This is a genomic window from Lacisediminihabitans profunda, assembly GCF_008040105.1.
Lineage (GTDB): Bacteria > Actinomycetota > Actinomycetes > Actinomycetales > Microbacteriaceae > Lacisediminihabitans > Lacisediminihabitans profunda.
The window spans coordinates 1-56,587 of record NZ_VRMG01000010.1 but is presented as its reverse complement, the minus strand read 5'-3'; the positions used below and the strand labels follow the sequence as shown (position 1 = coordinate 56,587).

Sequence of the window (56,587 nt, the reverse complement as noted above, 5' to 3'; positions counted from 1 at the left end):
ACGATGACGATCTGCCCCACCACAAACGACGCGTCGTCGGACAGTAGAAAGGCGATCGTCGCCGCCACCTCGTCGGGCGTCCCCAGCCGCTTCAGAGGTTGTGACTGCGAAATCAGGTCGATGGTCTCGCGCGTCTGCCCCGCCATCATGGGAGTATCTATCGCCCCCGGCGCAACGCCGTTGACCCGTACATTGCGGTGAATGAGCTCACTTGCAGCACTACGGATGAGGCCAACCGCCGCGTGCTTGCTGGCCGCGTAGTAGGCGAAGTTGGAGAGTGCCCGTAGGCCGGCTATCGAGGCGACGCTCACGATCGCGCCCCCTCCGGCGGAGACCATGTGGGCGGCTGTCACGGCGATGCTGTAGTACAAGCCGCGTTCGTTGACAGCGTGAATCCTGTCCCACATCGCGTCGTCGATGTCCGTGAACGATCGCGGCTGTTGAGCGATCCCGGCCACGTTTGCGGCAAAGTCCAGCCCCCCGAACTCGTCGAGAGCGCGCGCAACCATGGCGCGCAGGGACGCCTCTTCAGTGACGTCCGTGTACTGGAAGACCGCCATGCCGCCATTCCGCACCAACTCGGCAGCCACTCGTTCGCCGGCTTCCGCGTTGACGTCAGCGACTACAACGGCCGCCCCGTCGCTGGCCAGTCGCCGTGCGGTGGCCTCGCCCATCCCTGAGGCACCGCCCGTAACGGTTGCAACCATTCCCGTAAAGCGCATGTTCCACCCTCTACTTGTCCGCGGTCTCCGACGCGAATGCGGCTCGCATAGCGAGAAGTCGCCGGTAGCGACTCCGTCCCTCTTCCGTCAACTGGTCGAGTCCGACAGCGAAGACAAGTAGGGCACCGCTCACCATCCCCGAATAGTAGGAGTCGATGTTGAGTGCCACGATGCCGCTGTTGACCACGGTGAGCAGGATGACCGCGAGCACAGTGCCGAGTACATTTCCTTCGCCACCCGAGAACGACACGCCCCCCAGAATTACCGCGGTGAGCACGCTCAATTCGAGGCCAACACCGACTGACGGCGCCGCGCCGCCGAAGTTGCTCGCAGTGAGAACGGCAGCCAATCCGATGATCGCCCCGTTAAGAGCGAATAGCCCGATAACGACTCTCCGGACGGGGATGCCTACTGCCTCCGCGGACTCGCGATTGCCCCCGATCGCTACTATATTGAGCCCGCCCGTGGTGCGGGCCAGGTACGCACCGAACAGACCAGCAAGGATCACGAAGATCATCACCGGGTTGGGGATGCCTGGGATGACAGAGCCGGCCCCCAACAGCTGAAACGACGGATCGAAATTATTCACTCCCTGGCCTTGTGTGGCGACATTCACGACACCCTGGTAGAAGGTCAGCCCACCAAGGGTGACGATAAGCGGCGAGATGGGGATGCGCCAGACCAGCGCCCCGTTAATGAGTCCGATGAGCGCACCAAGCACGATCGCCAAGAGGATCGCCGGAACGAGTCCGAGCCCCGAGGCAACCACCGTTGCCGAGACTGACACCAGCGAGAACACCGACCCGATCGAGAGGTCGACGTAGCCAGCCACGATCAGCAGCGTCATTCCGATGGCCGGAATGCCGAGGATGGCGGTTTGACGCGCGAGAACCCCAATATTCGACAACGTGGAGTAGTGCGGGTTCACGATCGAGATCACAATGACAAGCAGAACGATGAGCGCGACGAGTGCAGAATTCCGCGAGAAGAGAATCGCACCCACGCGGCTGCGGCCGCTGCGCCGGGGTTCGATATCGATTGCCGAGGTGGCGTCGGGCTTAAGAGCGACCGCCGCCCTGGTCTCACTGAAGTCCACGGTGTAGCCCTTCCATTGCGAATTTGACCGCATCCCTATCGGTGTCCTCGATCGCCGAGTCGAGAACCACCCGACCAAGCCGGAATGCAACGATTCGGTCGGCTACCGAGAAGACGTCGTCGATGCTGTGCGAGATGACGACGGCTGCCAGGCCACGGTCGGCGACCTGTCGGATCAGCCCCAATGTGGCCTCTCTCTGCCGCACGCCCAGCGCTGCGGTGGGTTCGTCGAAGATCACCATGCGCCCCCCTCGGAGGAGTGCGCGACCAATCGCGATCGCTTGCCGTTGGCCGCCCGACATGCGTCTGATTGGAGAGTCGTAATCATCGAGCCTCGCCCCCACTCCACGAACGCTCTCGCGCGCGAGTTCCCTGGCGGCATGACGATCTATCCAGCCGAACTTGCCGATATGCCAGCGCAGCGGAGGATCGCCCAAAACGACGTTCATCGCCGCACTGAGATTGTCGCAGAGGGCAAGGTGCTGGGGAACTACCTCGATGCCATAACGCTGCGCATGCCGCGCCGTCGGCTTGAGCACGAGCTCGTCCCCATAGAACAGCTGGCCGGCATCGGGTCGATCCATGCCGGAAATCACGCGCGTGAACGTACTCTTGCCCGCGCCGTTGTCACCGACCAGTGCAAGCACTTGGCCCGCGTGGATGTTGACACTCACGTCGGCGAGAGCTCGAACTCCCCCGAAGTACTTGTTCAGCCCGCGCGTGGAGACTACCGACTCTGGCTCGACTGTGCCGCTCATTGGGGCTTACCGAAGCGGCCGTTGAACGACGAGTCCGATGGCACAGCGGCTGTGGTTGCATCGTCTATAGATTCCATCCGACTGAGTTCAAGGGGATACACCATGCCCGCTCGGCGTGGACGATATAGCTCGTCGGCGAATGCATCGTATGAGCGCAGGATCTCGCCCGCCACACGCGCGTCGATTGCTCGCTCGAGCGACTCGAGCTGCACCCGGAGTGCGGATTCGGCCCAAGGGTCGAGCACTCGGATCCGCCCGTCGGCATCGATGGCGAGGCCCTTGTGCGCGCTATGGATGACGAGATCCGGCTCGATCACATGGTTGTTCATGTGTCTCACGATCTTCGCGAGGTCCACCCACGCTCCCATGCCGTGGTAGGTGCTCTCGGTTGCGACGAGCGCCAGGCAGTCTTTCCCCCGGGCCGCGCCCTCGTGCGCCGGGCGAGAGAGCCAGTCAAGAGCGTTCTTCATCGCTCCTGAAATAGACCTGTTGTATTCGGGGCTAGCAAGGATGAGGCCGTCCGCCCCGGACACTTGGTCCCGCAACGCGCGCACCTCCTCCGGCGCGTTTTCGCCGTCGAGCTCCTCTGAGTACATCGGTATGCCCTCGAGGGTGACGACCCGTATGTCGAATGAGCGGGGAGCCAGCGCTTGTAGGGACTGTAGAAGGTTCGTATTGAGCGAGCCGCGTCTCAGCGATCCCGAGATGGCGACGATGTTTTTGGTGCGATCTGCAGCGGTCATGGTGTGGTTCCTTGCCTATAGTTTCGTCTGGCGAGAGTAGCCGCGGACGCGCCGTGGCCCTTCCGTCTAGGGCTTAGCTGCTTCGATCTGCTCGGTCGGCGCGTCGCCGAACTTGAGCACCTGATCAACGAAAGCGAGCTGATTCTCAATCCGGTCAGGGTAGTCGGACGGGTTCGCCTCCTGCTTCTGTACAAGTTCCACGTTCTTGGCGGTAACGACCGTCGGGCGCATGATTGCGGTCGTGGGGATTGTCTTGCCATGCAGCGCTTTCTCGAGCAGGTTCTCGCCGGCAATCACACCAAACGGGTATCCGAGGCTCGCCCCGAGGCCGAGAAGTGACTTGCTTCCTATCAGCTTGAAAATCTGATCGTTCGCCTCAGGGCTGACGACCAGGAAGTCGTCGGGGTTCGAATATCCGGCTTGCTTGGCTGCCGAAAGAAGACCGACCGCATCGTCGGCGGTCCAACCAAAGAAGATCTTGATATCCGGATGCGCCTGCAACAGGTTCGCGCCTATGCTCTGCCCGGCCGTCGACGTGGACGCGGCGTTGCCGACCTTGAACACAGTGACCTTGGGGAGTGTTGCCTTTACCCCTGCGATGAATCCTTCAGTGCGGGCGACGTTTGCGCCTGTGCTGTCGATGGTCGCACCGATCGAGGCGCCTTTGAGGTCATGGTCAGCCATCCACTTGGCCGTAGCCGTGCCCAGAACATAACCGAGCTGCTCCTCCGGAATAACGATGTTCAATGTCGCTCCAGTCACGGCCGACCCGCTGAAGTTCACCCATGGGATGCCGCGGTCAGCAGCCTCCCGCGCCAGCGAGTCGTAGCCCTGGCCCGAAATCAGGGTGGTCCAAATCGCGTCGAAGTCCTGTGCCAGGAACGTCTGAACATCGGTCTTGGCCTTCTGGGTGCTGGATTGGCCATTTACCACAGTTGCAGTGAGGCCGGTCCGGTTTTTCTTCACGTTGTCGGTGATGCCATTTGCGATGGTGTCGATCTGGGGAACCGCACAGCACACCGAGATGCCCAGGCGCTGCCCATTGAGGCTGGCGTTCTCCGGCGTGCTCTTGGGCGAGTCAGGCGTGGCGGCCGAACAGCCACTGATGATCACGGCGGTGAGGATTGCCGTGGCGCTTACCGCGGCCAACCTGCGGATTAGGGCTAGTGCGTGAGTGTCACGTCGGGTGAATCGCATGTGTTGCTCCTTAGTCGTCATTGACTCTTGGTTGTGCGGGTACCGCATCTGTGAAGGATCGCCCACCCACGGCGGCGCATCAATCGGCGATCTCCGAACGCCATCGATAGGCAGGACAGATCGAACGCGCGGGACGATCAGTCGTCACGGGCAGCGTTGAGGACCCAGCCCGGCATTGCGGCGAAATCTTCGCGTGGCGGACTGAACACGTCTATGAGCAGGTGCGATCCGTCGCCGACGGCGCGAGTGGTGTGTATGACGCCGGCGGGGATGACTGTCAACGACGGACTCGATACCGCGCGGTGCAGGTCTTCTCGCCAATCGACTAACCGCTCCTTCCACGGCCACCTCAGGTGGTGGACGAATTCTCCATCGAGGGTCACAGAGCACTGCTCGAATGAGTCATGGCTATGCGGCGAGAGGTGGTTCGTGTCGCGCGGCCCCTCTGTGGGGTACATCACGTTGACCATGATGTTCGCTCCTGTGTAGATCCTCCCGAACCTGCCTGTTTCGGGAGGGACTTCAAGCCTGTAATGCCGGATATCTGCACTTCCCGGCAGCCCATCGTGCCGGCTGAACACCCTGAGCAACTGGGTCGGTCCCTCCGTGGTGATTCGACTATCACCTGCAGGAACGATGACAATCGAGCCCGCGGGAACATCCACCACTTCTGCGCCGGATTCGACTCGTATTGCTGAGCCCAGCACCAAGACAAGGTGTTCCGCAGCCTCACCGGCCACGTGCACGGTACCGCCTGGCGGAAAAAATCGAGTGTAGGCGAAGGTCAATCGCTGCGACGCGCCCTTCCACGTACGACTGGTCCCGTCCTCGTGATCCGGTAACCGCGCACCGAACTCAACGATGGTCGCGTCGACCGCCGGTGTGACTGTGGCTCCTGCCGAATCCGGCAGGGAAGATCTGGGGTCGGTGGACTCAAACACGGGTCACGCTCCTGAGCGCCGTCTGCAGAACACTCAGGTCAGAGCCGACGATCGTGTAGTCCCACGCGGTGTCTGCCCCGGCCATGCCACCGAGCAGGGCGCCCTCCCCTACCGCCGCCTCGCGGATCGCGCGTTCGCGCTCGCGGATCTCATTCGCGTCAAAATCAAGCGAAACCGTCAGGTCTACCGAACCGATGAACACCACATCGGCACCGGCCCCAATGATCGAGGCCACAGGATCCACGGTGTGGGCAGTCTCGATCTGCACGACGAGAATCGGTGGCGAGTCCGCGGCAACCGATACATAGTCGGCAAGGGACAGGGCGCCGAACAACGACATCGCGTTCGTCGTCGATACCGAGCGCCTCCCCGAGGGCGCCATTCGCGTCGCCGCGCGGAGTGCTACGACTTCATCGACCCGCGTAACTGAGGCCAGTTGGATTCCTACGGCACCTTCTTCCAGGTATCGATTTATTGCGCCACGATCCACGGAGGGAAGACGAACAAGTGCAGGGATGCCCGCCAGACGAGCCACCCGCAGGAGAGAAATGCAGTCCGCGTCGGTGAGGGCTGAGTGCTCGAGGTCGACCACCACGAAGTCGAACCTGGCGAGCGCGGCCATCTCCACGATCTGCGGGGCGGGAAGCTTGAGGAATAGCCCGCGCGGGGAACTGCCTCGCCCGAGGATCATCGCCGCACGGCAAGGGCGATAGGTGAGCGCACTTCGACGCGCTTCGCGAGCCACTTTTCAGGGATCGACGAGCCCCACTCGTCAACACCACGCGGGTCGTCCATTGACCACACCTTGGGCCCGTCCCAGCGCGGGTCCTTTCCGATCACGATCATGCCGGAGCCCAGCTCGACCATCATCCCGGAGGGATCCTCCGTATAGGCGAAGGCGCTGCCGCCAGTGCCGTGCCTGCCCATCCCCCACACCAGGTAGTGGTCTGTGTCGACGTAGTTGTCCGCGCGCGCGACCAGGTCCGCAACGTCTCTGTAGTCGAAGGCGATGTGGTGCAGCTTGATGTCGGCGCTCTCGAGGATCGCGACACCGTGATGGGGAGCGCCCTCAACGGGACAGTGCAGCCACGCTAGGAACGGCTGCTCCTTGCTTCGCAGCCAGTCGGAGGGGCGCAGGCCAAAGGCCTCGACCATGAAATCCACCACGGGCGCAACCTCGGGGACGCCGATGTTGAAGTGAGAGAACTGGTAGGGGCGAGCAATGTCCGACGCAGGCGGCTCTGGCACCGCCTGCATTCCCGTGTAGAGCTTCACTCCGAAACCGCCCGGGATCTCGAGCACGTGGGCCTCCGCGATTCCCTCGTGCCGCAATTCGCCGCAGTCGACGGCTCCGGCGGCGATCGCCTGCGCGACCGTGGCTTCGAGTTGGCCTTCAGCGACCTCGAGGTTCAAGTGCCTGAGCGCCGTAGTTCCCGTGGTGGACTCGACGAGGATCATCTCGTGGTGCCGAGTCGTCGCGGAAAGGTAGCTCGTGCGCTCGACGCGCTCGGTCTCGACGAGGCCGACCTTGTGCTGGAAGAAATCAATGGAAGCCTCGAGATCGGGAACCTCGAGGGTGATCGAGCCGATGCGTGTGATCATTGCGAACCTTTCGTGCGTGGGGTGGCTTGAATGGGCGTGACCAGTTCCCCGCTTCCGCGGAATATCGACGCCAGGGCGAGACGACGAAAACGCCACCTGCGGTCGACGCGATGAACTACCGCGTCGAAATCGGCGACCAAGAGGGGCGGATGGGAGTCCAGCACCGGAACACCGTTTGCTGCGTACAGGACCATGGATGCCGTGAGCACGGCCTCCTCGGATCGCACTGACGCGAACCGGAGGTTAGTGAACAGGTGGCGGCTTACACGGGGCCCGCGAGCCTGGCGCTCGGCGAATGCCGTCGCAATGACCGCCTGTCCCGTCAAGGCCTCTCCGTCGATCGAGTACTCACCATCGTCAGCGAAGAGCTCGTGCACCGAGAGTCCGCCACCGATGTCGAGACGGTACGCGAATTCCGCCACCAGCTGCTGTATTTCGAGAACAGCGGCGAGACGGGCGCGTTTCTTCACGGTGGGCTCCTTTGCCTTCGCTCAAGGATGTGGGTTCACCCGAGGCACATCAATGCCCATTCCCCGAAGGGGATCAATCGGCATATACGATCAATCAGCTCAAGGTCTCCGAGAGCGATAGGCGGTTCTGCTCGGTTGCGGCCTCGGCTGCCACGCGAAGCAGCTCGATCATCTCGGCCCTCTGCTCGTCGTTGTCCCGCGGCGCTGAGATAACGCAGACATTCACCCAAAGGTCGTCCTCGGCGAGCAGCCGGAAACAAACGCCTGGCGTTCGGCTGATGGAGGCGACGGGCGCCGGATGCACGCCCACAGCCCTCGAGGTTCGGACATGGATCCCGATCTCGTCGTAGCCCGCGACCTCCTCAAGCGCAGAGCTCGTGAGGCCGGCCTGCACCATCGCCTTCTGCAACTTGGCATCCAGGAACGAGTTGTTCGGGCGCGGCGAGACCAGGAGGTGGCGCTCTCGAAGGTCGGATAACCGCAGTCTGGCTTTTTGCGCGAGCGGGTCGTCCTGCCGTAGTACCGCCACAAATGGGCTGCGTGCGATGACCAGGTTTTCCACACCATTCGGCACGCTAGCCTCCCAGCACAAGCCCAGATCTACCGCGCCGTTCACTATTCCCTCGATCTGATCGTGGGTGTGCATGAGCCTCGGGCGCCATGCGGGTCGCCTCTCGACTGCAAGCTGGTCGATGAGGTCAAGGAGATTCGGGAAGAGCCAGTGGCCGAGTTCCGGCGTGTGGGCGAGCTTCAGCGATCGCACGCCAGACGCGACCTTTTGGAACTTCGAGTAGCCGACCACGAGCGCGTCGTACTGTGGTTTGAGCTCATGCAGGAACTCAGCGCCGAAGGTGGTCAACGACACCCGCCGACTCGTCCTCGCGAAGAGTCTCTCGCCCAACTCCACTTCGAGCTGCGTGACGTGTGCGCTCACACTGGACTGAGCGATGAAGAGCCTTTCGGCCGCCCTGCCATAATGAAGCGTCTCGGCAACGGTGAAGAAACACTCAAGCTGCCTGAGGTTGAAACTCATACTCTGCCCCTTGTCGAGATTCTGGCATAGTTACGCCGCGCTGAGTGGTGGAGTTTCTCAACACCGTGCGGATAAGTTGCTTCAGTTTAAGTGGCGGTGAGTTCGGGGATGAGGTTCGCCTCCTCGATGGTCGCTTGCGGGTCGTTCATGGTCGTCAGCTCCAGCATGGAGGACTCGGAGAAGCAGCGTCGTTCGCCGACTTCCCACTCGTCGTGCTGCTCGACCAGAACCGACCCGTCTTCGGGCGCAGTTCAGCAGCTCACAGGTCGTTGCCTGCATAGGACTGGTTGAAACTCTTGTTGGTCAACGGGAAATCCGGAACAATGGTGTCCGCTAATGCCGCCGGAAGCGCGCGCCAATTGAAGAATGACGGGTCGACGATCTTCACCCTGCTCAGGGTGCCGGCCGCAGTGAGTTCTACCCGGTGCACAATGGTTCCGCGCCATCCCTCGACGAAGGAACTCCCACTTCCCCCTGCCCGGGGAGTGACTGTCCGGCCGCGTCCGAGTGACCCCGCCAGCCTCTCAATCAGGTCGATGGATACCGTCGTTGAGACAGCAAACTCGCGCGCACGAATGAGATAGCGTGCGAGCACGTCGCCGCCCGTCTCCACGGGTACCTGAAACGAGTCGCCGAGGTCGACGAAGGGGAGGTCCCGTCGCGCATCGACGTCGATCCCGGAGGCACGGGCGACATATCCGAGCGTGCCGAACGCTAGCGCCTGTTCGGCATGAAGAACGGAGGTGCCAGCGAAGCGATCCCGGACAATCGGATGCGCGAGCGTAATGTCGACGAGTTCCTCGACAGCGTGCGCGATGCCGCGCAGCGCCGCAGGGTCGGGGAGCGAACGCACCCGCGCACCGCCCACGCTCAGGCAACCGCGGAGCAGTCGGTGACCCGCAACAGCTCGGTTGATTCGCATGAGGGACTCTCGCAGGCGTTGCGCGTGGACGTTTGCGATGCCGAATCCGGCATCGTTTGCCAACGCGCCGAGATCGGTGATGTGGTTGTACAGCCGCTCCAGTTCGAGCAGGAGCGCCCGCACCAGCAGGTCAGGTGCAGGCACGTCGATCCCTGAAGCCTCCTCGACAGCCGCCACGAACGCCAGCGAATGGCCGATCGAAGTATCGCCGGTGATCTGCTCGGCGAGTGTGATCGCCGCGGCGGGGGTTTGTCCTTCGAAGAGCTTTTCGATGCCGCGGTGGAGGAACCACAGCCTGGTCTCCATGCGGACGATAGTCTCGCCGACGACGGAAAACCGGAAGTGGCCTGGTTCGATGATGCCAGCGTGGATCGGGCCGACCGCGATTTCGTACACGCCGGCTCCCTCGACCTCGACAAAGGGGAACGAGGCGATGTCGGGACCGAAGACCGGAGCGACCTTCGCATCACGGCGCATCGGGTGCCAGGAGTGCGGCCAGTGCGCATGCCGCAGCAGGCGGTGTGGCTGCGGATGTCCTTGTGGCAGAACGCCGTAGAGGTCGAACATCTCGCGTTCGAACTGTCCCGCGGAATATGACACCTCGGTGAGGCTGGGGACCCACGCGTCGTCAGCCGGGATAGACACGACCACCTCGATCGGTTGCTCGCGGGACCTCCCCGCAAAGAGGTACACAATTCGAAAAACGTCGTCGTCTTCGTGGCACGCCACCAGGGCAAGGCGGTAGCCGCGCTCCAGGAGGGCGGATGCTTCGCGCAAGAGTTCCGTGCGATCAACCGCGCGGACGTTGCTTCCGGTGTCCTCGCTCACTATGGCGTCCAACTCAACGCCACGGCGGCATCAGATAGCACGGTGCCGATTGGGCCGGAGAGGAAGGGAATGATCGCGCACGCTCCGAGCGCCAGAGCCAGAGGCGCTATCGGACCGTGCGGAGATCGATCGAGCACCGAATCCACGCGCGGGGCCGGCAGGTCAGCCGACCCGAACATCATGCCCACTGTCAACCGGGTCATTCCAGCGAAGATGACCAACATGAGCGCCAAGGCCACCGACATGACCACACCCATCCCTGTGGCCCATCCGGCGAGGATGATCCCGACCTCGGAAAAGAAGATTCCGAACGGCGGAAAACCCAGCAGGGCGACGATGCCGATCAGCCACGGTACCGCCAGGCCCGGCCTGCGTGCGAGCAGGCTTCGCACGTCGGAGATGATCGGTGTGCCCTCGGCTGTGAGCAGTCTCCCGGCAAGTATGAAGAGGCTCGCCTTGATCAGACCGTGGCTGAGGATGTATAGCAGCACAGCCGGAAGCGCTGTCGGGCCGACGGCAGCACCCAGTGCCATGACACCCATGTGTTCGATGCTCGAATACGCGAGCATTCTCTTGTAGTCGCGCTGCCGCAAGAGCAGCGCCGCGGCGATCGCGAGTGAGAGCAGGCTCCCGGCGACCAACAGTGCGCGCAGGAAATCCGGACCGATGACGGCATTCGCGACCGCCTGAATGCGCAGGATCGCGTAGAGCGCCACCGACAACAGCACTCCCGACATGAGCGCGGAAACAGGCGCAGGGGCCTGGCTGTGGGCATCGGGAAGCCAGCTGTGCATCGGGGCAAGGCCGGCCTTGGTCGCGAAGCCGAGCGCTGCCAACGCGGCACCGACTCTCACCAACGCGGGGTCCAGGTGCAGGCTCATCTGCGTCAGCGCCAGCCACGACAGTGTCGGTGTGGGGGTGCCGGTGGAGGACGCATAGATCAGCACGATGCCGAGGAAGGCGATTGCCACACCGGCCGGGGCGAGGATCACGTATTTCCATGCCGCTTCCAGCGAACGCCGGGTGCGGTTGTGTCCGACCAGGAAGGCGGTAGCGATCGTGGTCGCCTCGATCGCAACCCACATCACTCCGAGGTTGTCGGCAAGCACCGCCAGCGACATCGCCGAAAGGAATATGCACACGAGCGCCGCATACATGCCCAGCGGGGCCCTTCCGGCCTCGGTGTGCACCGGGGCATCCGCCCGGGGAGCCAGCCCGCCCCACGTTGCCACGAGTCCCACCGCGCCGACGACCGCGAGCATGTAGGCAGAAAGAGCGTCCGCGCGCAGGATACCGGCGGATGACAGCGGCGCGCTCCCCTGCCCCAGAACGACGGCGACGATCCCCGAGCCCAGGATCGCGACGCTGGAGACAACGCCGGAGAACCTTCGCACCCAGGATGCCGCGCGGACGAGCGCCACTGCCCCAAGCAGGAGTGGGACTGCGACGGGAACCAACAGAATGATGAACATCAGTCGCGCAACTCCCTCATTCGGCCGACATCAGTGTCACCGAACGTCGCGCGCATCTGTCGCGAGAACACCTGAAGAATCAGAGTCACGAGCAAGACGTCGAGCGACGCCCCGAATTCGAGCAGGATCGGCACACCACCAGAAATCAGGAACGCAACCGTTGCGATGCCGTTGTCCAACGCCAGGAAGCCGACAAGTTGCGAAATTGCGCGACGACGGGTCACCAGCACAAGAAAGCCGATGAGAACCATCGCCACCCCGACCGGCGCGGCGTGCGCGGCGGCGCTTGGGCTGGACGCAACCAGCGGCCAGGTGACCGCGTAAGCCACCATGCCGAGTAACGCTGCCGCCACCAGAGTCGCAACGGGGTTCAGAAGAGGCGACTCGTCCTCGATGTCGATCCGGACCCGTTCCGTTCCAACCACCCCCGGACGGCGCGCCAGTACCCAGGGCAGAACTAGCCCCTTGAGCGCCAGGACGAGGAGGAACACCGGGACGAGTTCGACGTCCTTACGGTCAACAGCGACGACTGCGACGAGCGCTGCCAGCGCAAATCCCTGCACCGCGAGTGCCCGAATCGATGCACGCTGCGACCGATGCCACACGGTCAGCACCGAGGTGAGCAGGAGTGCGCCCGCGCTCAATCCGATCAGTTCCGAAAACACGCTGTTCGACATTCGGACCTCTCAGGGGACCATGGCCGACACGGCCACTGCGAGAAAAGCCAGGACAAATGAACCGGCCAGGAGTTCGGGAACACGGAAGAGTCGCACCTTGGCCAGCAGAACCTCGCCAACACTCAGCATGCCCCCGAGAACGAGCACTTTCAGGATCACAGCGGGTACCCCCACCACCACCTGCATCGGATCCGTCGTCGTCGCAACCCCCCACGGGATGAGGAGGTTGCCGATCAAACCCAGAAGCACGGTCAGCTTCAGCCAGGAACCGAATTCCAGCCAGCCCAGATCCCTTGCGGTACTTTCGAGCAGCATCGCTTCGTGCATCATCGTGAGTTCCAGGTGCGTGGACGGGTTGTCCACCGGCAGGCGTCCGGTCTCAGCCGCCACGGCGATAATGAATGCCGCCATCGCGAGCAAGCCGACGGGGGACACGATGATCGACGGGTTTGCCAGTCGGGAATCGACGATGATCGCAAGATTGGAGCTGCCCGACGGAATGGAAAGGGCGTAGATCGCCAGGAGCAGCGTCGGCTCGACGAGAGCAAGAACGGTCATGTGCCGGCTTGAACCCATCCCTCCGAAGGCCGTTCCCGCATCGAGACCGACCAGGGCCAGCGCGACCGCCCCAATCAACAGCACCGAAACCACGACGAAAAGGTCCCCGGGTATGAGCCGCCCGGCCACGGTGCTCACCAGCGGCAACAGCGCCGCGAGAACCAGGCTCGAGATGGTGAGAACCAGCGGGGCTACTCGAAGAATCCAGCTGCTACCGGGCGCTCTCACCGGCTGCTTCACCAGAAGTTTGCGGATGTCTCGCCACGGCTGCCAAATTCCGGCGCCCGCGCGGCCCTCCAGCCGAGCGCGAACCTGACGGGTCACTCCGATCAAGACCGGTGCGAGCGCAGCGAACAGCAAGACCTGGACCAGGTCAACGAGGACGGTTGCGAGGGTCACAATACCGCCACGATCAGCACGATCAGGATCGCCGCAAACGAATACAGGAGGTACAGGTGGATGCTGCCGTTCTGGATGACGCGGGCGCGAACGCCGAGACGGTCGGCGGCGGACAACACGGGACGGTAGAGGCGATGCTCGATCACGTCGGTCAGATTCTGGCTGAACTTGACCCGTTGCACCAGGTATCGCGACTCGCCCGCGTGGGTGACCTCCACATCCCGGGACGGCTTCAGCACGTCATCGAACACTCTGACGACCGGTTCCGCATACGAGGTTGCCGTATATTGCATCCGCGGCCGAGTACGCTCGCCTCCGCCACCCCACACCGATGCGCCGAGACGTTGCGGATGCCGCAGTGCCGAAGCAATGGTGACGGCAAGCACGGGAACCGCCACCACGGCTGCGAGAATGACCAGTGCGATCGGGTCCAGGAGCGCTCCGAGTCCTGGCAGGCTCACGCCAGCCATCCCGATCGTGTCGACGATGCCAGGGCGGCGGGCACCATCCTCGGCAACGACCGAAGCGAGCACCGAGGCCAGCGGCCCCGGCATCAGGCCAAGGAGCACGACGATTGCCGCGGCGACAACGAGCACGACGCGCACCAGTGGGTGGGACTCGCGGGCTCCGGCAGCGGCATCGGACCGCGGGCGGGCAAGGAATCCGATTCCGTAGGACTTGACGAAGGTCAACACCGCGAGACCCGCGGTGAGTGCCACGACGGCAACCGCCAATGGCATCCCGATCGACACGGTCACCGACACGGCGGCACCATTCAGCCGTGTGCCATGGACGAGGGACTGCAGCAACACCCATTCCGCTACGAACCCCGAGCTGATTGGCAATGCTGCCGCGCCGAGGCAACCGATGCCAAAGGCCGCAGCCGTCCACGGCATCCGCCGGCCCAGACCTCCCAGATGGTCGAGGTCTCGCTCACCGGTGGCGTGCAGGACAGACCCCGCGCCGAGGAAGAGTGTCGTCTTGAACGCCGCGTGGCTGACGGTGAGGAGCAGGGCCGCGAGCAGGGAGGTCGCTGAAGTGGCGGTCAGACCGTACGCGCCAAGCAGCACTGACGCCCCGATCGCGAGCCAGATCAGGCCCACGTTCTCCGTCGTCGAATACGCCAGCAGCACCTTGAGGTCGCTTGACACCGATGCCTGCAGGATCCCGTAGACGGCGGAGAGGCCCCCGAGAGTCAGCAACAGGATGCCCGACCACGCCGGCCCGCCAGGCAAGAACCGCACGCACACGACAAGGATGCCGTAGACGCCCATCTTCACCATCGCCGCGCTCATCGCGGCGGACACATGACTCGGCGCCTCCGGGTGGGCGCGCGGCAACCACACGTGCATCGGCACCAACCCCGACTTGCTGCCGAAGCCGATGACGAGCAGGACGAATGCAGTCAACCCCGCGGTGGAGGTGGGAGACACCAGGGCGAGCTCGGCAAACGTGGTTCCACCGGCCGCCGCCGCGAGCACGGCGAAACCCGCGAGGATGAAGAGGAAGCTCAATTGCGACATGACCGAATACCAGACAGCGGCCGAACTGACGCGGCGACGCGAGGCGTGCTCGGCAAGCAGGAGCACCGTTGATCCCAACGCCATCGCTTCCCACATCAGCAGGAACGACAGCACATCCGCGGCTGCGGGAACGTATTGCATCCCCATCATGAACACCGCCAAGGCGATCCAGGAGGTGCGTGACGCTGATGCGCCGTGCACTGACACGATGCCGTAGAGCGACACGAGCACCCCGACTCCGGACGCGATCAGCATGAACAGGCCGCCTAGCCGGTCGGGTTCGAAGGTCAGCGGACCCAGCGGCAATGCGATCGGCACGACCAGCTTCCCGGTGGCCCCCGCCATCGCAAGCGCACCCGTGAAGACTCCGGCCGCACTCATCGCCGCCGTGGAAACGCCACTGAGTATGGAACGAACGGGTACGCCCGGCAAGAAGGCCGCGGCAATCGCAACGGCTGCCAGCGCCAACCCTGTTATCAGGCCCAAAGAGATTGGCGTCATCGTCCCGCGATCCGACGAAGAGCGGCCACAATTTCCACGGGCTCCGGCGGACTGCCGGGGATTTCCAGGTCGACATCGACGAAATCGGACACGACACCGGCGACGCCATAGCCGCCGAGGAACGGGCCGCCCATGATGGCCGCGTCACCGACGGCTACGACGAACTGGGGCATCGGCGTCGCTTCCACCGTGCGCCGCAACGGTTCGACCATGTTCCTCGTGACCACCCCGGTGATCAGGAGTACGTCCGCGTGGCGAGGCGATGCCACCAGGCGCACTCCGTAACGCTCAAGGTCGTAGATCGGTCCAAACGCCGCCGAAATCTCCATGGCACAGTCAGTACCACCGCCGAGATCCACATAGCGAACCTGCACGCTTCCGCGCAGCACCCGTGCGCCCTCGAAGATTGTTCCGACCGGAGCCGGGACGGGCTCCGCGATCCGGCCGGTGCGGGCGATCAACCGGACCAACCGAGACGTGCTCACTGCGACGACCCGATGTCGACACGGGCGCCGACATCCTGCAGATCCGCCTCCCCCATCGTCACCAGCAAATCGCGGGAGTCTTCCAGACTCGATACCAGCATCTGCTTGGCGACCGCGAGCAGCTGCGAGAGTCGCGGGTCGCGGATCGAGTAGTAGACCATAGGGCCCTCCCGCCGGGTCACGACTAGATGTGCGCGACGCAAAACGCCCAATTGGTGCGAAAGGTGGGAGATTTCCATGCCCAGCCTTTCGGCTAGAACGCCCACCGAGCTTTCACCGCTCATCAGCACTTCCAGGACCCGAACCCGAGCCGGGTGCGCGACCGCTCTGAACAGATCGGCGGTGAGCCGTGCGACAGATACCTCGGCGGCGTCCATATATTTCACAATATCGACTATTGAGAGAACATTCAATTGATGCCGGCGCGGCAATTGGCTGCGTGCAGGAGCCGGACGTTCCTGTGCTGCTGTCGCCCCTGTGCTGCTGTGCTGCTGTCACGTCTCGGGCGACTACTTCACGCGGGCTGCACCGAACCGGCCACGGGCGCAGGGCACTCCTCTTCCCGGTCCGTCGTCATGGTCCAGGGATCGAACCGAGTCACTCCGATATTGCGATATTGCGATATGATGAATTTATCAATCCATTACGACCTGAGGGACGGCTCGCCGTGAAACAACCATCGCGCGACAGAAGTACCGGCGGACGGGATTATCCGAGTGCGGCGAGCGTGTGTCCGCTGTCGAGTTCTCGTGATCGCAGCACGAGACGCGGTGGCCTCCCGGTGATGGAAGCATCCAGGACCATGTGCCGCGACGGTGGGCGCCGGGCGGAATTCGGCGGGGAGCTCGCCCAATGACGGCTGCCGATGCGCTCGACCTGCGGCTTGATGAGAACGTCAAGCCGTGGAATCGTGACGGAATGGCCCAATACTCGGATGCTCACCGCCCACTATACGAAGTCAAGGCGAATCTCTTCAAAGGCCTTGCCCATCCAGTTCGGGTGCGCGTTCTGGAGGTACTGTCTGCCTCCCCCACCGTGTCGGTGACCGATTTGCTTGCCGACACGGGGTTGGAAGCATCGAACCTGTCCCAGCACCTTTCTGTGCTCCGCCGGCACAACCTCGTCGTCGCGGAGCGGCGGGCCAGCCAGGTGTTCTACCGACTCGCGTATCCGGAGGTCGCAGATCTGCTTTCCGTGTCGCGGTCACTCCTCGTCAAAATCCTTGAAAGAACTCAACAGCAATTGGTCTCTACAGTGAACCTTCCCGACATATCGATGCAGCGCGACAGCGAGATTGCTCCGGTGACCCGATGAAAGCAGCGGCATACGTTCGTTCACTGCTTCCCAGCTGGCAGGACTATCGCTCTGTGCGCCGAACCTGGCGGGGTGACCTTGTCGCGGGTGTGACCGTCGGGATTGTGGCTCTTCCATTGGCGTTGGCGTTCGGGGTGAGCTCCGGCGCCGGTGCCGAGAGCGGTTTGATCACGGCGATCGTCGCCGGCGTAATCGCGGCCGTGTTTGGCGGCTCCAACATTCAAGTCTCAGGGCCAACCGGCGCCATGGTCGTGGTTCTCGGTCCCGTCGTCGCTGCGCATGGTGCAGCGATTGTGCCCGTTGTGAGCTTGATGGCCGGGGCCTTCGTGGTTGTCGGCGGGGCGTTGAAACTCGGCCGCGTGGTTTCCTACATCCCCTGGCCTGTCATCGAGGGCTTCACCCTGGGAATTGCGGTGATCATCTTCCTTCAACAGGTGCCAGCCGCGATCGGATCAAAGCCGGGGCCGAGCAGCAACGCATTCGTGTCCGCCGTCCAATCGTTCGCGCATCTGAACTGGTCGAGCGTCATCTGGCCTGTCCTGGCGGTGGCCGCAGTGGCAGCCATCATGATGCTTGCACCCCGCATTCATCGCCAGCTTCCCGGGTCCCTCATCGGCATCGTCGTGGTCGCGGTGATCGCGACGGTTACGCACCTGCCGCTTGCACGAATAGGCACCCTTCCGAACTCGCTTCCCGCGCCATCCCTCCCGTCGTTCGACATTCAGACCCTCACCACGCTCGTCGGGTCGGCCCTCACCGTGGCCGCTCTCGCGGCGATCGAATCGCTGCTGTCCGCGCGAGTGGCCGCCTCGATATCGGACACCGGCCCGTATGACGCCGACCGCGAGCTCGTCGGTCAGGGACTCGCCTCGATCGCGTCCGGGCTCTTTGGGGGAATGCCGGCAACGGGGGCGATAGCACGCACCGCGGTGAATATCCGCTCCGGCGGTCGCACTCGTGTGGCCGCCATCGTGCACGCGATCGTGCTGCTTGCGGTCGTGTACCTTGCTACCAGTGTGGTCTCACAGATTCCCCTGGCGGCGCTGTCCGGTGTGCTGATGGTCACCGCCGCGCGGATGATCTCGCTGGCAACCGTTCGCAGCGTGGTCGGGTCAACCCGTTCCGACACGGTCGTATTCATCATCACCGCACTGATCACCGTCTCCTTCGACCTGATCGTCGCGGTCGGGATCGGCATTGCCGTTGCCGCGTTCTTCGCGCTGAGAACCCTCTCCAAATCCGGTGGCGTCCACCGCGAAGAACTCCCGGCCCCCGCCCAGCCCGAAGACGAACACATCGCCCTGTTCCGTCTGGACGGCGCCCTGTTCTTCGGCGCTGCCGACCGCATGCTCGACCGCGTCACGCGAATCAACAACGTCTCCGTCGTGATCATCCGCATGTCCCAGCTCCAGGTTCTCGACGCCACCGGCGCCCGCGTCATCACCGAAATGATCCACGCCCTGGAACGCCGCGGAATCACCGTCCTGATCAAGGGCATCCAACCCCAGCACATGAAACTGGCCACCCGGGTCGGCGTGATCAGCACGCTTCGGCACCAGAAGCACCTGTTCATCGATCTAGATGAGGCGATCGTGCATGCGCGCGACCACGTCGCGCGCACCGCCGAAGCAGCCATCGTGCAAGCCATGACCGAAACAAGTTCACGGCCGAAAGAGAACCGATGAATCTGACCACCATTATCGACCGGATGATCGATCAGGCCCAGCAAAGCGACCCGCTTGACACCTACAGCGTTCTTCTCGGCACCGCACCCGTCACGGCCACAACATGGGTGAAAGGCAAGAAGGTATATCGATGGTTCCCCGTGGCCCAAAGTCGTCTCATCCCCAACTATCTGGTTGTCCTTGCTCCCTCCCCTGACAACTACCGCACTGGGGACCTCCTCGAATTTCACGGCCGAATCGACAACGGTCAGATCACCACGTTTTCTGTGCGCCGTAACCCGCTCACCACCCCCACGGTGACCGCAAAGCCCGTGCCGCCCCGATCCGATCTCGTGCCATGACCGCTCCACTTCAGACAGACCTGTTTCCACTTCCACCTCGCCGCCTCAACGCGAAAAGACCCCTCGGAACCATGCCGACCACTACCGCGCCCAACCCGACGAGGGACCTCATCGACAAAATGATCGACCAGGCGAACGAGGACAATCTTCTCGCCGGATACGTCATCCTGATCGGTCACGCCCCAATGACAACCCGCGCCCATGACGATCTCGCCTGGCTGCATGGACACAAGACCTATCGCCACCTCAGCGTGGCATGCAGCAGCGCTATCCCGTTTGAGGCGGTATTGCTGTCCCCGGTCGCAGACAACCACCACGTCGGCGAGGTGTATGAGTACCGGGGCCTCGTCGAATCGGGGAAGATCACTCGAAACACCATCTATTTATGACCCATGCGCGGTCAAGGTTCCGGTGACCTGAGATTCCCGTAGGCCATGTCCGTTGAGATTTCGCGCCCGGGTACCTCCAAACAGCAAACCGTCGACCTCCTTCCGGCGCAGCTCGGGTAGATCTGGGAGTCGAGCGCAAGCCAGACGTGACCGACAGGGCTGTGAAACGCCTTCGCGAGGTCCTACCCCGGCCTTACGATTTAGGTGAGATGGAAATTCTTTTCCGACATCTCGTGCGCCGCTCTACTCCCTTAGCGCTGCCGCGCATAGCGTCAGCGAGAGGAGGGGAAGTATCGTGAAGCAACTTATGAATGTGCAACCGAGGATCCGTCCCGCTACGCCCAAGGACGCGCCAAAAATGGCGCGCATCCATGTCGCGTCTTGGCAGGAGACCTATCGGGGCCTTATGAGCGACGAGATGTTGGACGACCCGGAGTTCGTGTCGACAAGAGAGCGTTTCTGGACTGTAGGACTCACGGACGAGCGATTCGCTCACCATCGAATCGCTGTAGCGGAATACGAGGGAGAGCTGATCGGAATTGCGGAGAGCGCGCCCCCAACGGACGCCGATGCAACTTGGAGTCAGCAGCTGAACGTACTTTACGTGCTCGCATCAGCGCACGGTTCCGGAGCCGGAGCCGGCCTCCTCGATGCCGTCATATCTCAGGGCGAAGCGGCTGCGTTATGGGTGGCAGATCCCAACCCGCGAGCTCAGGCGTTCTATCGAAAGCACGGCTTCGTTCCAGACGGATTGTTCAAGGAAGAATACGGGATCAAGGAGATTCGTATGACTCGGCGGGACGTCGACGCCTAGCGGGCAGTTGAGTCAAGGCCAGGGCGCGAGGCGTTTCCCGGTATCGCGCGGGCGGCCGTCAGTTTGAATCCGGCTCCGACGAACTCAAGTGGCTGTCTGTGGCCACAGCTCGCTTGGTTCGCGCTTCGATCATTGCGATCTGAGCGGTGACCGACCACAAGCTGTTCAGTAATGCAACGCCTGATTCGTTCGTCATGGCGTCGTAGGCCTCACGGTATGTGCGATGCGGTCGACCGTTATTGGCTTCGAGGTAGGCGCGGATGTCCGTGCTGTAGTCGGTGACATTGTCGACTCTGCGGTGCGCCAGAACCATCAACGTCAGCAGCTGGTTCAGGCGCGCACGATTGCGGAAAGTGAACGCCCGCGGGCTAAGAGCCAGCTTGAACGCTCGTAGCGGTTGCTCGACCGCGCCGTTGGAGTAGACCGGAGGGATCCGCGGGCGGCTGATGGTCTGTGCCTGCAGCCACGTGGAGTTCCTCGCCACCCAGTTGTTGGTCATCGGGAGGTTCGGTCGGCTTCGAACTTCTGCTTCAAAGAGGTCCCATTGCCCCCGTGTCTGGAGAGCACCACGGAACTGCTTCCGCACCGGATTCTCGGGTGGAAGTTTGTCGCTGGCGAAGGCGGCCCGGGCTCGTTCGCCGAGGTGGTGTTCACAGTGGTGGATGAGGTTGATTGCCGACCATTTCCCCCAGTGCATCTCCACTCCGGCGCTAATGGCTTTGTCCTGGTCGCAGACGATCGACTCGGGCTTGCCTGGCAGTGAGGCGAGGAACTCGGCCCACGCCGGGGCGTCACCGTTCGGGCCCGCCGAGACCTTCCAGAGTCTGCCGTTCGTGCCGTCAAGGTCATAGCCGTAGGCCGCGAAGATTGTGTAGAGCAGAAGGTTCACACCGCCGCCGGGTTGCGTCCATCGATACGGTGTCGAGTCCAGCACGAGGATCGCCGGCCACTCCTTCGGCTGGTAACGTGCGGCGACGGCAGGGACGAAGTCTGCCATCCACTCGGCGACGGTTTGGCCGTTGATCACATCGCGCCACTTGCTGGTCTTCCCGATGTTCGCCCGGGCCCGAACCCGCTTCGCGGCATCCGTGTAGGTCTGCCCTCGGCCGACGTCGACGAGAGCTCCTGCGATCTCTCGAACCAAGTACTCGAACGCTGCGGGAGCGACCGGTCCTTAGTGAGGCGCGATGTGGTTTTCACATTCCGTGCATGTCGCGTCCGTCACGCGTGTCCTGCTCATCGAGCCGAGGAACCGGTGGCAGGAATTGTCTGGCAGGACGCACCGCCACCGTTGCCTCTCCCGGCCACCGCGACGCTGAACGCCATCGCGAACCACTCGTGCGGACAAATGGCCGCGTGGGCAAGCGGCAGAGACGTCGCTCACAATCTGCCCCAGCCGCGCATCGGATCAGGCTATCGCCATCACACCTAAATCGTGAGGCCGTCCTACCCCGTCATAGGCCGAGCCGTCAACCGGGCAAGAAGGGCGTAGCGGAGACGCGCGCTCTGATTCTCGCGCGCCCGGGAGCTCCGACCAAGGTGATGAAGACGACGCGCTGAAGCGAGCCGGACCTGTGCCGCAGCGTACTTGACGTTTGCCCTAGCCGACGTTGAAGGATTGCAGTTGTTCCTGAGGCATACCTTTGTGTCGACGCCCGGTCCCGTACTCACCCTCTTCGGTTATCCCCGTTCGTTCCGCACCGCGCCACGCGCGCCGAATGATAAAACCGACGCCTCCGGCGATGAGCAGTCCGCCGAGAACGATGAATCCAGGATTCTCAAGGCTGATTCCCGCGATTGAGCGAACCTGCGCGGAACTCGTCCTGTACTCGTCAACCAGTACGCTGAAAATGCCCACGATCCCGACCAGAAACGCAACGACGACCGAGATGCCCATCAGCGTCGCGTTGTACAACACGCGGCGTCGCGACCGATCGATTGTCCAGGCGTAAGCGCGGGACATGAGAAGGCTGTTGATCCCGTCGCACAAGACCATGCCCGAGGTGAAAAGTAGGGGAAGCACTATGGCGGCGTACCACGGCATGACAATTCCCGCTCCGCCCGCAACGAGGAGCAGCGCAATCGTCGAGGCGGTGTCGAACCCCAGGCCGAAGAGCACGCCCACGAGGAACATCTTCCACTCCTTGTCGAGCGCCCCTCCAGCCTTTCGCAGCGTGCGCATGACCACCCCTCCCGGGATTGCCTCACTCGATTCTGTGGTGCGGTTCTTCGCCTGACGGAGGATGCCGAGAAGAGCCATCAGATTGACCGTCCCGATGACAAGAAGGAAGGCGCTCGACACGGTGGGGCCCCAGATTGCCGTGAAGGCGGCCAGCGGGGACCTGTCGTCGCCAATCTGCGATGTGAACGCGGACAGCCCCGCCGTTATGAGACTGACGGCGGTGAGAACCACTGTCGAGTGCCCGAGCGCAAACCACAGGCCGACGGCCGACGCGTCCCTGCGTTCCCCGATCAGCTTGCGGGTGGCGTTGTCGATCGCGGCGATGTGATCGGCGTCGAATGCGTGCCGCATGCCCAGCATGAATGCGGTGACCGCCAACCCGACCCCGAACGTCGTCGTTCCGGTGACGTACCGTCCCGGCAACACGACACCGAAAAAGAGACCCCAAGAAAGGAACAGCAGCACCACGATTGTCAGCAGGACAGCGGCGGACGTTCGGGAAGAGACCATTGTCACTCCGCGCCGTGGTGAGCGAGTGCCCCGTTGCTTCGGGAAAGGTCTTGCCGCCATCTCGTCCACACCTCGTCAATCGGGGACTGGTGGGCGGCAGCGCCCAGGAATCGTGCGAGACTTCCGGGAAACTCGAAATCGAGAACGCGCACGAGTGATCCGTGGTGCGGCATCCGCTCCCCGACCGCAAGCACGCTGTCGAGCACCCGGTTCGCGCCGATCAGTCCAGGCACGTCCCTGCCCTCGCCGACCACCAGCTCCTCGACGAACACCGGCGTTCCGCTCATGGTGATGTCGGTGCGCTGGCTGACCCGTCCGGCGATCTCCCCGGTTCGTCCGAGCACAACGGATTCTCTCAGGCAGACCCGCCCGCCCGCGTCCAGCGTGATTCGGGTGAGGCGGTCCACGTTGGCTCCGTGCGCGATGACCATGGGCAGCGCGTGCCAGAGAAGCGTGCCACCGGTCTCGACGACAATGTTGACCGTCCATGTCGAGCGTTCACCGTCGGCGTCGTAGGCCACCGTTCCGCCGATGTCCTCAAGCTCAAGCGTGCATCCCGCACCGACAGTCACGTCGATTCGCACATGGTCGCCGCCGAGCAGAAGAGCACCGCCCGCCACGAGGGCCACCCGGGCGGAGTCCGGCCCCTGCTCGATCACCCGTGGCACGATGGCGCCCGCGCGGAAATCGAGACGAGCACGGTCGCCAGATGGTTGGAGGGAAATAGATGTCACGACGGTGGTCAGTGCGCGTGCGTGCGGTCGGCCCCGGGGTGCGAGTGCTCGTGGTCGCCATCAGCGTGTGCATGCAGGGCTCCGCCGTCGTCGTCCGCGTGGAAGTGCGGCGCCATCGGGCCGGGGTCCTGCGGCACGTGGAATCCCGAGCGGTGGGCGGCGAGCAGGCGGAGAACCCAGGCTCGCAGTTCGGCGACCGATGCGGCATCCGTCCGCGACAGGGCGAGCACCTCGCCGCCATCGCGGGCTGCGCGGGCGTCCGCGACCATGGTCGGCACATCGACGCCGACATATGGCGCGAGGTCGGTCTTGTTGACGACGAGCAGGTCGGCGCGCGCGATCCCCGGGCCGCCCTTGCGCGCGACGTCCCCTCCGCCGGCGACGTCGAGGACGAAGATCTGCGCATCGACGAGGGCTGGCGAGAACGTCGCGGTCAGGTTGTCCCCGCCCGACTCGATCAGGACCACGTCGAGGAGGGCGAAGTCACGCTCGAGGTCTTCGACCGCCAACAGATTCACGGTGATATCGTCACGGATCGCCGTGTGCGGGCAGGCGCCGGTCTCCACTGCGCGGATCCGTTCCGGGTCGAGAACGCCCGCCGAGCGGAGGAAACGGGCGTCTTCGTCGGTGTAGATGTCGTTGGTAATGACGCCGAGGCGCAGCTCGTCCGACAGAGCCCGGCAGATGGTGGCGATCAGTGAGCTCTTGCCGGTGCCGACTGGGCCGGCGATACCGAGCCGGAGGGACCGGGTGGAGTTGGATTCAGGCACGGAACAACCTTTGCGTGGTCAGGGAGTGGGATTCTGCCCACTCTTCGGTTTGGGGAGCTCCCGATGCCGGGATGGCGTCGGGAGAGGTCAGAGCAGCAATGGCAGCGACGAGGTGGTCGACTTCGCCGCACGCGCGTAGTACCCAGCCGGCGGGAATCGCGGGGTCGATGGGAGCCAGCTTCAACAGCGCCGCCGCGACCGTCTGCGCGTCGTCGTAGATCACGAGGCGCACAAGACTCTCCGCGTCGAGGTTCGCCGCGGCGGCAATCGCCCCGAGCACCACGGGACGGGACAGCGGAGAGGGAGCGGCGGAGCAAGCGTCGATGCCGGGGTGTCCCGGCCACAACCGGGTTCCGAGGCGGAGGTAGCCTCGGCCAAGCGAGCGGGACACCTCCCGTAACGCCCGGCTCGGCGTGCGCGCCGCCCACGCCGACTCGACCGCCGCAAGCCCGGCAGCCACGCTGTCGGCGGTTGCCGGAAGCGCAACGTGCCGCGCCACCACCGCGGTGCCGGCCTCCACGAGGGACACCGAGTGCGCCCGTCCAAGAAGATAGTCGAACACCCGGTTCGCCGGCATGCCCGCCGCCAGCGCCGGTTCCAAACCCGCCGAGTGCACGTGCCCGCCGACCGGCAAGCGCGCATCCGCAAGCATCATCACGAGAGTCGCGGATGCCGGGATCCTGGTCACGATGGTAGGCATTCGACTTAGAACATCGTGTAGAGCTGCGCGAGGGGCAAGCGGTCGGCGGGGGCGGGCACGACGAGATCGCCGTCGATGCTGATCTCGAAAGTGTCCGGGCGAATGTCGATGCGCGGCAAGAGGTCGTTGTTCTCCATCTGCGCCTTACCGACGGCACGGGTCGGCGCCACCGGCAGCAACCGACGCCGCAACCCGAGACGCTCTGTCACGCCGTCATCGAGCGCTGCCGGCGACACAAACGACACCGACAGATCCGCGCCGATGGCGTTAGTGAACGCGGGGCGCATAAGCACCGGCTGCGGGGTGGGAATCGACGCGTTCGGGTCTCCCAGTGCGCCCCAGACGATGCCGCCGCCCTTGATGATCACCGAGGGACGGATGCCGAAGAACTTCGGCTCCCACAGCACCAGATCGGCGAGCTTGCCCGGCTCCACCGAACCAACCTCACCGGCGATGCCGTGCGCGATCGCGGGGTTGATCGTGTACTTGGCGACATACCGGCGGGCGCGCTCGTTGTCGGCCGGCAGGCTGCCGCCGAGCGGCCCTCGCCGTGCCTTCATCACGTGTGCGACCTGCCAGGCTCGGGTGATGACCTCGCCGATGCGGCCCATCGCCTGGGCGTCGGACGACACGATCGACAGTGCTCCCATGTCGTGGAGGATGTCCTCCGCCGCAATGGTCGTGGCACGGATGCGGGACTCGGCGAACGCGAGGTCCTCGGGCACGGCCGGGTTCAGGTGGTGGCACACCATGAGCATGTCGAGGTGCTCGGCGACCGTATTCACGGTGTGCGGCAGCGTCGGGTTCGTCGAGCCCGGAATGATGTGCGGCAACGACGCGATCCGCAGGATGTCGGGCGCGTGGCCCCCGCCCGCACCCTCCACGTGGAAGGCATGGATCGAGCGCCCGGCGATCGCCCCGATGGTCGACTCCACGAAACCCGCCTCATTGAGGGAGTCCGAGTGCAGCGCGACCTGCAGGCCGAACTCGTCCGCGGCCCGCAACGCGGCGTCGATCGCCGCGGGGGTGGAGCCCCAGTCCTCATGCACCTTGTAGCCGGCCGCCCCGGCGAGTGCCTGCTCGCGGAATGCCGCCGCCGATACCGTATTGCCCTTACCGAGCAGCAGGAAGTTCACCGGCAGAGCATCGAGCGACCGGTGCATGGTCTCGAGGTGCCAAGCCCCGGGCGTCACCGTCGTCGCTTTCGACCCCTCGGACGGGCCCGTGCCTCCGCCGACGATCGTGGTGATCCCCGTCGCGAGAGCCTCGTGGATCTGCGACGGCGAAAGGAGGTGCACATGGGAGTCGATGGCTCCCGCGGTGAGGATCTTGCCCTCGCCGGAGATCACGTCGGTGCTCGGACCGATCGCCAGAAGCGCATGCACCCCATCTGCGATGTCTGAGTTGCCCGCCCGCCCCAGCGCGACGATTCTGCCGTCTCGGATTCCGACATCCGCCCGAACGATCCCCCACCAGTCCAACACGATCGCATTCGTGATCACGGTGTCCAGGGCCCCGTCGGCTCGACTGACCGTTCCCTGCGCCATCGACTCGCGAATGGACTTGCCTCCGCCGAATACCGCCTCCTCTCCCCCGAAGGTGCGATCGCTTTCGATCTCGATCCACAGGTCGGTGTCCCCCAGGCGCACCTGGTCGCCGGTCGTCGGCCCGTAGATGGCCGCATAACGTTCCCTGCTGATCTCAACCATCGAGTTGCTCCTTGTCGGCGTTGCGGAGTTGGAGGCCGGGCACCCGCCGCGCCCCCTTCAGGGCGACCGCGTCGAGCTCGCGGGAGGCACCTGGTTCGAATCGCTGTGAGGTACCCGAGGGGATATCCAGCCGGAAGCCGTGAGCCGCGCCCCGGTCGAAATCGAGGGCCGCGTTCGCGTCCGGTAGGTGCAAGTGGGACCCGACCTGGACCGGCCGATCCCCCGTGTTGACGAAGAGCAAGCGGATACGCTCACTGTCCGATCTATCAGCGTTGAGCGTGTGGGTGCCAGGGCGGATGCGAACTGCACCCGGCCCCGCCGAGGAATGGCCGGCCATTCTGTCTCTTTCCGTTAGGCGATCGGCTGGTGAATGGTGACGAGCTTGCGCCCATCGGGAAACGTGGCCTCGATCTGCACGTCGGTGAGCATCTCTGCGACACCCTCCATGACCTGGTCACGACGCAACACCGAGCGCCCGTCGACCATGAGATCCGCAACCGTCATGCCATCCCGCGCACGTTCGATCACCCACGTGCTCAACAAGGCCACCGTCTCTGGGTAGTTCAGCAGTACGCCACGCTGGAGGCGGTCTCGCGCGACCATGCCTGCCACGGTCAGAAGCAGTTTCTCGGTGTCAGCGGGGGTGAGATGCACGGGGCCCTCCTGTTCTTTCTTGAATTGTGAGCGGGGAATTTGTGATTGGGCTGCGCCTTAGGGTCGCCTCGAGCTCCAGGGCCAAAGCGAGGGCGACTTCGTCCGACCCAATCGGGCCGATGAGCTGAGCCCCGATTGGTAACCCCGTCGCGTCCCATCCGATGGGGATGCTCACGGCCGGATTTCCGGCGGCGTTGACCCAGCCGGTGAAGACTGCATGACCCCGCGGGCCGACCGGAATGCCGTCGATCGCAGCCGGGTACTCGAATTCGACAGGCCACGGCTGCGCGGCCGTCGCCGGCATGAGGATGACGTCGAAGGACCGGTACGCCGCTGAGACTTGGCCGCGAAACGCCGCGATCGACTCGTCCAATCCGGACGATGTGATATCGCGAAGCGCAGCGCCACGCTGCGCTTGTTCGGCGAATCTGGGTGAGACAAGGCTGGCGAATCCCGGATACTCCGAAGCGAGTCGCGCCAATCCCCGGGCGACAAGTTCCTCGCTCCAGGCACCGGTGGAATCGATGTCAAACGGGAGACATCCTGGTTCCACGAGGTGACCGAGCTCGGCAAGGGCTGCCTGCGCCTCCCGGAAGCTCGACCGGATGGCGGGCTCGACTGGCGCGTCGCCGATCTGTTCGACAGCAAGAATACGAAGTCCAGGCAGTGGTCTCGCATCCTCGGATCCGAGGCGCCATGGACTGAACAACCGCGATCGCGGATCGCGAATGTCTGGCTGTCCGAGCACCTCCATCGCGAGGATGACATCCGCTACAGTCGCGGCGATTGGGCCGACCACCTCGAAGTCGCCAAAGATAACCGGGAATCCTGCGCCGCGCGCGACCCGGCCCGACGACGGTTTGAAACCGACGAGGCCCGTGTGTGCGGCAGGACGCCGAATCGAACCGCCGCCGTCGGTGGCGAGTGCCAGCGGGACGATACCCGCGGCGACTGAAGCGACCGCGCCCCCGCTTGAGCCGCCAGGAGTGAGCGCCGTGTTCAGCGGATTGAGAGTGGCCCCGAATATCGGGTTGTTTGTGAAGCCTCCGACCGTGAACTCAGACACATTGGTCTTGCCGACGATGACTGCACCCGCTCGCCGAAGCGTCTCCACCGGGAGCTCGTCGTGGCTGGCGATGTGATCCTCGAACAGGCGCGTTCCCCAGGTCGCGCGAAGGCCGCCTACGAGCAAATTGTCCTTGACCGTGATCGGGACCCCGTCCAAGGGGCCAAGGGAAGCCCCAACGCGATGCCGTTCCTCGCTCGCCCGAGCTTCCGCGCGGGCACCCGGATTCACCGTGACGACCGCATTGATGCCCGGGTTGACCCGTTCGAGTTGTTCGAGACATCCATCGAGCACATCCATCGCCGACATCGACCCGGCGCTGAGGCCGCGGGCAATCTCCACTACCGAGAACTCGTTCATGGCCTATTCTCCTCCTCCGGCAAGGTTGTCCAGGCGCGCGAAGCGGCTGGCGAGCACTGCGCCGACGATGATCTGGATTTGGTGGAAGAGCATTAAGGGGAAGATGGTCAGGCCGAGGGTGGGACCGGCGAACTGAACCGCAGCTATCGGCACTCCCGTCGTCAGGCTCTTCTTGGATCCGCAGAAGATGATGGCGATCTGATCCATCCGGCTGAACCCCAGCAGTTTCGAACCCCTCGCGGTGATGACAAGCACAAGTGCCAACAACACGATGTCTGCGACGACCACACCGAGCACCGACCAGATCGACAGTTGCTTCCAGATCCCGCCGATTACGCTGGCGCTGAATGCGGAATAGACGACTACAAGGATGGACCCGCGGTCGACGACCTTGGTGATGGAACGGTGACGGCTCTCCACCGGGGCCAGCCACCGCCTGAGCAACTGCCCGGCCACGAACGGAACGAGAATCTGCAGAGCGATCGAGGACAGGGTCCCTAGAGAAAATGACCCGCTGCGCCCAAGGAACAGCGCCACGAGAAGCGGCGAGAGGACGATTCCGAGAAGGTTGGAGAGCGATGCCGCGCAGATTGCCGCGCCGACGTTCCCTTTCGCGATGGACGTGAACGCAATGGAGGATTGCACCGTCGAGGGCAGCGTCGAGAGAAACATGACCCCCACATACAGCTGCGGTGTGAGAAGCCACGGAACCGTCAACCTCGCTGCGAACCCGAGGATGGGGAAGATCACGAACGACGCGATGAGTACGGCCGAATGCAACTTCCAGTTCTTCAGTCCCTCGATTGCCTCGCGGGTCGGCAGTCGAACGCCATTGAGGAAGAAGAGCAGGACGATCGCGATGTAGCTCCCGACGCTGACGAAGGACGCGGAGGCTCCCCGGGCGGGGAGCAACGTGGCCAGCACGATGACAAGCGCCATGGCCGCGAGGAACGGATCCAGTTTGCTGATTGCCCCGCGCGGCCCGCGCAGGGGAAGGGCGCCGAGCGTCATCGGCGGATCACCGCGGCAACGGGATTGGCTCCTGGCGGGCCCATGTGCGAGTTCCGTTCACCACCCGAGATGAAGCTGGCCGGCTTTCCCGTGACGCTCACCACGAGCGCGCCGCCGACGGCCTTCGCTACATGGTGGGCCTCATGATCGTCCAGCATTGTGATGTGCGCGCCGCGCAGCACGTTCGTCCCGGGCAGAGCGAACTTGGCGAAGACCTGGACGATCCGGGCTTTGTCGGCGTCGCTTGGAATGTATTCGAAGTCGAGCCCGGCGTCCTTCAGCGCGGCGATGACCCCGCCAGTGTCGGCAAAGTCCGCCGTCATTCCATGACCGATTCGGATGTCGGATGCCGAGTCAAGACGATTGCCCATGACGATCACCTCGCCGCGGCGTTTCTCGCCCCCTGCCGACGTGATTGCCACGGAGCTATAGAGCGACCAGTCCTCACGAACGACCGCGTCGCTGATCAGGCGGCGATCAACTTCGCCGAGGGCGGCGGCGATCCCGAGGGCGGCCCCGTCATTCGACCAGCACATCGACCCCATCGGGCCGATACCTGGATCGATGGTCACGACGCTATTGCCGCGTGAATGAGCCTCGTCGATACCCCGTTGCGAAAGAGCCGGACCTTTCGCCATGACGAGGTGGACGTCGGCCGGATCGGTGATTCCAGCGGACTGCATCGCCTCCTTCACCGCCGCGGCCACCTTGTCGATCTGACCGACCCGACCAATCTCCTCCGGAAGGATCTCTTCGGTGTGGGCGCGCCCCACCACGAGTCCACCCGAACCCGGACTCGCCGAGGCTTCGCTGGCCGGAACCCATTCCTGGCTGACCAGGGTGGCGTGCGGACTGATCACGCCAGGGGTTCCACCGGAGATGACAAATGTCACGGTGTCGGCCACCTGATCGCTGGAAGTTCCACGCGCCGCGGCGATGGCACCTTTCAGGCTGGTCTCGGCGAAGAGTCGTCCGTAGTCGTTGTGTAGGCCCTGGCCCTCGCTCTTGCCGATGACGGCGATCACGTTGTGCGGGTCGATCGTCCCGTCGGCGAGTGCTTCAGCGACCGCGGAGATATCGTTCGGTGTCAACATCGGCAGCACTGTCATAGTGACGCGGGGTACCAGCAGTTCGTTCATGAGAGAGTCCTCGTTCGGATTTTCAGGATGATGGATATGGTCACGGGCTGAGTCTTCGAACGGCGGCAGATTCGAGCCGGGAGAGCAGTGCGTAGAACACCACGGAGAGGACCGTTGTGACCGTCACCGCCGCCCAGAGAGTGGAGAAGTCGGAGTTCGCGGACGATAGAGCGATGAGGTGCCCGAGTCCGGTCGCGGTCGCGAGGTACTCGGCGAGCACCGCACCGAGAATGGCACCCGGGATGGCGATTCGCGCGCTCGTGACAAGCGAGGGAAGCGCGAACATTGTGCGAACAGCGACTGCCTGCCTCCATCCCAGTCCATAGGCGTGAAGCAGGTCTTCCGCCGATCGCGGCATTTGCTTCATCCCGACAGTGAGATTTACCAGGGTCGGCACGAACGTGATCGTGGCGGTCAGGACGGCGACTCCGATCAAGTCCCGGCCGAAAACCAACCCGACTAAAGGAGTCAGCGCTACAAGAGGGATCGATCGCAGCGTCATGGCGATCGGCATGAACATCGCTTCGATCACGGTCGAGAATTGGATCGAAATCGCTGCGACGATTGCCACCGCGCTTCCCACGAGGTAGCCGGCTAAAGCATCCCGAAGTGTGATCCCCAGCGCACCGAAGATGATGCTCCGGTGCTCGGCGGCTCCCTCCGAAACGGTGAGGAAGGCCAAGATATCCCCCGGTGTCTTCGCCAGGTAGCTGTCGAGCCGAAGCGCCCAAATGAGGGCGTACCAAACGGCACACACGATGACAACCCCGGCTGCGACCTTGCCGACGGGGATGCCCGTCCGGCGCCACCCGTACCTCTTCAGGCGGGGGGCCGCGCGCCCGACCGCGGCATCGTTATTGATCATCTCGAAGCTGAAGCGACGGGCGATGAGCGAGACCACGATGTACCCCGCCGCGGAGATCAATGTTGCGAGAAGAGCGAGAGCCCACGTACGCGGCACCTCAAAGGCCTGCTGCGCCTGCACCATCGCGACGCCGATGCCGCTGTCTCCGCCGAGATACTCCGCGACGATCGCGCCGAGCAACGCCCCGGGCGCCGACAGGGCGATTCCCGCCGCCGCTGCGGGCACTGCGAACCGGAGGCGAACCTTGCGCAATCCGAACAGCGTGTTGCCCCCCATCGCATGAATTAGCTCCAGCGAACTTGCCGATGCGCTGGAGAGCCCCAGCAGGATTCCCGACGCCGAAACGAAGAACACCGACAGCGCCGAGATGACGACCTTCGTGGTGTCTGGGTCGACGAAGACAATCAGAATCGGGCCGATGGCCACTGCCGGGGCACTGTAGGTTGCCGCGGCGAGTTGCATGATGAACCCACGCAGCCGGGGCCACAGAATGCAGGTTGCGCCGGCAACAACTGCCGCGACGTTTCCGAAGAAGAATCCCCGAATCGCTTCCCACCAGGTGCCGGTGAGACTTTGGCCGTAGAAGCCATCTGCGAACAAGGCGTGCACGACGGTCCAGGGCTGGGGAATGATCTTCGCGCTTGCTCCGACGGTGCCAGCGGCGATTATCCAGGCCCCGAGCAGCACGGCTAGTCCTGCAAGCACGAGCAAACCGGAGCGAGCCTTCTGAGGAAGACGCAGTCGCACCGGCCCCCGTGAGCTGAGGGGCGCGGCCACCGCCGTCATGCTGCTTCCTCTTCCGATGAGGCGAACAGGAGCCGGGTGAGCATTGCCGTCAGTTCGAGGAACTCCGGGCTGGAGAGCAAATCGAGTGTTCGCGGACGCGGCAGGTCGATGGGGACTACTTTCACGACTCGACCAGGCCGGGCCGACATGACCACGACGGTGTCCGAGAGGAAGACGGCCTCGGCCACCGAGTGGGTGACTAGAAGGGTAGTTGTCTGGCGTTCTGCCCAGACGCGAAGCAGCTCGAGGTTGAGTCGCTGCCTCGTCATCTCGTCCAGAGCCCCGAAGGGTTCGTCCAGGAGAAGGACTTCGGGCCGGTGCACCAGAGAACGCGCGATCGCGACCCGTTGCCGCATTCCCCCGGACAGCTGCGATGGCCTGGCGTTCTCGAATCCCTTCAGGCCGACGAGGTCGACGAGGTCGTGAATCATCGAGTCGTCGGGGACTCCCGCGGCCTCCAGCGGAAGGCGAATATTGTCGATGACCGAACGCCACGGCAGAAGAGCGGAATCTTGGAAGGCGATGCCGAGCTGGTGAGCCTTGCGAATTTGTGACGGCGATTCTCCGTGCACGAGCACCTCACCCCCGGACGCCGAGTCCAGATCGGCGAGAATGCGGAGAATGGTGGACTTGCCGCACCCCGATGGACCGAGCAACGACACGAAGCTACCGCGCGGAGTCGAGAGGTCTATCGCGTCCAGAGCCAGAACGGTGCCGGATCGAGATGTGAACTCCTTCGAGACGTTGTTTATGTGGATGCCGTCGTTGGTCGCGTCCATCGGGGTCAGTCCTTACTTCGAGTAGACGTCTTTGAGGACGTCGTCGCTGAACATGGCTGCGGTGGCTTTGGAACCACCGAGTGAGAGCGACTTCACAGTCGCCGCAATATCGCCGTCGCTCATCCAGAACAAGCCCTTCGCCTTGGTGGTATCTGAGACGACCAATCCGTTCTGCGAGGTGGCCGCGAGGATCTGCTGTTCCAGGCTTAGCTTCAGGTCCTTGCCGTATTTGTTCGTGGCCAGCCCGGCGCCCAACGACGGGTCTGCTGCGGCTTGTGCCCAGCCCTCGGACTCGGCCTTCATGACCTCGACGATCTCTTTGCGCTTTGCTGCATCCTTCAAACTGGACGTCTTGGCGATGTAGACCTCTTCCAGCAGCGGATAGCCGAAGTCGTTAAGAAGCATGGTCTGCGTCTTCACCCCCTTCTGTTCGAGAATGATCGGCTCGTTGGTGTAGAAACCAACGAAACCGTCAACCTCGCCGCTGACGAGTGGGGTGGGGTCGAAGTCAATCGTCACGGTCGTTACCTGCGTGGAGCTGATGCCATTCGCCTTGAGGAAGGCATTCCAGATCGGCAGGTTGGTGGCGGAGACGCCGATCTTCTTGCCCATCAAGTCTTTCGGCGAACTGATCGGTTTTCCGGCGAGAGACACGATGCAGAACGGATTCTTCTGGTAACCCGCCCCGATTATGGTGAGGTCCGCACCGTTGTTGATGGCGTTCACGGCAGTCGCGGTGTGGGTGATGCCGACGAGCGCCTTGCCGCTCTGGACGACGGGCTCGACCGAAAGGTTGGGACCACCGGCAGTCAACGTCATGTCGATGCCGTGCTTTGCGTACAGGCCCTTGTCCAAGGCGACAAGGCTGCCTGCGAACTGCACATTCTTCAGATAGTTGAATTGCATGGTCACTGGTACGGGCGAGCCCGCACCCGCCGAGGAAACCGTGGAGCTGCAGGCTGCAAGACTCACGCCCACTGCTGCAAAGGCCAGGAATCCCACAAGGGAACGTCGTGCAAATTTCGATTTGAGTTGATTGCTTTGTGCGCTGTGATCCTGCATGCGTTGCCTCCATCGGGGTGAGGGAGAGCGGGGCCCACTGGCCCCGCTCCAAGATGTCTACAAAAGACACCCTTCCGTGACCGCGTTGCATCGCCATGTCATTTGTGTTTCTGATTCGTTAATCGTGTCCGCAGCCGTCGACGTTGAATGTAGACAGTATTCTTTTGAAATGATCAGCCAACCAAGCCTCGTCGATCTTGCCTGCGAGGAGATCAAACGGCTCATCGCGAACGGGGATCTCGGCGCAGACGAGCGCCTGTTCGAGCCCAGGCTCGCGGCTCAACTTGGCATCAGCCGGCCACCCCTTCGAGAGGCGCTGCGTATCCTCGCCGCCCAGCACATCATCGAACAGACTCCGCGCCGCGGCTATCGGGTTGTTAGCCTGAGCCAGAACGATGTCGACGAGATCTACGGTTTGCGCTACGTTCTCGAGAAGTTCGCGCTGGACCAACTCATCCCCAAACTTCCCGACGCTGACTTCCACGATCTCGAAGAGACCGTGACCCGCATGTGGGACGCGGCGCGAAACGACGATGCTGTCGGCGTGTTCATCGCCAACCGCGACTTCCACCTCACCCTCGTCGCAATGGCGGGACACCGTCGGCTCCAACAGGCCTACTCGACCCTGATGGACCAGATGCAGTTATACATGTCACGCAACCTGAGCATCGAAGCCCAAACCCACGGTGGCCTCCTGGAAGGCTGCAAGCGCCATGAGCGCCTCCTCGAAAGTCTTAGGTCAGGGGACGCGGCCGCCATTGCGGAGGCCTTCACGGCACATGGCGAACGACGCTACCTGCCAATTTCCGCGGCTCAAGCCTCGATCTGGTGAGCCGCGATCCGGCTCATCCTTTCGGGCGGCGGTCCCATCCTTCGCGAGCGCGATGAGCACGCCTCCGGCGCCGCTCTTCACGTCGACGAAAACGGGATTTCCGGACCGAGTTGCCGCGAGAGCCGCCGCCGTTCCGCGGAGCCGAGTCGGCGCCATGCGGAGAGAATCCCGGACCCCGAAGACTCAATTACCCGTAGAGCATCTGAGTCCACGGAGGACCCTTAGCACCGGGCAGGCAATAACGCCCGCTCAGGTTTCTAGCGGTGGGGCGGACGGGACTTGAACCCGTGACCGACGGATTGAGTCCGAGCGATCCTCGCGTACCTGCATTAGTGGGTTGGTCTCGGGTTATCTTTACCTGACCGGGAGTTTCTTGTTTTGCGTGGCTTTCATTTTATCGGCACGCCTGGATCGGTCAAGGTCGACCTCGAATCAATAAACATTGAATAAAGGTGCCAGCATCAAGTCCCCCACCCGCCGCTAGGCACGTACGCCACGGAAGCCGTCTATTGGCAAGTCATATTAATGCGGCGGCTGGCGCCTCAGGAATCTCGGGCAGCCCTTTCGCGAAGATCACATTCAATATCCGATGCGCCTTCGGCTCGAGTGTCTCGCCGGGGTAGAACTCCTCATACAGTTCCCCCGCGTCATCCGAGTTGGCGACTTCACAAATGGCGAGGAGGTTCGCGATGTCGTCGTCGTCGCGTCCGGGTCTGCTTGCTCGGAGCTTCATCGCGAGCAGCATTCGAGCTGACGCCACCCAGACACTCACTTCACCGTCGTCGTACAGGGGTTCCCACTCGGCTATCGCGAAGGGGACGAACTGGGCCGCCGCTGTGTTGAACCACGAGGTCGTCCAACCGTTTCTCGCAGCCACCTCAGCTGCTGCCTGCATGGCTGGCTCAATTGGGTGGACTGTCGCGTCGATGTCGTCGGTGGTGCCGCGTTCGAAGTGCCGCAGCGATAGCGCCGCACCGCCGACGATTCGGATCCCGCCGGGTTCGCCTGCCGCCCGCAAGTATTCGACGACCTGGCGGAGGCCCAGGATGAGGTCGTCTCGTGAGAGGGCCAACTAGATGCTCGCGAGCGTTAGCGCGTCCACGAGGACACCGCGTTCGAGGAACTCTGCGGGAACGTTCTGAGGATCCACGGGCACGACATATCGTCCCGAGTTCACGGTCCAGCGCTTCCTGAGTCGGCGGCCCGGCTTCAACGTCCAGCTCGGAGCCGGAAACCCCTCCTCGCGCAGGCGGTATGCGACCACACCTGCTATGGCTGCGTCCCAGTGTTTTTGCCCGGTGGGCGCAGGTTCCGCGATCCCGAGGGTGTACCGCACCTCGTTCTTCTCGGCGACCAGATTGTCGTTGAGCTGGATGAAGTGCCGGAGAGCGAGGTCGGGGCGACCGGCGGTGACCGCTTCACCGATGCGGTTCGCGATGGCGGCGGCTGTCTCCCGGAGAGTGGGGATACTGATCAGCGTGTGCCCGGTGAACTTCAACAGTTTTTCCGCTGTCTCAATCGTCGGGCTTCGCTTGCCGTTCTCGATCAGGGAAAGAGACGATGCTGCGACTCCAGAGCGCTTGCTCAAGTCTTTCTGGCTCAGCCTGCTAGAGCGTCGCGCATCTCGGATTAGGTCGACCGTCATGAGATACCGCCTTTCTAGCATCTAAGTTTACTTTCTAGTAATTATAGACCCGCTAAGAACTCGTTTCCTCAAGCTAAAACCCGCACGGAACTTCTCCGAATTAAGCAAACGATCGCCAAGTTGCCCCATTTCTGCCAGCGTCTCTCCGGAAAGTCAACGCGAAGGCTTAAAAGATGGCCTCAGGGCTCCCGAGCTCCCTCGATACCACCGAGGCGGCTACCTTTTCCTGCGGGCGAATCTGGCTAAGCATTGCGCGATCCAGAAGGCGGCCGCGCGATCCGTCGCCCGGGGCCGGCGCTTGATGCCGAGACCGCGGGCTCCAATCTCGGTTCAGAGTGAGCATGGCGTGACGACAGGCAGCAATGCGAAACGTGAAGCCCAGGTGAGCTATCTGCCGTTGTACTCGTCGTCGGTGATGTGCTCCATGAAGACGCCGGGTGCCGCCGCGTGCCAGTGTTCTTCGCCGGGCGGCGTGTAGAGGGTCTGACCGGGGTGAACTTCGATGATCGACCCGTCGCGGGTGCCGAAGCGGCCGACTTCCTGGGTGACGCGCATGTATTGGCCGAGTTCGTGGGAGTTCCAGGCGGTCCGGGCGCCAGGGGCAAAGCGCACTGTGGCAATCACCATCGTCTGGCCGGTTTCGTGCGGCAGCGCGATCGGGTCGAGCCAGACGTCGCCGGCGAACTGCTCGGGCGGGTTCTTGGAGGTGGGGATGGCGGGTTCGATGTTCACTTTGTTTCCTTTCGGTTCTGTTCTGTAAAGACGTTCTTGGCGACGCCCATGTCGGCCATGCCGTTGGGCCAGCCGGCGTAGAGGGTCACGTGGGTGATGGTTTCGATCAGCTCGGACTGGTTTACGCCGTTCTCAATGTCGCGGCCGAGATGGAAGCCGAGTTGACCGGTGTGGCTGCCGGCGGCGAGCACGGCGACCGTGATGAGGCTGCGGTCACGGGCGGAGAGGTCGGGGCGGTTCCACACGTCGGCGAAGAGCACGTCGTCGGTCAGTTCCGCGAGCTTCGGGGCGAAGTCGCCGAACATGGTGCGGCCCCCGCCGACCTGCCGTGGTTGTTCGCTCATGATGATCCTTCCGTTGCGTGGGCTTTGATCTTGTCGAACGCATTCACGACTTCGCCGCGACCCCGGCGGTCTCGCGGGAGGCGTTCACACCGCCGACCTATCGACGCCGGGCCGCCGGCGTCAGCTCCGCGGCACCGTAACTGTTGTCGTCGGGATTGATGGTGACGCCGGGCGCGACGAGCTCGTCGATACGGTCGAGCGTCTCGGTGCTCAGGCTCATCTCGGCCGCGGTGATCTGCAACTCGAGCTGCTCCATGGTTCGCGGTCCGATGATCGCTGAGGTGATGCCCGGGTGGTTGATCACAAACGCGATGGCAAGCTCGATCAGGGTCATCCCGGCGTCCTCCGCAATATGGGCGAGAGCGTCGACGACCTCAAGCTTCTGCTGGTTCGCCACCGTCGACATGTCGAAGCGCGCTCCGGGGCGGGCCTTCGAGGTCGGTGTGGGCGGGGCATCCTTTCGCCACTTGCCGGAGAGCCAACCACCCGCGAGTGGGCTATAGCTGAGGGTGCCCATCCCGTAGCGCTGCGTCGTGGGAAGCACGTCCTCTTCGATGCCGCGCACGAGGATCGAGTACGGCGGCTGCTCGGTCACGAACCGGGTGAGGTTGCGGTCGCGGGAGGCGACCTGCGCCTCGACGATCTGACTGCCGGTGTACGACGAGGAACCGATGTACCGCACCTTGCCCTGCCGCACGAGATCGGTGAGAGCGCTGAGGGTCTCCTCCACGTCCATCAGCGCACTTGGACGGTGCACCTGGTACAGGTCGATGTAGTCGGTGTCGAGGCGTCGCAACGAGTCCTCGACGGCGCGCATGATGTACCGGCGGGATCCGCCACTGCGGTTGGGGCCCTCCCCCATCGGCATGAAGAACTTCGTGGCCAGCACGACGTCGTCTCTGCGGCCCTTCAGCGCCTGCCCGACGATCTCCTCCGACTCGCCGCCGGAGTACACGTCGGCGGTGTCGACGAAGTTGATGCCGGCATCCAGTGCGTGATGGATGACGCGGATGGAGTCGTCCACGTCGGAATTGCCCCACGCTCCGAACATCATGGTGCCCAGCGCGAGCGGGCTGACTTCGACGCCGGTGCGTCCGAGTAGGCGGTAGTCCATGGTTGTCTCCCTAGTTGTCGAGTGCGTCGAGGTCCGCGCGCACGCGGTCTGGCTCGGATTCGGGCGGCATGTTGTTCTGGTCTCGCACGCCGTCGACCGATCCCGGCCGGTCTTTGTCAAGTCGGGCGAAAACGGGTTCGAGGTCCTCTTGAGCGGGGCCGTGTTCGGCAACGAGTTCGAAGGTGAGGTGGTCTGCGGCCTCGGAGGCGAGGCTGTCGACTAGGACGCGGGCGATCTGGTGGCGGGCGATGACCCCGTCGGCCGGACTGCCGGCGAGTCGGGTGTCGCCCTGCAGCAGGGTGATCTCGAGCTGGTCGGCGTCGTTGTAGTCGAACCAGCCCGGGCGCACGATCGTGTACCGATTGCCGCTCGCGCGCACGAGACGTTCGCCGCGACGCTTCCAGTCGTGGGTACCGCCGCGTTTGGTCACGCCGATCGAGGTCATCAGGGCGATGCGAACCTTCCGACCGCCGAGGGCCTCGAGCACGTTCTTGACGGCGCCGTAGTCGACTGTCTCTGCAGCAGCGGCGTCACCGTACAGGGAGCCCTGCGTGAAGATGACCGCATCGATTCCGGCGACGGCGTCGACGAGCGTCTCTGAACGGGTCAGCTGGCCGACGACGGTGCGCGCCCCGGGATCGAGTCGGCCAGCCCGTGCGGCGTTGCGAACGAGGGCTCGCGTGTCGTAGCCCTGGCGGACTGCCTCGGCCACGACGTGCCGACCCACACTTCCAGTGGCTCCGATGACGAGGACGACCCTGGGTTGCGTTTGAGTGCTCATGCTTCCGGGATCTCCCGTCCGAAGGCCTCGAGGGTGACGGCTTCAGGCTCGGGGCCGCCGCGCACACCGGTGTCGAGGGCGTCGATGGCGCCCATCTGATCGGCGTCGAGTTCGAAGTCGAAGACGTCGAAGTTCTCCGCGATGCGTTCGGGCTTCGTCGATTTCGGGATGGCGGACCGTCCGTGCTGGAGCTGCCAGCGCAACATGACCTGCGCGGCGCTCTTGTCGAACTGCTTCGCGATGTCGAGGATGACGGGCTCCTCAAAGCTGCTCTTGCCAGTGCCGCGGTAGGAGGTGATGCCGCCGATCGGCGACCACGCCTGCGTGACTATGCCCCTCTCGGCATCCGCGGCCTGCACGTCGGGCTGCTGGAAGTAGGGGTGCAGCTCGATCTGGTTGATCGACGGCACGATTGCGGTGCTGTCGGCCAGCGCGTCGAGGTGGGATCGCATGAAGTTGCTGACGCCGATGGCGCGGACCTTGCCGTCGGCAAGCAACCGCTCGAGGGCCCTGTACGCACCGATCGTCTTCTCGAACTCGCCGGGGAGTGCCTGGTGCAGGATCAGCAGGTCGATCTGGTCGACGCCGAGTTTGCCCGCGCTCTTGTCGAAAGCGTGCAGCGTCTCGTCGTAGCCGTAGTCGCTGATCCACACCTTGGTTTCGATGAAGACTTTCGAGCGATCGACACCGGAACGGCGGATGCCCTCGCCGACCTCTCGCTCGTTCGCATACGCGGCGGCGGTGTCTATGTGGCGGTAACCGGTCTGGAGAGCGAAGGCCACGGCATCCGTCGTCTCGTCGGGAGGCGTCTGGAAGACGCCGAGTCCGATGGGCGGCATGACCACGCCATTGTTCAGAGTGATGTTCATCATGGTGTTGTTCTCCTAGGGTTACGGGCGGACGAGCACTTTGAGTGCTTCGCGGTCGGCCATCGCTCGGTATCCCGCGGGTACCTCGTCTATGCCGACGGTTCGGTCGAAGACACGGCCGGGGTCGATCGTGCCGTCGAGCACGAGCAGCAGCAGCTCGTCGATGTAGGCGCGTGCCGGGGCGACGCCGCCGGTCAACGTGATGTTGCGCATAAACTCGGAGAACCCGAGTGGAACCTCCGCAAACTGCGGGGCCCCGACGCGGCTGATGACGCCGCCATCGCGAACCACGCCGATCGCGGTCTCCAACGCGGAGAGCAAGCCCACGGCCTCGAGCACGACGTGGGTTCCGTCGCCGCCCGTGAGCTCCTTGACCCGCGCGATACCCTCGTCGCCGCGCTCGGCGACGACATCGGTGGCCCCGAACTCGCGGCCCAGGTCGGTGCGCGCCTCGTGGCGGCCCATCAGGATGATGCGCGAGGCCCCCATAAGTTTCGCCGCGATGACCGCGGACAGTCCGACCGCGCCGTCGCCGATCACGGTGACGGTCTGGCCGGGCTCGATGCTTGCCTTCTTGGCCGCGTGGTACCCGGTCGACATCACGTCGGAGAGGCTGAGCAGCGACGGGATGAGCGCCTCGTCGAAGTCGGCGGGCACGACGACAAGGGTGCCCGAGGCCTGCGGTACGCGGGCGAATTCGCCCTGGCCGCCGTCTTCGGTTCCGCCCCAGTGTGCGCCATGGCGGCACGAGGTCTGGAGTCCCTCGAGGCAGAAGTCGCAGGTGCCATCGGAGGCGACGAAGGGGGCGATGACGAAGTCGCCGACGCTGAGGCCGGATGTCTCGGAGCCGAGCTCTTCGACGATGCCGACGAACTCGTGTCCCATGCGGGCACCTTCGTCGCTGGCCTCTTTCGACGCGTACGGCCAGAGGTCGCTGCCGCAGATGCAGCCGGCGACGATGCGAACGATCGCGTCGGTCGGCTCTTGGATGGTGGGGTTGGGGACGGTCTCGACGCGGACATCGCCGGCGCCGTACATCAACGCTGCTTTCATGTTTCCAGTCAACGCCTCCCTGCCGAAATTGGAGAGTCCCTGATGATCGGGGTACTGGCAGTGCCTCCCTTAGGTGGCGTCGGCGGGAGTCTCCACGGCTGCCGTCGCTGCCCAGCTGGCGAGCAGACGCAGGGACGCCTCGGTGGCCGACCCCGGCTCCGAGCCATAGACGATAAGCGCCTGGCCGGGGTCGGCCGGCAGGTCCATCGTCTCGAAAGTGAGGTCCAGGTCACCGAACTCCGGGTGGTGCAGGCACTTGAAACCGCTGTCGTGGTATCTCACATCGTGAGAGGCCCACAGTGTTGAGAATTCGGTGCTGCGGGCCAGCAGGTCGCCGATGAGTTCCTGCAGCAGTCTGTCGTGGGGGTCGCGGCCGACCTCGGTGCGGAGGTTTGCGACCACATCGGCAGCCGCTGTGTTCCAGTCGCGGAAGAAGGCGCGCGCATTCGGGTCGAAGAACAGGAAGCGCAACGTGTTCACCGGTTGGCCGGGCGGTGTGCCTTCGTAGATCGGCGAATACAGGGCACGGCCGAGCGCGTTGCTGGCGAGGAGGTCGCGGCGGTTGTTGCGGACGAACGCGGGCGCGTCCGCGAGCCCGTCGACGACTCGCTGCACCGCCTGACGCACCTGATGCGACGCACCTCGGTGGCCGCCGGGCCTGATGGTCGCCGTTGCGTTCGCCAGGTGGAACAGGTGTTCCCGCTCGGCCGCGTCCAGGTGAAGCGCACGCACGAGCGCCTCGAGCACTCCCTCCGAGACCGAACCGAAGTTGCCGCGCTCCAGCTTCGTGTAGTAGTCCACGCTGACACCGGCGAGCATCGCGACCTCCTCGCGGCGGAGGCCGGCCACGCGACGGTTGCCGCCGTAGGCGGGCAGCTTCGCTTGCTCCGGCGTGATCTTCGCACGCCGCGAGGTCAAGAATTCTCGGATGTCGTCGCGGGAGTCCATGGTGCCGACTTTACGCCGGCACCCCTTGCAGATGAGAGGCCCTGCGAGTACCTGCTCCTCGTGGACCCGCGCGGCAGACCGGGATTGTGTGACTGACTTCGACCCGCCTCCGGTCCCCGTCGCTAGAACGTAGTGGCGCGTGAATGCGTCGGCTTCCATACCCCGTCGATCTCGGCCAAGGTCGTCGTCATGCGAAGGGGCCAGAGCGCCTTCGACCCCCAGATTGTGGCGTTCACGTGGTTGCGTGCGACGAGGAGGGCCCGAGACCCGTCGACCTGGACGTCGACGGACCGTTCGCGGATGTCGTGATAGGCCATCTGTCCGGTGCGGATCTCTTCCAACCATTCGGCCTTGGGTTGCTCGTAACCGGTGATGTGAGCGAGAACGAAATCGTCGGCGAGGAGCTGTTTGAGCTTGTCGATGCGGGCTTCAACCATCGCGGTGTTCACGGCTGTGTTCGCGGCCCGGATTGCCTTGATGGCCTGTTGTTCACGCTGGTCGGTCATGCCGTCTCTCTTCTGGGCGTTTGAGTCTGATTTAGCTCAAATGCGTCATTCCCTGAGTTCCTCCGGGGCGAGTCGGAGCTCTTCCGTGTCGAGTTTGCCCTGCAGCCAGCGCAGCACCGCGTCGTCGATCTGCTCGTCATTACGCAGGCGGACCACGGTGGCCCGTTTGCGTTCCAGGATCTCGAGTCGGAGTGCGGTGTACTGCTGGTCCCGGCGCGCGTCGTCGTCGACCTCGGCAGTGCTGTCACCGGCCCGGAGCACCCGCAGGTGAAGTCCGTATTCGGTGCGGAGTCGGTCGCTGACCGCCGGGTCGGTACCCAAGCCCGTCGCGACCTCGGCGAGGGCGTCCAGTGCTTCCTCTGTCGCTACGGTCTCCGCGAGAAGCCGCTCCTCGTCAACCCCGGCGTCCTTCTCAAAGGCCGCCCAACGGACCACACCGGGGAGGAGGATGCCCTCGACGACGATTGTGATGACAATGACACCGGCGGTGACGAAGACGATGAGGTCACGGTCAGGGAACGGATGCCCGGATGCCAGGAGCAGCGGGATGCCCAGCGCGGCTGCGAGAGAGACGGCACCGCGGAATCCGGCCAGTCCGCTGACGATTCTGGCCCGGTTGCTCACCCGCCGCAGTCGCTGCGCGGGGCGCCGGTCGAGGAGACGGATCGTGTAGGTCGCGGCGAAGAGGAATCCAATGCGCACCGCGATTAGGACCACGGAGACGACGGCGATCAGGACTAGCCCCCGCACAATGAGCGTATTATCGAGGGCCCGGACGGCGGTCTGGAGCTCGAGACCGACGATGACGAACAGGGATGCGTTCAGCAGAAATGTAGAGAGGCTCCAGAATCCGTCGGACTGTCTCCGCGCTGCGGCACGGGCCCGGCGCGGCGTCGCCTGGCTAAGCAGCAGGCCGGCGGTGACGACCGCCAGCACCCCGGATGCTTCGATGAGTTCGGCGAGCAGATAGGCGACGAACGGTGTCAGGATCGTCAGGACGATCTCTTGCATCGGGTTGTCGAGGCGGCGGCGGATTCGGATCACCAGCCAGGCGATCATGGCGCCGATCGCGATGCCCCCTCCGTATGCGAAAAACGCCAACCAGGTGATGTGCAGCGGGCTAGTGTCCTCGGCGCTGACGGTGAAAGCAACGGCAATGCCGTAGATCACCAGGGCGGTGCCGTCGTTGATCAGACTTTCCGCTCGCAGCAGAGTGACATTGCGGCGAGGAAGATTCCGGGTGAGTGCGCCGACCGAGGTCGCGTCTGTCGGCGCGAGTGCAGCCCCTAGGACCCAGGCCGGCCCCCAAGACGTTCCGAACAGGTGCGCGATGACCGCGACGGCACCCGCTGTCAGAACGACAAGCAGGGTGCTGGTCAAGACGATGCCGCGGAAGTTGGCGCGGATCTCCCGCAGGGACGTGGTCAGGCTCTCCCGAAACAGCAAGGCGGGCAGAAACAGGAACAGCACCACCTCCGGCGGGAGTGACACCTCACGCATCGCGGGGAGGAAGCCCAGCAGGATGCCGCTGATCAGCAGGAGCACGGGCGAGGCGATGTGCAGGCGGCGAGCGCCCCCGGCACAGACCAGGATGGCCACCCCGAGCACAACGACGATCTCCAGACCGAGCATTAAGAACCTTTCGCGGATGGGTAGTGGGCGACGGGAGACGATGAGGGTGAAAACGCGGGGTCGACGATCACACCGACGATGTCAGGGCCGGAGTGCGCAGGGCGCGGCGGGCAGCGAAGGTACTCGGGACGATCAGCGTGACGGTGACGACGAGCGCGAGAACGAGGAGTCCCGTCCCCGCGGTCAGAGCAGCCGACGCCTCGGCCGTAATCGACGCGGCAGTCTCCATGCGGTTCGCGGGCGCCGCGATGGTAGCGACCGCCACGAGGATGCCGAGCCCGACGGAGGTGCCGAGCTGGTGGAAGGTGTTCACGACACCGGACGCTTCCCCGGCGTCCTCCGGAGAGGTGCCGGCGATGCCGAACACGGTCATAGGTGCGAACGCGAGCCCCTGGCCGGCGCCGATGAACAGCATGGGGGCCGCCACTACGGCGAGGTAGCCGCTCTCCGGCGCGATGCGACTGAGCCACAGCATCCCTGCAATTGTCACAACGATGCCGGCTACGAGGAGGACGGTGTCTCCGAGTCGCTCCGAGAGTCTCGGGATGGCCAGCGCGACCGCGAAGTTCACGAGCGTCATCGGCAGGAACGCGAGACCGGCTTCGAGCGGGGTGAACCCTAGGGTGCCCTGCAGGTACTGGGTGGTGAAGTAAAAGAACCCGATCATCGCGCCGAGGTACAGAAACCGCGTGAGGTAGGCGCCGGTGCGCTCACGGCTCGCGAAGAGTCGCAGGGGCATGATCGGCTGAGCGGCCCTGGATTCGGCGAAGACGAAAGCAATAAGGAGCACCACGGCGAGGACGAAGGCGGTGACGGTCGTGAGATCGGTCCAGCCGTTCTCGGATCCGTGCAGGATAGCGAACACAAGTCCTCCGACACCGAGTGTCGCGGTGACTGCGCCAGGGATGTCGAACCGCCCCGCTCGGATGGCGGTCTCCGGGAGGAACTTGGGTGCAAGTGCGATCATGGCAACCCCGATGGGCACGTTAACGAAGAATCCAGCCCGCCAGGAGAACCAGGAGGCCAGGGCTCCGCCGATGACCAATCCGAGGCTCACGCCGATGCCCGCGGTAGCAGCGTACGCGGCGACAGCGCGGGCTCGTTCGCGACCCTCGAAGCTGGCCGTTAGCAGCGACAGGGCGGACGGGGCCACGATCGCGGCCCCCATACCCTGCATCGCTCGCGAGGCAATCAGCCACCAACCGGCGGGGGCGAAGGCGATGAGGAGCGAGGCGAGGGAGAACACGATGAGGCCGAAGATGAACACACGCTTACGCCCGAGGAGGTCGCCGGCCCGGGCTCCGAGCAGCAGAAGCCCACCGAAGACGAGCGTATAGGCATCCTGTACCCAGGCGAGTTCGGCGGTCGAGAGACCGAGATCGACCTCGAGGCTGGGCAGCGCTGTAAAAATGACCGAGTTGTCGAGCAGGATCATGAAGTAGCTGACAAGGATGATCGTCAGGATCGCCCCTTTGTGGGGAGGAGTAGCAGGTTTCGAAGTCATTGGTGTTTCCCTTCCTGCATCCATGTCACCACCACACGGCACAGAGGGGCAGGGCCGGACGTGCCCGGTACCGCCAGTACCCCTTTACGGATCGCCTGGCCCGAACCCACATGCAGGTTCTGCAAGAAGTTAGAGAATAGAGAGCGGTTGACGTAGGGGCGCCGGGTGCCTATTGCCAATCGGTTGGGGCACCCTGCTCGGCCACTTCGCGTTGCGCGCACCGGCGATGCCTTCGAGGGCGATCTCGATGATGTCGCCAGGCTCCAACCAACAGCAGTCCCGTCGGTTCCAAGAACGGGTACGACGCTCGCGTGCATCAGCATCGATGGGTTGCTGTGGTCAAGATCCAGGCGGATTGAATTTCGGTGGGTCGCAGAAGACCGCTCTGCTGGATATTGGGCCCTCTGACCCCAATTAGCGGGCCGACGGTTGCCTCCCCACTTAGAAGTACCTCGAGGAATGGGTCTATATCAGGATTGGTCCACAAATCGGATTCGAGGATCATGCGCCAGGCGACGTCGGATTCGACCGACGGCGATACTGCTCAGGCGACCGCCGTCGCGACCATCGTCCGGATCACCGGGCGCATCTTCCGCCTAACTCAGATCGAGCGCGTCATCGTCCTCAACGCGCTCCCAGAAGTCACGCCCGAAGTCGTCGACGAAACACCAGAAGCGCTGCTCATCGGCCACTGATCGCAGGCAGAACCGGTCACTCACCTCTGCGACTCACAGCTAGGACACAGGCGCGTGAGCCGACTAGAACCCGATGGCGGGTGTGGCCCTGAAGGCATTAGCAGCCCTGTCCGCCGAAACTTGGGCGTCGCTTCCAGAATCAAGGATTGTATTTCGAGCTGATTCGGAATCGACCATGACGGCCGTGATGGCGAGGCCGTCCGAGGCCTCGGTCGTCAGCAGAGCGTCCACCTGAGCTGAAAAGGCGGAGTCACTTGACTTTGCGTGAACGTCCATCGCAACTACGTGGTTGCTGGAGATGTAGTTGCCACCCCCCGCCATCAGCCGGATGATGACAGGCGTTGTACCAATTGGACGGATGCTCTGTGAGTCGATGACCTCGGAGAAGTGGTTACCGATGACAGAGTTGTTGCTGCCGCTGACACAGAGAAGTCCGTAAAGGTCGTCCAGTCCGTTGTCGACTCCCACGAAGGGCGTCCAGGGCTCATGGTCACGCAAGAAATGATTTGAGGCCACGAGGTTCTCCGAACTATTGGCTGCAAGAACCACCATCCCAGGGTAGAACGAATGCAGACGGTTGTTTGTGACGCTCGAACGCGTGACGCCGTTGAGATGGACGCTGCTCGCACCTCGCGGGAAGACGTTGTTCGCCGTGATCAGGAGTCCGCCGTGGTTCTCGGCGTAGATCGAGTGTCCCTTGAAGCCTGCTCCGATCAGGTTGTCAGTGATCTTTGACGCCTGTCCCCAGCCGCGGAGCTCGATGCAGCTTCCGCATTCAGCGATGAAATTGTCGTGGACGGAAAGCGCGTCCGCGTTGTAGACGGTGAGAGCGTGCTCAAGATAAATGAACCCCATGCCGTTGATGCGAAACGAGTCATTAGCGTTCGCGACATAGATACCCGTCTTGCCGTTGACGTAGGTGTTCTCTGGATGCAGCTCCGAACCGTCGGGGTTGAAGTGCAACCCGTCGATACAGAAGCTCAAGAACTCGACCGAACTAATCCGCGGGCTCCCACGTCGCTCGATGTAGAAAGCGGCGCCTGTGGGCTCCCCCTCTCCGTCGACAGGGAGGTCGACGAGAATGCGACTGCCTCCGGGCCACAGCTCGTGCAGGTCGACCCACTCGTCTTCAGGAACGTTGAAGCGGATGCTCGATGACGTGAATCCGTGTCCGGAACCCTCGATCCTGAGGAAGCTGATGTCAATGACCACCTGCGTGCGGAGGCGGTAGTCCCCCGGCGGGATGTAGATCACCGCGCCTGGCCTTCCGCCCTCGTCCTCATCGGTGACCGTCTGCCGGGCTTTGATGTCAGCGATGATGGCGTTGATCACCTCACCGATGTCCTCGGTCGGATCACCGACGGGCCAAGTCGTCACGTCGTAGTGGTTGGCGCTGGTCATAGGTTCTCCCCTTCGTGTCGTGGCAGGTTTGTGGCCTGAATATCACTGGGGTAGGGCAGGTCGGCTCCGGCCCGCGAGACAGTGATCGCCGCAGCTCGGGCCGCGATGTCGCCAATCGCTTGGAGTCGGTCGGCGGATATCGATCCTCCGTCCCATCCATCTTTGTCGAACGCGAGCGCCCAGATGAGCGCAGCCATGAAGGAATCACCGGCGCCAACGGTGTCGGCGACGCGGGTTCTGACGGAGGGGATGCGGACGACGTTGCCTCCGCTCGCGAGATAGGCATCTTCGCCACCGCGGGTGATAGCAGCCACACTGACTCCGCCGTCAATGAGGAGATCGAGAACGTCGTCAAGAGGCGTTCCCGGATACAGGTACTCCGCGTCTTCGTCGCTCAGCTTCGTGAGTTGAGTAGAGAAGGCGAGCTCCTCAAATGACCCGCGAGTCCTACCTGGCTCCGGCAGCAGGGTCGGCCTGATGTTCGGATCGAAGCTGATCAGAGCGCCGAGGCTCCTGCCGCGTCTGATGATGTCTCTCGTGACCTCCGAGCCGGGTTGGAGGAATGCGCCGAGCGAGCCCGTGTGGATAATTGTCGGCGATCCCAGATCGTCGAGGTGGGCCGGATCCCAGCTCAGAGTGAATCGGTAGCTCGCCGACCCGTCCTGCGCGAGAATGACCACCGCCTTGGACGTCAACGCGTTCGTCACGGAGCCTGCGGTCACCGTCACACCGGATGCGCTCAGCTGCCGGTGGATCAGTTCTCCGTCTGCGTCGTCGCCGATCGCTGTGTGCAGGTAGGTGACGACGCCAAGGCGCGCAAGGCCGAGCGCTACGTTCGCCGGCGACCCTCCGGGGTGGCGGCTGACCCGGTCGCCTTCGACGACCTCGTCGATGAGCGCCTCACCGATGACGAGCGCGCTCGGGCTCATAAGGGGATCCGCACGTTCAGCGCGTCGACTCGATCCGGTGACCGGATCTCCAGCCGTCCGTCGCTCCAGCGGACGGGCTGCGGATCGATGATCTCGCCCACCCAGCCTCCTTCACCATCGTTGTTCCGAAATGCCAGAAGCTGCCACTGACCACTGCGGTCTTGGACGAGACGCCCCACGTAGAGCAGCTCGTCCGTGATGCGGTACGCATCCTGGATGTGGAACGGACCTGCCAGCGAATCGGTGGGAAATGCCCAAATGCCACCGATCGGTTCATCGGCGCGACGATCGTGGGACAGCTCGGTGGCGAGGCTTGAGAATAGCCCAACCGGCCGCCCATCGACCTGAGCCGTTTGAATCACCTCGAGGTGCCCGAAGCCTGACCCCGGCTCCGACAGCGACGGCTGCACCGTCCAGATGGTCAGATCGGGCGATGTGGCATGGCCGACGACACCGCGATTGTCCGGGTCTCCGTGGTTCGCACGTGCGGTGATCAGCATGTGCCAGAGCCCTCCATCTCGGAACACCCAGGGATCGCGCCACGCCTGGTCAGGCCACTGTCTCGTCTCCGCGGTCTCGTACCAGCGCGGGTCGGGTTCGATGATCTGCCGATTCGGTTCTCGCCGCCAGGTGAACAGGTCATCCGACACGACGGAACTGATCCGCTGGTTCAGTCCGCCCTCCGACCGGCTGACCGCGGTGTAGAACATCCGCCACGAACCGCTGTCCTCGCGAACGACCGAACCGGTCCACGTCGCCAGGTCGTCGAAAGCGGGTGAATCATCTGGGAGGACTGCGTCAGCGTGTTCCGTCCACTCCCTCAAATCTTTCGACGTGGCATGGCCGATCGTGGCACGCCAGTGTCGTCGATCCGGATCCAGGAGAGCTCGGGGCGCCTTGAGGAAGAACAGGTGGTAGTCGTCACCGTCATCGGCGATCCAGAAATCCCATACCCAGGAGGCGGCAAGGCGAAGCATGTGTATACCTTTCAGTTGGCACGTGGCTGGGCCACGGACCCTCGGATCACCAGAGGACAGTCGAGCAGTGCGGGCTTGTCGGCGATGAGGCGGTACTCGGCCTCCCCGTGTAGGAGATGCACGAGCGTCTCGACCGCCCAGACCCCCATCTCGTAGTGAGGTAGCGCGACCGTGGTCAGGCCGGGGAAGAGGTTCGCCGCGATGAGTTCCTGGTTGTCGAATCCCACGATGGACAGATCGCGGGGGATCTCAAGACCGAGCTCGGTCGCCGCGCGGTACGCGCCCATCGCCATCCGGTCGTTATAGCAGAACAGTGCTGTCGGCCGATCGCTCCTGCCGAGGAGCTCGCGAGCGAGCCCGTATCCCGGAAGCGTCTCGGACGGCGCGGAGAAGACCAGATCCTCGTCAAACGGGATGTCGTGGGCTTGAAGGACCTGCCGGTAGCCGGCGAAGCGGAGGTGTGTCGCCGGCACGTCGTCGTCGTTGTTGAGGAAGCCGATGCGCGTGTGCCCGGCCTCGACGAGGTGGGTGACGGCGGCGACCGCGCCCCCCACCTCGTCGGGCACGACCGCTGGGACGATGCCTGCCCGGTCCGTCGAGTCGATCAGGACGGCGGGCAGATCCTGCAGGTTTGGGGGGAGGGAGACGCTGCGGTGATACATCGTCGCGTACAGGACCGCGTCGACCTGCCGGTCGATCAGGGCTTGGACATCGTCCCGGTGAGAGGTGCCGCCGGCGTCGCGCTCCGTATTAATGATGACCAGGGTGAGATCATGCTCACGCGCAGCGTTCTGCGCACCGAGGATGATCCGTCCCGCGTGCGGGGTGGTCGCGATCTCTTCGCTCAGAAGGCCGATCAGCCCGGACCGGTTGGTCCGAAGCGCCTGAGCCATCCGATTCGGCCCATAGCCAAGAGTCTTCGCCGCGTGTCGCACACGCGCACGCGTCTCCACGGAGACCCGCATGTTCGGCGTGTCGTTCAGCACGTGCGACACCGTTGTGACTGACACCCCGGCGAGCTGCGCGACATCGCGGATCCCTGCACTCTTCACCGCCACGTCTCTATCTCCATCCCCTGATCACCTGATGCTTCTGAGCTTGGTCAACCTTTGACCGCACCGAGAGTCAGTCCTGCGACAATGTGCCGTTGAAGAACGATGGCAAGCACGATCACCGGGACTGAGTACAGTACCGCGAGCGAGGTCATCGTTCCCCAGTCCAAGCCGAACTGGCTCTGGAAATTCGCGATCTGCAACGGTGTAGTGACTGCACGGACGGAAGTCAGCAAGAGCGCAAAGATGAAGTCGTTCCAGGAGGCGAGAAACGCGAAGATCGCCGCTACGGCGACTCCTCCCCGAGTAATCGGGAGAACCACCCACCAGAGAGCGCCGAGCCGGCTGCAACCGTCCACCCGCGCCGATTCCTCTAGTTCGTCCGGAACGGCCTCGAAGAAGCTGGCCATGAGCCAGATCGACAACGGAAGCGAGATTGTCGTCTGCGCGATCGCGAGGGCGAGAGATGTGTCGGACAGGCCCAGGTTGTGGAAAATGACAATGAGCGGAGTGCCCACCACGATCGCCGGCACCATCCTCATGATCAAGGCAAGCAGAATGAAGACTCGTCCAAGCCGGGTGCGATACCGGGTCACTGCGTACGCCGCCGGCACCGCGAGAACCAGCGAGATCAAGGTGCTGATCACTGCCGTCTGAAGGCTATTGAGGAAGGACTGAGGAACTCCCTGGGTGCTCAGCGCCGTGATGTAGTTCTGCACTGTCCAAGTCGACGGCAGGATGGTCGGGGGAATCGCATTCGTCTCGATCGGCGTCTTGAACGACGTGAAGAGCATGTAGACGAACGGGAATGCATAGAGGACGACGAGCACGATGAGTGCCGTCCACAGGATAGACCGCGTGCTGGTGCGTCGTGACTCGAGTCCATTCATCAGTGGTCACTCCCTGGCCGCCAGATGGTGAGGACGGCGATAATGGCGATCCCCATCATGGCGATCAAATAGATGGTCCCCATGGCGCTTGCAAGGCCGGGGTTTCCGTTCGCGATCTGCGTGTTGTAGACCAGCAACGACAGGACATTTGTTGAGTTCTGAGGGCCGCCATTGGTTTGAACGACGATCGTGTCGAATGCACGGGCGGCGTCGACGCCTCGCACGATGAGTGCGACGGCTATCACCGGCCGCAACAACGGGAGGATGATCCGGAAAAGCAGGGTCGGGTATCGGGCTCCGTCGATGCGTGCCGCCTCAAGGATCTCCCCGGGCACGTTCTGCAGTCCAGCGAACAGCACTAGGGAGATGAACGACGTCGTGAGCCAGATATCGGGCAGCGCGACGGAGAACAGCGCGATGTTCGGGTCGCTCAACCACTGGATCTGGTTGGGGGAAGAGATCAGGTGCGCCTCGTACAGCAGCTGATTGACGATCCCAGAGTTGTCGATGAGGAGGAACCGCCAGAGCAGTCCCGCGACGATAGGTGCGATCATCAGCGGATACAAGAAGATCGTCCGGAAGATTCGGGACCGATTTCCGAGTCCGCTGAAAAGCAGGGCCACCGTGAGCCCCAAGACGAACTCGAATGTGACTACCATCACGGTGTAGACCACCGTTCGGAGTGCTGAGTTGCCGAACTCGGCGGAGGTGAAGGCTCGCACGTAGTTGCCGAATCCGACGAAGGTGTGCGGGCTACCGGCGATCGGGTTATAGCGGAAGAAACTGTTGAAGACGAACTGGAGCAGCGGCAACGCGACGAAGACGGCGAGAAAGAGCGCGGCGGGCAGCATCAGCAAGGCCGCGAAACGCCTGTCGGTAAGGCGGATCCGCTTCCTGCCGGAGGTCGGTATGGGGCGGGTGCCCGGAGCGGCCGGCCGGGTGGCCGGCCGCTCTGGAGTGCTGGCAGTCACGATCACTGCTGGACAATCTGATCAATTTGAGAAGCCGTGGCCTTGAGGAGGGCCGCGTTGTCCGCTCCCGGTTGCAGGGACTTCTGAATCATCGGAATGAGCGCGTTGTTCACGATGTTCTGCCAATTCGCGTTGGCCGGTCGCGTGATAGTCGCTGGCGCCGATAGGGTCGTAACCATCGGGCTGTAGGCTTCGTAGCCCGGCTTGTTGGCGTACTGCTTGAGCGCTGAAATGCGAGCAACAAGTCCAAGAGACGTGTTGGCACTCAAGGCGTTGTGGTCGTATGCGAACTTCACGAAGGCGGTGGAGGCCGCCTGGTGGGCGCCTTGCCTGGGGATGCTCAAATAGTACGGGCCTGGAACACCGGCGATCCCAGCGGGTCCGGCCACCATAGGAGCGACTCCCGTCTTACCGTAAACAGGCGAACTCGTCGGGATCTGGCGGTAGGCGTGGGCCCAGAAAAGCATCATCGCCGCCTTGCCCTGGTTGTACAGGTTCTGTGCCGCGTTCCAGTCGACAGCCGCTGCCCCGGGCGGAGCATACTTCGCGAGACTGGCGTAGTAATCCAGCGCTTTAAGGCTGGCCGAGTCGTCCAGGGTGGACTTAGTTCCTGCGGCGTTCAAAACCATCTGCTTCTGACCGGCCTGCGAGAGCGCGGCAAGGTACTGGGTCTCCTCCGCCCCGGGCAGCGGTGCACCGTACATGCCGTTATTGGTGAAGAATGCTGCGACATCCGAATACTGCTGCCATGTGGTCGGCGGCTTGAGATCGTACCCGTACTTCGCCTTAAACCCGGCCTGGTTCGCCGGATCATTGAAGAGGTCCGTGCGGTAGTAGAGGATTTCCGAGTTCGCGAAGGCCGGCATGCCGACGTAGTTTCCGCCGACTTTCGCCTCCTGGACGACAGAGGGAAAGTTGTCCGCCTTGACGGCCGAGGTATAGAGGCTGTTCAGCGGCTGAAGTCCCGCCGCAAAAGCTGGCAACCAGATCGCGTCGAGAGCGGCGACGTCGAACGAGATGCTCCCGGTGGACAACTCGCTGTTCACCCGGTTATACAGACCGTTGTACGGCAGCTCGACAAAATTGACCTTGACGCCCTTGTCTTTGGCATACAGGTCTGCTATGGGCTGAAGCTCCGCGTGCCCACCTGCCTCGACGAGAACGACAATCGACTTGACGGACGAGGCGCTGTCCGAACTGGTCCCCGGCGTGCAAGCAGTCAGCGCTACGAGAGAGATAGTTGCGACCGCGGCAGCGGCAGCCAGTTTGGTGCGAGAGAGGCGCACGGAACGGGAGTCCGCCATCTTTATGCGAAGCATCGTTACTCCGATTTCAACTTGAATGGTTAGTAGCATATCTATGCCAAGACGTTTTGGCAAAACGTCTTGGCATAAAGCTAAAACAGTGCACGCGAGCCTGTCAACTGGAAAAATATGCCAAACTTTTCGGTTCGGCGTGGAAGCTAGATGTAGTTCCCGGGGACGTTGTGAACGCGTTCGATTGGTGACTTGCCGCCGATGCCGGTGTGGGGTCTGGTGATTGTAGTCATGGAGCCACTGCTGGTAGGTCGCCGCTCGGGCCTCGTCGCTTGTAGGTGTGGGCGTAGGCCCATTCCTGGGCGAGGGTGCGGTTGAATCGTTCGACTTTCCCGATGGTCTGTGGCCGGTATGGGCGGGTGAACGTGTGGCTGATCGTCTCGCCCAGCGCGGCGGTGAAGGCACCGGATCGGTAGCAAGAGCCGTTATCGGTGAGGACACGTTTGACGGTGATGCCGTGGTTTTCGAAGAACGTGTTCGCGCGGATCCAGAACCCGGCGGCGGTCTCTTTCTTCTCGTCGGTGAGAATCTCGGAGTAAGCCAGTCGGGAGTGGTCGTCGACCGCGTGGTGCAGGAACGAGTAGCCGCGACCCTGTTTTTTGTCGTTGCGGTTGCCGATGGTGCGGCCGAGCATCCGGTGGCCGCCGCCGTCAGGGATGCGGCCCTGTCTCTTGATATCGACGTGGACCAGATCGCCCGGCGCGGCATGCTCGTAGTGGACCGGTTTCGCCTATCTGAGCGGCAGCCCGGTGGCCTGGTCGAGATAGGCCAGGCGCGGCATCCGGTAGCGGGCCAGGATCTGCTCGACCGTGGAGCGATGCGGTGTGGTCCCCACCGGCGGGTGAACCGCAGCGCCACGATCCGCCGCTCAAGCCGCCTTCGTAGATGGCTTGTGCGCGCAGGCCGAGGTAATCGGCGAGTTCGCTCGTTGTCAGCACGGGCTCAAGACCGAGCCGGAAAGGCGTTCAGTATCCATAACTGGAGGTGCCCCAGGTCACCCTAAGTGAACTGAACCGAGTCGAGCAGCTCCGATAAGGAGCCCACACCTGGCTGGGGTTTGGCAATAAGCGTTGAATAAACGTTAACCGCGTCGAGTCTTGTCCTTTTGTTGGAACAAAAAACGCTGGTCAGACCTTGTTTTCAGTGGGGCGGACGGGACTTGAACCCGTGACCGACGGATTTGATCCGCGCCATCTGCCACTTCTCGGGTGACCTGGGTTCGTCTCGACGCAACTTGGCCTGACCGGGATTCCCTTGTCTAGCTTGGTTCCATTTTCATCGACTCAGCTCGACTCGTCTAGGGCGATCTCGAGTGAATAATGATTCGGCCTGGGTTTAGTTCCTAGTTGCTTCCCTGTCTGGCGGGTGCCGGCTGGGACGATTCTTGGTCAGCGTAATACTCTTCCTCGACCTCGATCGGGGTGCGCAGGGCGAGTTCGCCGTGGAGGCGTTGGTTGTTCCACCACCAAACATATTCCAGCGTCGCGAGTTCGACCTGCTCGACCGTTCGCCAAGGCCCTTGTCGGCGGATGAGTTCAGTTTTGTAGAGCCCGTTCACCGCCTCAGCCAAGGCATTATCGAAGCTGTCGCCGACGGTCCC

General features: G+C 63.5%; 58 protein-coding genes and 2 pseudogenes (1 of these 60 cut by a window edge). 7 read left to right on the top strand and 53 right to left on the bottom strand.

Translation table 11 applies throughout. The features are described 5' to 3' along the window. The 18 genes and pseudogenes from FVP33_RS15575 to FVP33_RS15495 form a co-directional block, all read right to left on the bottom strand. A protein-coding gene (locus FVP33_RS15575) for an SDR family NAD(P)-dependent oxidoreductase (RefSeq protein WP_187270756.1) crosses the window boundary here: on the bottom strand, positions 1-707 show its 5' portion. Its footprint begins 25 nt before the window's first position; only the first 707 of its 732 coding nucleotides appear in the window; the start codon lies at positions 705-707; its stop codon lies off the left edge, out of view. A gap of 25 nt (positions 708-732) precedes the next feature. Further along, the gene (locus FVP33_RS15570) at positions 733-1,818 is read right to left on the bottom strand and encodes an ABC transporter permease (protein WP_187270755.1); all 1,086 of its coding nucleotides are present in this window, start codon (positions 1,816-1,818) and stop codon (positions 733-735) included. After that, entirely contained in the window at positions 1,805-2,575 is a 771-nt protein-coding gene (locus FVP33_RS15565) for an ATP-binding cassette domain-containing protein (RefSeq protein ID WP_147784608.1), read from the bottom strand. Before FVP33_RS15565 ends, FVP33_RS15570 begins: the two co-directional genes overlap by 14 nt. Continuing rightward, on the bottom strand, positions 2,572-3,318 hold the full coding sequence (locus tag FVP33_RS15560) for an NADPH-dependent FMN reductase (RefSeq protein ID WP_147784607.1): 747 nt from the start codon (positions 3,316-3,318) through the stop codon (positions 2,572-2,574). The genes FVP33_RS15565 and FVP33_RS15560 overlap by 4 nt, the downstream gene beginning before the upstream one ends. 66 nt (positions 3,319-3,384) lie before the next feature. Then, positions 3,385-4,515, bottom strand: a complete 1,131-nt coding sequence (locus tag FVP33_RS15555; protein WP_187270754.1) for a sugar ABC transporter substrate-binding protein — start codon at positions 4,513-4,515, stop codon at positions 3,385-3,387. A 137-nt stretch (positions 4,516-4,652) separates the two neighbouring features. Next, a complete protein-coding gene (locus FVP33_RS15550) occupies positions 4,653-5,456 on the bottom strand; it encodes a cupin domain-containing protein (RefSeq protein ID WP_147784605.1) in 804 nt (267 codons plus the stop codon). After that, on the bottom strand, positions 5,449-6,147 hold the full coding sequence (locus FVP33_RS15545; RefSeq protein ID WP_147784604.1) for an aldolase/citrate lyase family protein: 699 nt from the start codon (positions 6,145-6,147) through the stop codon (positions 5,449-5,451). The genes FVP33_RS15550 and FVP33_RS15545 overlap by 8 nt, the downstream gene beginning before the upstream one ends. Continuing rightward, positions 6,144-7,058 carry a VOC family protein gene (locus FVP33_RS15540; RefSeq protein WP_147784603.1) on the bottom strand — a complete coding sequence of 305 codons (915 nt, stop codon included), beginning with the start codon at positions 7,056-7,058 and terminating at the stop codon, positions 6,144-6,146. Before FVP33_RS15540 ends, FVP33_RS15545 begins: the two co-directional genes overlap by 4 nt. Next, the gene (locus FVP33_RS15535) at positions 7,055-7,528 is read right to left on the bottom strand and encodes a nuclear transport factor 2 family protein (protein WP_147784602.1); all 474 of its coding nucleotides are present in this window, start codon (positions 7,526-7,528) and stop codon (positions 7,055-7,057) included. The genes FVP33_RS15540 and FVP33_RS15535 overlap by 4 nt, the downstream gene beginning before the upstream one ends. 94 nt (positions 7,529-7,622) lie before the next feature. Next, positions 7,623-8,561: a LysR family transcriptional regulator gene (locus tag FVP33_RS15530; RefSeq protein ID WP_147784601.1), complete on the bottom strand. Its 939-nt coding sequence runs from the start codon at positions 8,559-8,561 to the stop codon at positions 7,623-7,625. An 86-nt stretch (positions 8,562-8,647) separates the two neighbouring features. Then, positions 8,648-8,797: pseudogene (locus FVP33_RS20240) on the bottom strand (IS256 family transposase); the annotation flags it as partial. Positions 8,798-8,820: 23 nt separating this feature from the next. Beyond that, on the bottom strand, positions 8,821-10,311 hold the full coding sequence (locus FVP33_RS15525) for a hydrogenase large subunit (protein ID WP_222706760.1): 1,491 nt from the start codon (positions 10,309-10,311) through the stop codon (positions 8,821-8,823). After that, entirely contained in the window at positions 10,311-11,783 is a 1,473-nt protein-coding gene (locus FVP33_RS15520; RefSeq protein ID WP_147784600.1) for a proton-conducting transporter transmembrane domain-containing protein, read from the bottom strand. Before FVP33_RS15520 ends, FVP33_RS15525 begins: the two co-directional genes overlap by 1 nt. After that, on the bottom strand, positions 11,783-12,460 hold the full coding sequence (locus tag FVP33_RS15515; RefSeq protein WP_147784599.1) for a hypothetical protein: 678 nt from the start codon (positions 12,458-12,460) through the stop codon (positions 11,783-11,785). Before FVP33_RS15515 ends, FVP33_RS15520 begins: the two co-directional genes overlap by 1 nt. A 9-nt stretch (positions 12,461-12,469) precedes the next feature. Beyond that, entirely contained in the window at positions 12,470-13,417 is a 948-nt protein-coding gene (locus FVP33_RS15510) for a respiratory chain complex I subunit 1 family protein (protein ID WP_147784598.1), read from the bottom strand. Next, a complete protein-coding gene (locus FVP33_RS15505) occupies positions 13,414-15,321 on the bottom strand; it encodes a proton-conducting transporter transmembrane domain-containing protein (protein ID WP_222706759.1) in 1,908 nt (635 codons plus the stop codon). Before FVP33_RS15505 ends, FVP33_RS15510 begins: the two co-directional genes overlap by 4 nt. 116 nt (positions 15,322-15,437) lie before the next feature. Further along, complete coding sequence (locus FVP33_RS15500) at positions 15,438-15,830, bottom strand: NADH-quinone oxidoreductase subunit B family protein (RefSeq protein WP_246142368.1); 393 nt, start codon at positions 15,828-15,830, stop codon at positions 15,438-15,440. A 92-nt stretch (positions 15,831-15,922) separates the two neighbouring features. Beyond that, positions 15,923-16,303, bottom strand: a complete 381-nt coding sequence (locus FVP33_RS15495; RefSeq protein WP_147784595.1) for an ArsR/SmtB family transcription factor — start codon at positions 16,301-16,303, stop codon at positions 15,923-15,925. A gap of 541 nt (positions 16,304-16,844) precedes the next feature. Between FVP33_RS15495 and FVP33_RS15490 the strand changes: the two genes are divergently transcribed. The 5 genes from FVP33_RS15490 (at position 16,845) to FVP33_RS15470 (ending at position 20,469) form a co-directional block, all read left to right on the top strand. After that, positions 16,845-17,240 (top strand): ArsR/SmtB family transcription factor, encoded by a 396-nt coding sequence (locus FVP33_RS15490; protein WP_147784692.1) that lies wholly within the window; start codon positions 16,845-16,847, stop codon positions 17,238-17,240. Continuing rightward, positions 17,237-18,925, top strand: a complete 1,689-nt coding sequence (locus tag FVP33_RS15485) for a SulP family inorganic anion transporter (protein ID WP_147784594.1) — start codon at positions 17,237-17,239, stop codon at positions 18,923-18,925. The genes FVP33_RS15490 and FVP33_RS15485 overlap by 4 nt, the downstream gene beginning before the upstream one ends. Next, positions 18,922-19,266 (top strand): amino acid adenylation domain-containing protein, encoded by a 345-nt coding sequence (locus FVP33_RS15480; protein WP_147784593.1) that lies wholly within the window; start codon positions 18,922-18,924, stop codon positions 19,264-19,266. The genes FVP33_RS15485 and FVP33_RS15480 overlap by 4 nt, the downstream gene beginning before the upstream one ends. Positions 19,267-19,337: 71 nt before the next feature. Continuing rightward, on the top strand, positions 19,338-19,655 hold the full coding sequence (locus FVP33_RS15475) for a hypothetical protein (protein WP_147784592.1): 318 nt from the start codon (positions 19,338-19,340) through the stop codon (positions 19,653-19,655). A 295-nt stretch (positions 19,656-19,950) separates the two neighbouring features. After that, the gene (locus tag FVP33_RS15470; RefSeq protein ID WP_246142367.1) at positions 19,951-20,469 is read left to right on the top strand and encodes a GNAT family N-acetyltransferase; all 519 of its coding nucleotides are present in this window, start codon (positions 19,951-19,953) and stop codon (positions 20,467-20,469) included. A gap of 58 nt (positions 20,470-20,527) precedes the next feature. Here FVP33_RS15470 and FVP33_RS15465 read toward each other — a convergent pair whose 3' ends face one another. The 14 genes from FVP33_RS15465 to FVP33_RS15400 all read right to left on the bottom strand — a co-directional run bounded on the left by FVP33_RS15465 (position 20,528) and on the right by FVP33_RS15400 (position 34,796). Then, a complete protein-coding gene (locus FVP33_RS15465) occupies positions 20,528-21,613 on the bottom strand; it encodes a hypothetical protein (protein WP_147784591.1) in 1,086 nt (361 codons plus the stop codon). 456 nt (positions 21,614-22,069) lie between these two features. Then, positions 22,070-23,119 carry a HoxN/HupN/NixA family nickel/cobalt transporter gene (locus tag FVP33_RS15460; protein WP_187270752.1) on the bottom strand — a complete coding sequence of 350 codons (1,050 nt, stop codon included), beginning with the start codon at positions 23,117-23,119 and terminating at the stop codon, positions 22,070-22,072. Between the two features lie 44 nt (positions 23,120-23,163). Further along, complete coding sequence (locus FVP33_RS15455) at positions 23,164-23,895, bottom strand: urease accessory protein UreD (RefSeq protein ID WP_187270751.1); 732 nt, start codon at positions 23,893-23,895, stop codon at positions 23,164-23,166. A gap of 8 nt (positions 23,896-23,903) precedes the next feature. Next, positions 23,904-24,665: an urease accessory protein UreG gene (gene ureG / locus FVP33_RS15450; RefSeq protein WP_147784588.1), complete on the bottom strand. Its 762-nt coding sequence runs from the start codon at positions 24,663-24,665 to the stop codon at positions 23,904-23,906. Beyond that, on the bottom strand, positions 24,658-25,365 hold the full coding sequence (locus FVP33_RS15445; RefSeq protein ID WP_222706758.1) for an urease accessory protein UreF: 708 nt from the start codon (positions 25,363-25,365) through the stop codon (positions 24,658-24,660). Before FVP33_RS15445 ends, ureG begins: the two co-directional genes overlap by 8 nt. A 5-nt stretch (positions 25,366-25,370) precedes the next feature. Next, on the bottom strand, positions 25,371-27,074 hold the full coding sequence (locus FVP33_RS15440) for an urease subunit alpha (RefSeq protein ID WP_147784587.1): 1,704 nt from the start codon (positions 27,072-27,074) through the stop codon (positions 25,371-25,373). Continuing rightward, positions 27,067-27,411: an urease subunit beta gene (ureB, locus tag FVP33_RS15435; RefSeq protein WP_147784586.1), complete on the bottom strand. Its 345-nt coding sequence runs from the start codon at positions 27,409-27,411 to the stop codon at positions 27,067-27,069. Before ureB ends, FVP33_RS15440 begins: the two co-directional genes overlap by 8 nt. Positions 27,412-27,425: 14 nt before the next feature. Next, positions 27,426-27,728, bottom strand: coding sequence for an urease subunit gamma (locus tag FVP33_RS15430; RefSeq protein WP_147784585.1), 303 nt, complete (start codon positions 27,726-27,728; stop codon positions 27,426-27,428). Next, the gene (locus tag FVP33_RS15425; RefSeq protein WP_147784584.1) at positions 27,709-29,154 is read right to left on the bottom strand and encodes an amidase; all 1,446 of its coding nucleotides are present in this window, start codon (positions 29,152-29,154) and stop codon (positions 27,709-27,711) included. Before FVP33_RS15425 ends, FVP33_RS15430 begins: the two co-directional genes overlap by 20 nt. A 3-nt stretch (positions 29,155-29,157) precedes the next feature. Further along, the gene (locus FVP33_RS15420) at positions 29,158-30,165 is read right to left on the bottom strand and encodes a bile acid:sodium symporter family protein (RefSeq protein WP_147784583.1); all 1,008 of its coding nucleotides are present in this window, start codon (positions 30,163-30,165) and stop codon (positions 29,158-29,160) included. Then, a complete protein-coding gene (locus FVP33_RS15415; RefSeq protein WP_147784582.1) occupies positions 30,162-31,304 on the bottom strand; it encodes a ring-opening amidohydrolase in 1,143 nt (380 codons plus the stop codon). Before FVP33_RS15415 ends, FVP33_RS15420 begins: the two co-directional genes overlap by 4 nt. A 40-nt stretch (positions 31,305-31,344) precedes the next feature. Further along, entirely contained in the window at positions 31,345-32,955 is a 1,611-nt protein-coding gene (locus FVP33_RS15410) for an ABC transporter permease (protein WP_147784581.1), read from the bottom strand. Next, entirely contained in the window at positions 32,952-33,734 is a 783-nt protein-coding gene (locus FVP33_RS15405; RefSeq protein ID WP_147784580.1) for an ABC transporter ATP-binding protein, read from the bottom strand. The genes FVP33_RS15410 and FVP33_RS15405 overlap by 4 nt, the downstream gene beginning before the upstream one ends. A gap of 12 nt (positions 33,735-33,746) precedes the next feature. Continuing rightward, positions 33,747-34,796 carry an ABC transporter substrate-binding protein gene (locus FVP33_RS15400; RefSeq protein ID WP_147784579.1) on the bottom strand — a complete coding sequence of 350 codons (1,050 nt, stop codon included), beginning with the start codon at positions 34,794-34,796 and terminating at the stop codon, positions 33,747-33,749. Positions 34,797-34,965: 169 nt separating this feature from the next. Between FVP33_RS15400 and FVP33_RS15395 the strand changes: the two genes are divergently transcribed. Continuing rightward, a complete protein-coding gene (locus FVP33_RS15395) occupies positions 34,966-35,628 on the top strand; it encodes a GntR family transcriptional regulator (RefSeq protein WP_222706757.1) in 663 nt (220 codons plus the stop codon). A 517-nt stretch (positions 35,629-36,145) separates the two neighbouring features. On the opposite strand, the gene FVP33_RS15390 is transcribed toward FVP33_RS15395, so the two are convergent. The 12 genes from FVP33_RS15390 to FVP33_RS15335 all read right to left on the bottom strand — a co-directional run bounded on the left by FVP33_RS15390 (position 36,146) and on the right by FVP33_RS15335 (position 46,756). After that, a complete protein-coding gene (locus tag FVP33_RS15390; RefSeq protein ID WP_147784577.1) occupies positions 36,146-36,700 on the bottom strand; it encodes a DUF6036 family nucleotidyltransferase in 555 nt (184 codons plus the stop codon). Further along, positions 36,701-37,273, bottom strand: a complete 573-nt coding sequence (locus FVP33_RS15385; RefSeq protein WP_147784576.1) for a helix-turn-helix domain-containing protein — start codon at positions 37,271-37,273, stop codon at positions 36,701-36,703. A 387-nt stretch (positions 37,274-37,660) separates the two neighbouring features. Beyond that, complete coding sequence (locus tag FVP33_RS15380; RefSeq protein WP_147784575.1) at positions 37,661-38,005, bottom strand: cupin domain-containing protein; 345 nt, start codon at positions 38,003-38,005, stop codon at positions 37,661-37,663. Next, entirely contained in the window at positions 38,002-38,349 is a 348-nt protein-coding gene (locus tag FVP33_RS15375) for a carboxymuconolactone decarboxylase family protein (RefSeq protein WP_147784574.1), read from the bottom strand. The genes FVP33_RS15380 and FVP33_RS15375 overlap by 4 nt, the downstream gene beginning before the upstream one ends. A 97-nt stretch (positions 38,350-38,446) precedes the next feature. Then, positions 38,447-39,463 carry an aldo/keto reductase gene (locus FVP33_RS15370; protein WP_147784573.1) on the bottom strand — a complete coding sequence of 339 codons (1,017 nt, stop codon included), beginning with the start codon at positions 39,461-39,463 and terminating at the stop codon, positions 38,447-38,449. A gap of 10 nt (positions 39,464-39,473) precedes the next feature. After that, positions 39,474-40,244, bottom strand: a complete 771-nt coding sequence (locus tag FVP33_RS15365) for an SDR family oxidoreductase (protein ID WP_147784572.1) — start codon at positions 40,242-40,244, stop codon at positions 39,474-39,476. Beyond that, on the bottom strand, positions 40,241-41,113 hold the full coding sequence (locus FVP33_RS15360; protein WP_222706763.1) for an aldo/keto reductase: 873 nt from the start codon (positions 41,111-41,113) through the stop codon (positions 40,241-40,243). The genes FVP33_RS15365 and FVP33_RS15360 overlap by 4 nt, the downstream gene beginning before the upstream one ends. 21 nt (positions 41,114-41,134) lie before the next feature. Continuing rightward, entirely contained in the window at positions 41,135-42,166 is a 1,032-nt protein-coding gene (locus tag FVP33_RS15355; RefSeq protein WP_147784570.1) for a zinc-dependent alcohol dehydrogenase family protein, read from the bottom strand. 69 nt (positions 42,167-42,235) lie between these two features. Next, positions 42,236-43,114, bottom strand: coding sequence for a helix-turn-helix transcriptional regulator (locus tag FVP33_RS15350; RefSeq protein ID WP_147784569.1), 879 nt, complete (start codon positions 43,112-43,114; stop codon positions 42,236-42,238). 122 nt (positions 43,115-43,236) lie between these two features. Further along, positions 43,237-43,620: a nuclear transport factor 2 family protein gene (locus FVP33_RS15345; RefSeq protein ID WP_147784568.1), complete on the bottom strand. Its 384-nt coding sequence runs from the start codon at positions 43,618-43,620 to the stop codon at positions 43,237-43,239. 45 nt (positions 43,621-43,665) lie between these two features. Further along, positions 43,666-45,252, bottom strand: coding sequence for a Na+/H+ antiporter (locus FVP33_RS15340; protein ID WP_147784567.1), 1,587 nt, complete (start codon positions 45,250-45,252; stop codon positions 43,666-43,668). Between the two features lie 67 nt (positions 45,253-45,319). Beyond that, positions 45,320-46,756: an MFS transporter gene (locus FVP33_RS15335; RefSeq protein ID WP_147784566.1), complete on the bottom strand. Its 1,437-nt coding sequence runs from the start codon at positions 46,754-46,756 to the stop codon at positions 45,320-45,322. A 503-nt stretch (positions 46,757-47,259) separates the two neighbouring features. Between FVP33_RS15335 and FVP33_RS15330 the strand changes: the two genes are divergently transcribed. After that, complete coding sequence (locus FVP33_RS15330; RefSeq protein WP_147784565.1) at positions 47,260-47,451, top strand: hypothetical protein; 192 nt, start codon at positions 47,260-47,262, stop codon at positions 47,449-47,451. 63 nt (positions 47,452-47,514) lie between these two features. Here the strand turns inward: FVP33_RS15330 and FVP33_RS15325 are convergent, their stop codons facing one another. The 9 genes and pseudogenes from FVP33_RS15325 to FVP33_RS15285 all read right to left on the bottom strand — a co-directional run. Continuing rightward, a complete protein-coding gene (locus tag FVP33_RS15325; protein ID WP_147784564.1) occupies positions 47,515-48,852 on the bottom strand; it encodes a NosD domain-containing protein in 1,338 nt (445 codons plus the stop codon). Then, positions 48,849-49,781 (bottom strand): carbohydrate kinase family protein, encoded by a 933-nt coding sequence (locus FVP33_RS15320; protein WP_147784563.1) that lies wholly within the window; start codon positions 49,779-49,781, stop codon positions 48,849-48,851. The genes FVP33_RS15325 and FVP33_RS15320 overlap by 4 nt, the downstream gene beginning before the upstream one ends. Continuing rightward, positions 49,778-50,758 (bottom strand): glycoside hydrolase family protein, encoded by a 981-nt coding sequence (locus FVP33_RS15315; protein ID WP_147784562.1) that lies wholly within the window; start codon positions 50,756-50,758, stop codon positions 49,778-49,780. The genes FVP33_RS15320 and FVP33_RS15315 overlap by 4 nt, the downstream gene beginning before the upstream one ends. A gap of 11 nt (positions 50,759-50,769) precedes the next feature. Continuing rightward, positions 50,770-51,816, bottom strand: a complete 1,047-nt coding sequence (locus FVP33_RS15310; protein WP_187270749.1) for a LacI family DNA-binding transcriptional regulator — start codon at positions 51,814-51,816, stop codon at positions 50,770-50,772. 44 nt (positions 51,817-51,860) lie between these two features. Beyond that, a complete protein-coding gene (locus FVP33_RS15305) occupies positions 51,861-52,700 on the bottom strand; it encodes a carbohydrate ABC transporter permease (protein ID WP_147784560.1) in 840 nt (279 codons plus the stop codon). Continuing rightward, positions 52,700-53,587 carry a carbohydrate ABC transporter permease gene (locus tag FVP33_RS15300; protein WP_147784689.1) on the bottom strand — a complete coding sequence of 296 codons (888 nt, stop codon included), beginning with the start codon at positions 53,585-53,587 and terminating at the stop codon, positions 52,700-52,702. The genes FVP33_RS15305 and FVP33_RS15300 overlap by 1 nt, the downstream gene beginning before the upstream one ends. Before the next feature lie 86 nt (positions 53,588-53,673). Beyond that, positions 53,674-54,990, bottom strand: a complete 1,317-nt coding sequence (locus FVP33_RS15295; RefSeq protein ID WP_246142366.1) for an ABC transporter substrate-binding protein — start codon at positions 54,988-54,990, stop codon at positions 53,674-53,676. 143 nt (positions 54,991-55,133) lie between these two features. Further along, positions 55,134-55,902, bottom strand: a pseudogene (locus FVP33_RS15290) (IS481 family transposase); the annotation flags it as partial. Between the two features lie 427 nt (positions 55,903-56,329). Further along, a partial coding sequence (locus tag FVP33_RS15285; RefSeq protein ID WP_246142365.1) for an IS3 family transposase occupies positions 56,330-56,587 on the bottom strand: 258 nt, incomplete at its 5' end.

Excerpts from the sequence above, each read along its gene's own strand:
- FVP33_RS15565 (WP_147784608.1), bottom strand. The coding sequence starts at position 2,575 with ATGAGCGGCACAGTCGAGCCAGAGTCGGTAGTCTCCACGCGCGGGCTG.
- FVP33_RS15560 (WP_147784607.1), bottom strand. The coding sequence starts at position 3,318 with ATGACCGCTGCAGATCGCACCAAAAACATCGTCGCCATCTCGGGATCG.
- FVP33_RS15555 (WP_187270754.1), bottom strand. The coding sequence starts at position 4,515 with ATGCGATTCACCCGACGTGACACTCACGCACTAGCCCTAATCCGCAGG.
- FVP33_RS15545 (WP_147784604.1), bottom strand. The coding sequence starts at position 6,147 with ATGATCCTCGGGCGAGGCAGTTCCCCGCGCGGGCTATTCCTCAAGCTT.
- FVP33_RS15540 (WP_147784603.1), bottom strand. The coding sequence starts at position 7,058 with ATGATCACACGCATCGGCTCGATCACCCTCGAGGTTCCCGATCTCGAG.
- FVP33_RS15530 (WP_147784601.1), bottom strand. The coding sequence starts at position 8,561 with ATGAGTTTCAACCTCAGGCAGCTTGAGTGTTTCTTCACCGTTGCCGAG.
- FVP33_RS15520 (WP_147784600.1), bottom strand. The coding sequence starts at position 11,783 with ATGTTCATCATTCTGTTGGTTCCCGTCGCAGTCCCACTCCTGCTTGGG.
- FVP33_RS15515 (WP_147784599.1), bottom strand. The coding sequence starts at position 12,460 with ATGTCGAACAGCGTGTTTTCGGAACTGATCGGATTGAGCGCGGGCGCA.
- FVP33_RS15505 (WP_222706759.1), bottom strand. The coding sequence starts at position 15,321 with ATGAGTGCGGCCGGAGTCTTCACGGGTGCGCTTGCGATGGCGGGGGCC.
- FVP33_RS15495 (WP_147784595.1), bottom strand. The coding sequence starts at position 16,303 with ATGGACGCCGCCGAGGTATCTGTCGCACGGCTCACCGCCGATCTGTTC.
- FVP33_RS15490 (WP_147784692.1), top strand. The coding sequence starts at position 16,845 with ATGGCCCAATACTCGGATGCTCACCGCCCACTATACGAAGTCAAGGCG.
- FVP33_RS15485 (WP_147784594.1), top strand. The coding sequence starts at position 17,237 with ATGAAAGCAGCGGCATACGTTCGTTCACTGCTTCCCAGCTGGCAGGAC.
- FVP33_RS15480 (WP_147784593.1), top strand. The coding sequence starts at position 18,922 with ATGAATCTGACCACCATTATCGACCGGATGATCGATCAGGCCCAGCAA.
- FVP33_RS15475 (WP_147784592.1), top strand. The coding sequence starts at position 19,338 with ATGCCGACCACTACCGCGCCCAACCCGACGAGGGACCTCATCGACAAA.
- FVP33_RS15445 (WP_222706758.1), bottom strand. The coding sequence starts at position 25,365 with ATGCCTACCATCGTGACCAGGATCCCGGCATCCGCGACTCTCGTGATG.
- FVP33_RS15440 (WP_147784587.1), bottom strand. The coding sequence starts at position 27,074 with ATGGTTGAGATCAGCAGGGAACGTTATGCGGCCATCTACGGGCCGACG.
- ureB (WP_147784586.1), bottom strand. The coding sequence starts at position 27,411 with ATGGCCGGCCATTCCTCGGCGGGGCCGGGTGCAGTTCGCATCCGCCCT.
- FVP33_RS15425 (WP_147784584.1), bottom strand. The coding sequence starts at position 29,154 with ATGAACGAGTTCTCGGTAGTGGAGATTGCCCGCGGCCTCAGCGCCGGG.
- FVP33_RS15420 (WP_147784583.1), bottom strand. The coding sequence starts at position 30,165 with ATGACGCTCGGCGCCCTTCCCCTGCGCGGGCCGCGCGGGGCAATCAGC.
- FVP33_RS15415 (WP_147784582.1), bottom strand. The coding sequence starts at position 31,304 with ATGAACGAACTGCTGGTACCCCGCGTCACTATGACAGTGCTGCCGATG.
- FVP33_RS15410 (WP_147784581.1), bottom strand. The coding sequence starts at position 32,955 with ATGACGGCGGTGGCCGCGCCCCTCAGCTCACGGGGGCCGGTGCGACTG.
- FVP33_RS15405 (WP_147784580.1), bottom strand. The coding sequence starts at position 33,734 with ATGGACGCGACCAACGACGGCATCCACATAAACAACGTCTCGAAGGAG.
- FVP33_RS15400 (WP_147784579.1), bottom strand. The coding sequence starts at position 34,796 with ATGCAGGATCACAGCGCACAAAGCAATCAACTCAAATCGAAATTTGCA.
- FVP33_RS15395 (WP_222706757.1), top strand. The coding sequence starts at position 34,966 with ATGATCAGCCAACCAAGCCTCGTCGATCTTGCCTGCGAGGAGATCAAA.
- FVP33_RS15385 (WP_147784576.1), bottom strand. The coding sequence starts at position 37,273 with ATGACGGTCGACCTAATCCGAGATGCGCGACGCTCTAGCAGGCTGAGC.
- FVP33_RS15375 (WP_147784574.1), bottom strand. The coding sequence starts at position 38,349 with ATGAGCGAACAACCACGGCAGGTCGGCGGGGGCCGCACCATGTTCGGC.
- FVP33_RS15370 (WP_147784573.1), bottom strand. The coding sequence starts at position 39,463 with ATGGACTACCGCCTACTCGGACGCACCGGCGTCGAAGTCAGCCCGCTC.
- FVP33_RS15365 (WP_147784572.1), bottom strand. The coding sequence starts at position 40,244 with ATGAGCACTCAAACGCAACCCAGGGTCGTCCTCGTCATCGGAGCCACT.
- FVP33_RS15360 (WP_222706763.1), bottom strand. The coding sequence starts at position 41,113 with ATGAACATCACTCTGAACAATGGCGTGGTCATGCCGCCCATCGGACTC.
- FVP33_RS15355 (WP_147784570.1), bottom strand. The coding sequence starts at position 42,166 with ATGAAAGCAGCGTTGATGTACGGCGCCGGCGATGTCCGCGTCGAGACC.
- FVP33_RS15350 (WP_147784569.1), bottom strand. The coding sequence starts at position 43,114 with ATGGACTCCCGCGACGACATCCGAGAATTCTTGACCTCGCGGCGTGCG.
- FVP33_RS15345 (WP_147784568.1), bottom strand. The coding sequence starts at position 43,620 with ATGACCGACCAGCGTGAACAACAGGCCATCAAGGCAATCCGGGCCGCG.
- FVP33_RS15340 (WP_147784567.1), bottom strand. The coding sequence starts at position 45,252 with ATGCTCGGTCTGGAGATCGTCGTTGTGCTCGGGGTGGCCATCCTGGTC.
- FVP33_RS15335 (WP_147784566.1), bottom strand. The coding sequence starts at position 46,756 with ATGACTTCGAAACCTGCTACTCCTCCCCACAAAGGGGCGATCCTGACG.
- FVP33_RS15330 (WP_147784565.1), top strand. The coding sequence starts at position 47,260 with ATGCGCCAGGCGACGTCGGATTCGACCGACGGCGATACTGCTCAGGCG.
- FVP33_RS15325 (WP_147784564.1), bottom strand. The coding sequence starts at position 48,852 with ATGACCAGCGCCAACCACTACGACGTGACGACTTGGCCCGTCGGTGAT.
- FVP33_RS15320 (WP_147784563.1), bottom strand. The coding sequence starts at position 49,781 with ATGAGCCCGAGCGCGCTCGTCATCGGTGAGGCGCTCATCGACGAGGTC.
- FVP33_RS15315 (WP_147784562.1), bottom strand. The coding sequence starts at position 50,758 with ATGCTTCGCCTTGCCGCCTCCTGGGTATGGGATTTCTGGATCGCCGAT.
- FVP33_RS15305 (WP_147784560.1), bottom strand. The coding sequence starts at position 52,700 with ATGAATGGACTCGAGTCACGACGCACCAGCACGCGGTCTATCCTGTGG.
- FVP33_RS15295 (WP_246142366.1), bottom strand. The coding sequence starts at position 54,990 with ATGCTTCGCATAAAGATGGCGGACTCCCGTTCCGTGCGCCTCTCTCGC.